Annotated in this window: 48 protein-coding genes (1 of these 48 cut by a window edge); 23 read left to right on the top strand and 25 right to left on the bottom strand. The window is 69.3% G+C overall.

The features are described from left to right. The 3 genes from ASG51_RS10075 to ASG51_RS10065 form a co-directional block, all read right to left on the bottom strand. On the bottom strand, positions 1 to 1,026 hold the start of the coding sequence (locus ASG51_RS10075; protein ID WP_056380575.1) for an MASE4 domain-containing protein. Its footprint begins 1,401 nt before the window's first position; the window shows 1,026 of its 2,427 coding nt (coding positions 1-1,026); the start codon lies at positions 1,024 to 1,026; its stop codon lies beyond the left edge, outside the window. A gap of 190 nt (positions 1,027 to 1,216) precedes the next feature. After that, positions 1,217 to 1,942, bottom strand: coding sequence for an SDR family NAD(P)-dependent oxidoreductase (locus ASG51_RS10070; RefSeq protein WP_056380573.1), 726 nt, complete (start codon positions 1,940 to 1,942; stop codon positions 1,217 to 1,219). Positions 1,943 to 2,017: 75 nt separating this feature from the next. Next, positions 2,018 to 5,764: a vitamin B12-dependent ribonucleotide reductase gene (locus ASG51_RS10065; protein WP_056380570.1), complete on the bottom strand. Its 3,747-nt coding sequence runs from the start codon at positions 5,762 to 5,764 to the stop codon at positions 2,018 to 2,020. Positions 5,765 to 6,260: 496 nt separating this feature from the next. Here ASG51_RS10065 and ASG51_RS10060 point away from each other — a divergent pair, with 496 nt between their 5' ends. Together ASG51_RS10060 and ASG51_RS10055 are read left to right on the top strand one after the other, a co-directional pair. Further along, positions 6,261 to 6,677, top strand: a complete 417-nt coding sequence (locus ASG51_RS10060) for an NADH:ubiquinone oxidoreductase subunit NDUFA12 (RefSeq protein ID WP_056380568.1) — start codon at positions 6,261 to 6,263, stop codon at positions 6,675 to 6,677. 142 nt (positions 6,678 to 6,819) lie between these two features. Then, on the top strand, positions 6,820 to 7,461 hold the full coding sequence (locus ASG51_RS10055) for a DUF2155 domain-containing protein (RefSeq protein WP_244480110.1): 642 nt from the start codon (positions 6,820 to 6,822) through the stop codon (positions 7,459 to 7,461). A 16-nt stretch (positions 7,462 to 7,477) separates the two neighbouring features. On the opposite strand, the gene aat is transcribed toward ASG51_RS10055, so the two are convergent. The 6 genes from aat to ASG51_RS10025 all read right to left on the bottom strand — a co-directional run bounded on the left by aat (position 7,478) and on the right by ASG51_RS10025 (position 12,226). After that, positions 7,478 to 8,146, bottom strand: coding sequence for a leucyl/phenylalanyl-tRNA--protein transferase (gene aat, locus ASG51_RS10050; protein ID WP_056380564.1), 669 nt, complete (start codon positions 8,144 to 8,146; stop codon positions 7,478 to 7,480). A 123-nt stretch (positions 8,147 to 8,269) separates the two neighbouring features. Further along, entirely contained in the window at positions 8,270 to 8,602 is a 333-nt protein-coding gene (locus tag ASG51_RS10045) for a hypothetical protein (protein ID WP_056380562.1), read from the bottom strand. 436 nt (positions 8,603 to 9,038) lie between these two features. Further along, positions 9,039 to 9,347: a hypothetical protein gene (locus tag ASG51_RS10040; RefSeq protein WP_056380560.1), complete on the bottom strand. Its 309-nt coding sequence runs from the start codon at positions 9,345 to 9,347 to the stop codon at positions 9,039 to 9,041. Positions 9,348 to 9,446: 99 nt separating this feature from the next. Beyond that, positions 9,447 to 10,811 (bottom strand): acetyl-CoA carboxylase biotin carboxylase subunit, encoded by a 1,365-nt coding sequence (gene accC, locus ASG51_RS10035; RefSeq protein ID WP_056213926.1) that lies wholly within the window; start codon positions 10,809 to 10,811, stop codon positions 9,447 to 9,449. Positions 10,812 to 10,825: 14 nt separating this feature from the next. After that, complete coding sequence (gene accB / locus ASG51_RS10030; RefSeq protein WP_056214026.1) at positions 10,826 to 11,311, bottom strand: acetyl-CoA carboxylase biotin carboxyl carrier protein; 486 nt, start codon at positions 11,309 to 11,311, stop codon at positions 10,826 to 10,828. A gap of 126 nt (positions 11,312 to 11,437) precedes the next feature. Next, a complete protein-coding gene (locus tag ASG51_RS10025) occupies positions 11,438 to 12,226 on the bottom strand; it encodes a DsbA family protein (RefSeq protein ID WP_056380559.1) in 789 nt (262 codons plus the stop codon). Between the two features lie 164 nt (positions 12,227 to 12,390). Here ASG51_RS10025 and ASG51_RS10020 point away from each other — a divergent pair, with 164 nt between their 5' ends. Next, on the top strand, positions 12,391 to 13,569 hold the full coding sequence (locus ASG51_RS10020; RefSeq protein ID WP_056274676.1) for an aminotransferase class I/II-fold pyridoxal phosphate-dependent enzyme: 1,179 nt from the start codon (positions 12,391 to 12,393) through the stop codon (positions 13,567 to 13,569). 58 nt (positions 13,570 to 13,627) lie between these two features. Here the strand turns inward: ASG51_RS10020 and ASG51_RS10015 are convergent, their stop codons facing one another. Beyond that, positions 13,628 to 16,705 (bottom strand): ribonuclease E/G, encoded by a 3,078-nt coding sequence (locus ASG51_RS10015; RefSeq protein WP_056380557.1) that lies wholly within the window; start codon positions 16,703 to 16,705, stop codon positions 13,628 to 13,630. 794 nt (positions 16,706 to 17,499) lie between these two features. On the opposite strand from ASG51_RS10015, the gene ASG51_RS10010 reads away from it, so the two are divergent. Then, positions 17,500 to 18,783, top strand: coding sequence for an N-acetylmuramoyl-L-alanine amidase (locus ASG51_RS10010; RefSeq protein WP_056380555.1), 1,284 nt, complete (start codon positions 17,500 to 17,502; stop codon positions 18,781 to 18,783). 235 nt (positions 18,784 to 19,018) lie between these two features. Beyond that, entirely contained in the window at positions 19,019 to 21,451 is a 2,433-nt protein-coding gene (locus tag ASG51_RS10005) for a penicillin-binding protein 1A (RefSeq protein WP_056213908.1), read from the top strand. A gap of 72 nt (positions 21,452 to 21,523) precedes the next feature. Here the strand turns inward: ASG51_RS10005 and ASG51_RS10000 are convergent, their stop codons facing one another. The 4 genes from ASG51_RS10000 to ASG51_RS09985 all read right to left on the bottom strand — a co-directional run bounded on the left by ASG51_RS10000 (position 21,524) and on the right by ASG51_RS09985 (position 26,306). Then, on the bottom strand, positions 21,524 to 22,504 hold the full coding sequence (locus ASG51_RS10000) for a hypothetical protein (RefSeq protein ID WP_082513955.1): 981 nt from the start codon (positions 22,502 to 22,504) through the stop codon (positions 21,524 to 21,526). A gap of 63 nt (positions 22,505 to 22,567) precedes the next feature. After that, positions 22,568 to 24,730, bottom strand: a complete 2,163-nt coding sequence (locus ASG51_RS09995) for a TonB-dependent receptor (protein ID WP_082513954.1) — start codon at positions 24,728 to 24,730, stop codon at positions 22,568 to 22,570. 220 nt (positions 24,731 to 24,950) lie between these two features. Beyond that, on the bottom strand, positions 24,951 to 25,940 hold the full coding sequence (locus tag ASG51_RS09990; protein WP_056380553.1) for a DUF1775 domain-containing protein: 990 nt from the start codon (positions 25,938 to 25,940) through the stop codon (positions 24,951 to 24,953). Between the two features lie 42 nt (positions 25,941 to 25,982). Further along, positions 25,983 to 26,306 (bottom strand): hypothetical protein, encoded by a 324-nt coding sequence (locus ASG51_RS09985; protein ID WP_056380550.1) that lies wholly within the window; start codon positions 26,304 to 26,306, stop codon positions 25,983 to 25,985. A gap of 332 nt (positions 26,307 to 26,638) precedes the next feature. On the opposite strand from ASG51_RS09985, the gene ASG51_RS09980 reads away from it, so the two are divergent. The 9 genes from ASG51_RS09980 to ASG51_RS09940 all read left to right on the top strand — a co-directional run bounded on the left by ASG51_RS09980 (position 26,639) and on the right by ASG51_RS09940 (position 36,734). Continuing rightward, positions 26,639 to 27,937: a L,D-transpeptidase family protein gene (locus ASG51_RS09980; protein ID WP_056351394.1), complete on the top strand. Its 1,299-nt coding sequence runs from the start codon at positions 26,639 to 26,641 to the stop codon at positions 27,935 to 27,937. 273 nt (positions 27,938 to 28,210) lie between these two features. Then, a complete protein-coding gene (gene glyA, locus ASG51_RS09975) occupies positions 28,211 to 29,515 on the top strand; it encodes a serine hydroxymethyltransferase (RefSeq protein ID WP_056274539.1) in 1,305 nt (434 codons plus the stop codon). Positions 29,516 to 29,655: 140 nt separating this feature from the next. Then, complete coding sequence (gene nrdR / locus ASG51_RS09970) at positions 29,656 to 30,240, top strand: transcriptional regulator NrdR (protein WP_244476410.1); 585 nt, start codon at positions 29,656 to 29,658, stop codon at positions 30,238 to 30,240. An 11-nt stretch (positions 30,241 to 30,251) separates the two neighbouring features. Continuing rightward, complete coding sequence (gene ribD, locus ASG51_RS09965; protein ID WP_056380548.1) at positions 30,252 to 31,394, top strand: bifunctional diaminohydroxyphosphoribosylaminopyrimidine deaminase/5-amino-6-(5-phosphoribosylamino)uracil reductase RibD; 1,143 nt, start codon at positions 30,252 to 30,254, stop codon at positions 31,392 to 31,394. 1 nt (position 31,395) lies between these two features. Next, complete coding sequence (locus ASG51_RS09960; RefSeq protein WP_056380545.1) at positions 31,396 to 32,040, top strand: riboflavin synthase; 645 nt, start codon at positions 31,396 to 31,398, stop codon at positions 32,038 to 32,040. A gap of 206 nt (positions 32,041 to 32,246) precedes the next feature. Continuing rightward, positions 32,247 to 32,753: a 6,7-dimethyl-8-ribityllumazine synthase gene (gene ribH / locus ASG51_RS09955; protein WP_056213889.1), complete on the top strand. Its 507-nt coding sequence runs from the start codon at positions 32,247 to 32,249 to the stop codon at positions 32,751 to 32,753. A 23-nt stretch (positions 32,754 to 32,776) separates the two neighbouring features. Next, on the top strand, positions 32,777 to 33,253 hold the full coding sequence (gene nusB, locus ASG51_RS09950; RefSeq protein WP_056214016.1) for a transcription antitermination factor NusB: 477 nt from the start codon (positions 32,777 to 32,779) through the stop codon (positions 33,251 to 33,253). Positions 33,254 to 33,258: 5 nt separating this feature from the next. Beyond that, positions 33,259 to 34,248, top strand: coding sequence for a thiamine-phosphate kinase (thiL, locus tag ASG51_RS09945; RefSeq protein ID WP_056380543.1), 990 nt, complete (start codon positions 33,259 to 33,261; stop codon positions 34,246 to 34,248). 338 nt (positions 34,249 to 34,586) lie between these two features. Then, a complete protein-coding gene (locus ASG51_RS09940; protein ID WP_056380541.1) occupies positions 34,587 to 36,734 on the top strand; it encodes a sodium-translocating pyrophosphatase in 2,148 nt (715 codons plus the stop codon). 97 nt (positions 36,735 to 36,831) lie between these two features. Here ASG51_RS09940 and paoC read toward each other — a convergent pair whose 3' ends face one another. The 3 genes from paoC to paoA are packed head-to-tail and all read right to left on the bottom strand — an operon-like array spanning position 36,832 to position 40,601. Further along, positions 36,832 to 39,051 carry an aldehyde oxidoreductase molybdenum-binding subunit PaoC gene (gene paoC / locus ASG51_RS09935; RefSeq protein WP_056380539.1) on the bottom strand — a complete coding sequence of 740 codons (2,220 nt, stop codon included), beginning with the start codon at positions 39,049 to 39,051 and terminating at the stop codon, positions 36,832 to 36,834. Between the two features lie 3 nt (positions 39,052 to 39,054). Beyond that, positions 39,055 to 40,005: a xanthine dehydrogenase family protein subunit M gene (locus tag ASG51_RS09930; RefSeq protein ID WP_056274547.1), complete on the bottom strand. Its 951-nt coding sequence runs from the start codon at positions 40,003 to 40,005 to the stop codon at positions 39,055 to 39,057. Beyond that, positions 40,002 to 40,601 carry an aldehyde dehydrogenase iron-sulfur subunit PaoA gene (gene paoA, locus ASG51_RS09925; protein ID WP_056380537.1) on the bottom strand — a complete coding sequence of 200 codons (600 nt, stop codon included), beginning with the start codon at positions 40,599 to 40,601 and terminating at the stop codon, positions 40,002 to 40,004. The genes ASG51_RS09930 and paoA overlap by 4 nt, the downstream gene beginning before the upstream one ends. A gap of 636 nt (positions 40,602 to 41,237) precedes the next feature. Between paoA and ASG51_RS09920 the strand changes: the two genes are divergently transcribed. Beyond that, the gene (locus ASG51_RS09920; protein WP_056380535.1) at positions 41,238 to 41,696 is read left to right on the top strand and encodes a hypothetical protein; all 459 of its coding nucleotides are present in this window, start codon (positions 41,238 to 41,240) and stop codon (positions 41,694 to 41,696) included. A 12-nt stretch (positions 41,697 to 41,708) separates the two neighbouring features. Here ASG51_RS09920 and ASG51_RS09915 read toward each other — a convergent pair whose 3' ends face one another. The 5 genes from ASG51_RS09915 to ASG51_RS09895 all read right to left on the bottom strand — a co-directional run bounded on the left by ASG51_RS09915 (position 41,709) and on the right by ASG51_RS09895 (position 45,194). Next, positions 41,709 to 41,969 carry a hypothetical protein gene (locus ASG51_RS09915; RefSeq protein WP_056380533.1) on the bottom strand — a complete coding sequence of 87 codons (261 nt, stop codon included), beginning with the start codon at positions 41,967 to 41,969 and terminating at the stop codon, positions 41,709 to 41,711. 275 nt (positions 41,970 to 42,244) lie between these two features. Next, a complete protein-coding gene (locus ASG51_RS09910) occupies positions 42,245 to 42,928 on the bottom strand; it encodes an MgtC/SapB family protein (protein WP_056213858.1) in 684 nt (227 codons plus the stop codon). Between the two features lie 48 nt (positions 42,929 to 42,976). Continuing rightward, complete coding sequence (locus ASG51_RS09905) at positions 42,977 to 43,987, bottom strand: inorganic phosphate transporter (protein WP_056380530.1); 1,011 nt, start codon at positions 43,985 to 43,987, stop codon at positions 42,977 to 42,979. 8 nt (positions 43,988 to 43,995) lie between these two features. Beyond that, positions 43,996 to 44,652, bottom strand: coding sequence for a DUF47 domain-containing protein (locus ASG51_RS09900; RefSeq protein WP_056213851.1), 657 nt, complete (start codon positions 44,650 to 44,652; stop codon positions 43,996 to 43,998). A gap of 101 nt (positions 44,653 to 44,753) precedes the next feature. Beyond that, entirely contained in the window at positions 44,754 to 45,194 is a 441-nt protein-coding gene (locus tag ASG51_RS09895; protein ID WP_056351430.1) for an Lrp/AsnC family transcriptional regulator, read from the bottom strand. A 208-nt stretch (positions 45,195 to 45,402) separates the two neighbouring features. On the opposite strand from ASG51_RS09895, the gene ASG51_RS09890 reads away from it, so the two are divergent. Then, complete coding sequence (locus ASG51_RS09890) at positions 45,403 to 46,659, top strand: D-amino acid dehydrogenase (RefSeq protein ID WP_056380528.1); 1,257 nt, start codon at positions 45,403 to 45,405, stop codon at positions 46,657 to 46,659. 5 nt (positions 46,660 to 46,664) lie between these two features. On the opposite strand, the gene ASG51_RS09885 is transcribed toward ASG51_RS09890, so the two are convergent. Continuing rightward, complete coding sequence (locus tag ASG51_RS09885; protein ID WP_056380526.1) at positions 46,665 to 47,594, bottom strand: AEC family transporter; 930 nt, start codon at positions 47,592 to 47,594, stop codon at positions 46,665 to 46,667. Positions 47,595 to 47,849: 255 nt separating this feature from the next. Here ASG51_RS09885 and ASG51_RS09880 point away from each other — a divergent pair, with 255 nt between their 5' ends. From ASG51_RS09880 to uraD, 4 genes are read left to right on the top strand one after another with little or no spacing between them, the layout of a single operon-like run. Beyond that, a complete protein-coding gene (locus tag ASG51_RS09880; RefSeq protein WP_056380523.1) occupies positions 47,850 to 49,190 on the top strand; it encodes an MFS transporter in 1,341 nt (446 codons plus the stop codon). Between the two features lie 34 nt (positions 49,191 to 49,224). Then, on the top strand, positions 49,225 to 49,716 hold the full coding sequence (gene uraH, locus ASG51_RS09875) for a hydroxyisourate hydrolase (protein ID WP_056380521.1): 492 nt from the start codon (positions 49,225 to 49,227) through the stop codon (positions 49,714 to 49,716). Between the two features lie 50 nt (positions 49,717 to 49,766). Further along, complete coding sequence (uraH, locus tag ASG51_RS09870; RefSeq protein WP_056351448.1) at positions 49,767 to 50,120, top strand: hydroxyisourate hydrolase; 354 nt, start codon at positions 49,767 to 49,769, stop codon at positions 50,118 to 50,120. 5 nt (positions 50,121 to 50,125) lie between these two features. Continuing rightward, on the top strand, positions 50,126 to 50,656 hold the full coding sequence (uraD, locus tag ASG51_RS09865; RefSeq protein ID WP_056380834.1) for a 2-oxo-4-hydroxy-4-carboxy-5-ureidoimidazoline decarboxylase: 531 nt from the start codon (positions 50,126 to 50,128) through the stop codon (positions 50,654 to 50,656). Between the two features lie 6 nt (positions 50,657 to 50,662). On the opposite strand, the gene fghA is transcribed toward uraD, so the two are convergent. Then, positions 50,663 to 51,496, bottom strand: a complete 834-nt coding sequence (gene fghA, locus ASG51_RS09860) for an S-formylglutathione hydrolase (protein ID WP_056380519.1) — start codon at positions 51,494 to 51,496, stop codon at positions 50,663 to 50,665. Positions 51,497 to 51,740: 244 nt separating this feature from the next. Then, a complete protein-coding gene (locus tag ASG51_RS09855) occupies positions 51,741 to 52,877 on the bottom strand; it encodes an S-(hydroxymethyl)glutathione dehydrogenase/class III alcohol dehydrogenase (protein ID WP_056213821.1) in 1,137 nt (378 codons plus the stop codon). A gap of 216 nt (positions 52,878 to 53,093) precedes the next feature. On the opposite strand from ASG51_RS09855, the gene ASG51_RS09850 reads away from it, so the two are divergent. The 3 genes from ASG51_RS09850 (at position 53,094) to ASG51_RS09840 (ending at position 56,671) form a co-directional block, all read left to right on the top strand. After that, complete coding sequence (locus ASG51_RS09850; RefSeq protein ID WP_056380517.1) at positions 53,094 to 53,729, top strand: DUF938 domain-containing protein; 636 nt, start codon at positions 53,094 to 53,096, stop codon at positions 53,727 to 53,729. Positions 53,730 to 53,767: 38 nt separating this feature from the next. Then, complete coding sequence (locus ASG51_RS09845) at positions 53,768 to 54,748, top strand: arsenic resistance protein (RefSeq protein ID WP_056380832.1); 981 nt, start codon at positions 53,768 to 53,770, stop codon at positions 54,746 to 54,748. Positions 54,749 to 55,006: 258 nt separating this feature from the next. After that, complete coding sequence (locus ASG51_RS09840; RefSeq protein WP_056380515.1) at positions 55,007 to 56,671, top strand: OFA family MFS transporter; 1,665 nt, start codon at positions 55,007 to 55,009, stop codon at positions 56,669 to 56,671. The last annotated feature ends 768 nt before the right edge of the window (positions 56,672 to 57,439 follow it).

Genomic DNA, 57,439 nt, shown 5'->3' with positions numbered 1-57,439 from the left:
GTCGTAGCCGAAGATGCGGTCGTGCCGCAGCGTGCGAACGGAGGCCCCGGTCCGGAGGTCGAGGGTCCAGTTGCCCATATCCGCGGCCTCGAGGGCGATCGCGACGTTGTCGCGGGCAATCTCGAGCTCGGCCCGCTGGCGCTCGCTCTGGACGGCGGCCGCCTCCGCGGCGCCGTAGAGGACGTCGACCTCGCGCAGGTAGACGGCCAGGACGACGATGCCGGCCGCCAGGGCCTCCAGCCGCCCGGCGAACCAGCCCACCGTACCCCGGGCGGCGCCCGGCAGGGTGATGAGGTTGTCGAAGACGAGGAGCAGCAGCGAAACCGCGAGCCAGAGCTGCAGCACGGTGCGCAGGCGCGTGCGCCAGCACAGGGTCGCAAGGGCCGCCACCGTGAGGAGCACCACGGCCGGACCGACTCCCGACGTGGTCAGCAGCCAGTAATTGTCGCCCTCGACGCTGCGGGGCAGATAGTCGACGTAGGCGACGACGATCCAGCTCAGCCCACCGGCGGCGGCTGCGACGGCCAGGGCGGTGAGGCCGCCGACGGCCCCGACCCGGGCGTGCGGCACGAGGCGCGGGCGCCGGTCGCCCTCCATGATCGCGTAGGGCAGGGCGAAGAGCGGCGGCCCCACATGCCATAGGGTCCAGAGCCAGGTCGTGGTGCCCGGCCCCGAGCCGATGATCCGTCCCGGGCCGAACAGGCCCGGGAAGCTGAGGAGTTGAACCGCGACGATGAGTGTCGTGAACAGACTGCCGGCGGCGAGAACCAGCAGCGGCACCGACCGGGTGCGCCGGTATTGCGCGAAGAAAAGGCAGGTTGTGACCGCGTAGACCGTGATCAGCGCGGCTTGGTAGCTCGGGACGAATCCCGGCATCGCGCTCATCGGCTCCGCCACGATGGGCAGGAGGGCGAGCGTCAGAAGCCCGAAGGCGGCGGCGACCGCAACCGCGAATCGCCTTTGCGAGGGGGTCGTCCCGGCATCCGCCAAGGTCGAGAGGCCTGGAGGGCCAGCGCAGTCCGGCACGATGTGGCTCCCGGCCGCGCGCCGACGGCGGATCGCCCGGCCGACAGGACCTGCTTCGGTCTAGCACCATCCTCGCCGGGGCGACATCGTTCGTCCGACATCGGACGTTCCTGCCTCGTCCGTATGGTTCGCGCCGTTGCCGGGGAGCAACATCGGTCCTTCCGGTCCCCATGCGACGCCCGGAACCGGATCAGGCGGGAACGCGGCGTCCATCCCAGGCAAAGACCCCGCCCGTATCCTCCGGCCCGAGCCCCTCGATCACCCGCAGCAGGTGCGCCGCGCTCGTCTCGGGGGTGAACAGACCGGGGGTGTTGGGGTCCGGTCGGAAGGGTTCGGACAGGGCCGTGGTCACGGTGCCGGGATGCAGGCCCGCCACGATCGCATCGGGGTGGGTGCGTCGTGCCTCGATCGCAAGGGTGCGCAGGATCTGATTCAGGGCCGCCTTCGACGCGCGGTAGGCGTACCAGCCACCGAGACGATTGTCGGAGATCGAGCCGACTCGCGCCGACAGCGCGGCGAAGACGCTGCGCCCGGCCCGCGGCATCAGGGGCAGGAAGTACTTGGCCGCCAGGGCCGGACCGATCGCGTTCACCGCGAAGACCGCGGCCATGGCCGCCGGATCCAGGGCCCGGATCGCCTTCTCGGGCGCGACGCCGGACCCGTGCAGGAGCCCCGCAGCGACGACGACGAGACCCACCGGACCGTGACGCCCGACGCGCTCGGCCGAGATACGGACGGACGCCTCATCGGTCAGGTCGATCGGTCCCACCGCCGCGGGCCCAGCCTCGACGGTCCCCGACCGCGAGAGGGCGAAGACCGATCCGTAGGTCCCCCGGCCCACGAGGCCGGCGACGAGGGCCCGGCCGATCCCGCCGGAGGCGCCGATCACCACGGCGCTGGGCGACGAGGCAGACATGGATGGGTTCCGTTCCCGTCACGCGAAACGGCCGCGCGACGGGGATCGCGCGGCCGTTCCGAAAGTTCCCGAGACTTACGAGCAGCCGGTCGTCGAGCCGCAGGTGTCGCACTTCAGGCAGGTGCCGTTCCGGACGAGCGTGAAGTTCGCGCATTCTGGGCAGGCTTCGCCGACGTAGCCCTTCATCTTCGCCTCGGCGCGGCGATCGGAGACCGTGCGCTCGGGTTTGATCGGGTCGGGCTTGGCGAAGGGCAAGGCATTGACCAGGGCCTCGGCCTGGCCGGCCTGGACCGGCTCGGCCTTCAAAGCCGTGGCACCGCGCAGCGCATGGACCACGCCGCCGGCGGGGGTGGTCTGGCCGGAGGTTGCCGCGCCGACACCGACGGTGCCGCCGGCCGGTCCTCCCTGGATCAGGGTGAGCCGGTCGGCCGAGCCACGCAGGAGGCCGCGGGAGACGACGCTGGAGGCGGTGGCTTCCGTCCGGCCGGGCTCGCGGGTGGTGTCGGTCTCGCCGCCGCCGATCACCGTGCCTCCGATCTCGGACGGGTTGACGTGGGCCAGATCCGCGCGGCCGAGGTAGGACACGGCGAGCTCGCGGAAGACGTAGTCGAGGAGCGAAGTCGCGTTCTTGATCGCGTCGTTGCCTTGCACGAAGCCCGCGGGTTCGAAGCGGGTGAAAGTGAAGGCCTCGACGTATTCCTCCAGCGGCACGCCGTACTGGAGCCCAAGCGAGATCGCGATAGCGAAGTTGTTCATCAGGCTGCGGAAAGTGGCGCCTTCCTTGTGCATGTCGATGAAGATCTCGCCGAGGCGACCGTCATCGTACTCGCCGGTCCGCAGGTAGACCTTGTGCCCGCCCACGACCGCCTTCTGGGTGTAGCCCTTGCGACGATGGGGCATCTTCTCGCGGGAGCGGATGCGCTCGACGCGCTCGATCACCCGCTCGACGATCTTCTCCGCGACCTGCGCGGCCTTGGCGGCGGCCGGGGCCGCGATCAGCGCCTCGACCAAGTCCTCGGCGTCGTCGTCCTCGTCGGCGATCAGGGCCGAGTTCAGGGGCTGCGAGAGCTTCGAGCCGTCGCGGTAGAGGGCGTTGGCCTTGAGGGCCAGGGTCCAGGACAGCTTGTAAGCGTTCTTGCAATCCTCGACCGTCGCGTCGTTGGGCATGTTGATGGTCTTGGAGATGGCGCCCGAGATGAAGGGCTGCGCCGCCGCCATCATGCGGATGTGGCTCTCCACCGAGAGGTAGCGCTTGCCGATGCGGCCGCACGGGTTGGCGCAATCGAACACCGCGTAGTGTTCCGGCTTGAGGAAGGGCGCACCCTCCAGGGTCATCGCACCGCAGATGTGGGTGTTGGCCGCTTCGATGTCCTTCTTCGAATAGCCCAGGAAGGGCAGGATCTCGAAGGTCGGATCGGCAAGCTTCTCGGCCGGAACCTTGAGCACGTCCTTCAGGAAGTCGTCGCCCAGGGTCCAGCGGTTGAACACGAACTTGATGTCGAAGGCCGACTTCAGGCCCGCCTCCACCGCCGCGAGCTTGTCGTCGGTGAAGCCCTTGGCGCGGAGCGACCCGGGGTTGATCGCCGGCGCCTGGCCCATCGAGCCGTGGCCGACCGCGTAGGCCTCGATCTCGGCGATCTCGGATTCCCGGTAGCCGAGGGTGCGCAGGGCATCCGGCACCGCGCGGTTGATGATCTTGAAGTAGCCGCCGCCAGCGAGCTTCTTGAACTTCACCAGGGCGAAGTCCGGCTCGATGCCGGTGGTGTCGCAATCCATCACGAGGCCGATCGTGCCGGTGGGCGCGATGACGGTCGCCTGAGCGTTGCGGTAGCCATGCTCCTCGCCCAGCGCCAGGGCGCGGTCCCAGGCGTGCTTCGCCCGCTCGGCGATGTCGGTTTGGGGCACGTTGGCCAGATCGAGGGGCACCGGGGCGATCGAGAGGAACTCGTAGCCCTCCGCCTCGCCGTGGGCGGCGCGACGGTGGTTGCGGATCACCTTGAGCATGGCATCCGCGTTCTCCTCGTAGGCCGGGAAGGCCCCGAGTTCGCCGGCCATCTCGGCGGAGGTGGCGTAGGCCACGCCGGTCATGATCGCCGTGAGGGCGCCGGCCAGCGCACGACCCTTCTCGGAGTCGTAGGGCAGGCCCATGCTCATCAGCAGGCCGCCGATATTGGCGTAGCCCAGACCGAGGGTGCGGTAGCGGTACGAGAGCTCTGCGATCTCCTTTGAGGGAAACTGCGCCATCATCACCGAGATCTCGAGCACGACCGTCCAGAGGCGGTTGAGATGCTCGAAGGTCGCAACGTCGAAGTGGTTCGTGGCGCGGTCGTACATCGTCAGCAGGTTGGCCGAGGCCAGGTTGCAGGCGGTGTCGTCGAGGAACATGTATTCGGAGCACGGATTCGACGCCCGGATCCGGCCGCCCGCCGGGCAGGTGTGCCAGTCGTTCATCGTCGTGTTGAAGTGCAGGCCCGGATCGGCCGAAGCCCAGGCGGCCTCACCGATCTTTTCCCAAAGATCGCGGGCCTTCACGGTCTTCGTGGTCTTGCCGGTGGTGCGGGCGGTGAGGTTCCAGTCGGCATCGGACTCGACCGCGCGCAGGAAGTCGTCGGTGAGGGAGACCGAGTTGTTGGAGTTCTGGCCGGCGACGGTGAGGTAGGCTTCCGAATCCCAGTCGGTGTCGTAGACGGGGAAGTCGATCTTGGTGAAGCCCTGGCGGGCGAACTGGATCACGCGCTTCGTGTAGGAATCCGGTACCGCGTCCTTGCGGGCGGCCTTGACGGCCTTCTTCAGGACGGGATTGCGCTCGGGGTCGAAGCAGGCATCGCCCTCGGCCTCGCACTGGGTGCAGGCCTTCATCACCGCGCTCAGGTGCTTGGAGACGATCTTGGAGCCTGTGACGAGGGCAGCGACCTTCTGCTCCTCCTTCACCTTCCAGTCGATGTACTGCTCGATATCCGGATGGTCGATGTCGACGATGACCATCTTGGCCGCGCGCCGGGTGGTGCCACCCGACTTGATCGCGCCCGCGGCCCGGTCGCCGATCTTGAGGAAGGACATCAGGCCGGAGGACTTGCCGCCGCCGCCGAGCTTCTCGTTCTCGCCGCGCAGCAGCGAGAAGTTCGAGCCGGTGCCCGAGCCGTACTTGAACAGGCGCGCCTCGCGGACCCAGAGGTCCATGATGCCGCCCTCGTTGACGAGGTCGTCCTGCACGCCCTGGATGAAGCAGGCATGCGGCTGCGGGTGCTCGTAGGACGAGGCGGACTTCGTCAGTTCACCGGTGCGGTAATCGACGTAGTAGTGCCCCTGCGCCGGGCCATCGATGCCGTAGGCCCAGTGGAGGCCGGTATTGAACCATTGCGGCGAGTTCGGCGCCACCATCTGGCGGGCGAGCATGAAGCGCAGCTCGTCGAGGAAGGCCGAGGCGTCCGCCTCGGACGTGAAGTAACCGCCCTTCCAGCCCCAGTAGGTCCAGCAGCCGGCGAGACGGTCGAAGACCTGCGTCGACGAGATCTCGGAAACGTAGCGCTCGGCCTCGGGCAGCTCGGCCAGCGCGACGAGATCCGGCTCCGAACGCCACAGGAACGACGGCACGTCGTTCTCCTCGACCTTCTTCAGGGCCGCCGGTACGCCGGCCTTGCGGAAGTACTTCTGCGCGAGGACGTCGCTGGCCACCTGGGACCAGCTCTCCGGCACCTCGATCCCGTCGAGGCGGAAGACCGTGGAACCGTCCGGGTTGCGGATCTCGCTCAGGGTCTTGCGAAAGGGAATCGTCGCGTAAGGGGATTGTCCGGCCGTGGTATGGCGCCGTTCGAACCGCATGGAACCTGTCTCCCGAGCCGCCTGAAGAAGTGCGGCGCCGTGTCGAAGAATGATGAAGTCAAGCGTCCGCGAACGCCGCGAAGCGCCGGAATGGGTCTCGAAAATTCGGTGGTCCGCCGGTGACGCGACAGCCTCGGCGACGATCCGAAGGTATGCCAGCCCGGGGCCTCACGTCAATAACTAGTGTGCCGGCTGCCTGTTCCGGGCTACATGTAGTGGGTGACGTCTTATTCCTGTGGATATCGCGACCCGATCCGTAAGTGCCCTTTTCGCTTGATGGATTCGGAGGCCAAAAATTTTCCACCCACAGGTGGTGCCACCCTCGCCGGTGGTGCCCGCAGGGTTAACGGCGCCGGGTGTGAGATTTCCGCCGCATCGGTCTCAGACCCTTCGCCTCGCGGGCGCCGCCGCGCGGCTGGACTTCACGCATGCGCCTCACCATAGTCCGCGCCGGAACACGATGGCGGGGCGCGGGTGCCCCATTCAGGCGAACGCGATGGCTCTCAAGGACACGTTCCTGCGGATCTTCACCTGGTGGAACGGGCAGACGATGTCGCTCGCGCTCTACACGGCGCGCAGCGGGCAGCGCGTCGGCGCGGACGATCTCGGCAACGTCTACTACCGGGCGCAGGGGCCGCTGATCGACCGTTCCGTCGGCACCGAGCGGCGCTGGGTGGTCTATAATGGATATGCCGACGCCTCGAAGGTGCCCCCGGGCTGGCGCGCCTGGCTCTGTCACAACGGCGACGTGCCCCCGAGCGAACAGGATTACACGCCGCGGGCCTGGCAGAAGCCCTACGTGGAGAACCTGACCGGCACCAGCGGCGCCTACCGCCCGCGCGGCTCGCAGTTGAATGTCGGCCAGCGCCCGGCCGCCACCGGCGACTACGTGCCCTGGAGCCCGGGCAACTGAGGGCAGGCCCTCCGGTCAAGGGGCCGGCCCTTTTTCCACCAATCTTCGCGCGCTTAAGAAGACCTCGCATCGTCGCGCCCGCCCGGGGCGCCAGCGAGGAGGGTCGTCCGTGAGCCGCAGCACAGCAGGATCGTCTCGCTCCGTGGTCAAGCGCCTCCTCCTCGCGTCGGTCGCGATCGGCCTCTCCGGCCTCCCGGCTGCCGCCGACAAGATCAAGAACCCCACCGCGGTGTTCTCGGGCCTCGACAAGATCACCGGGCGCATCGTTTCCTTCGAAGTGGCGGTGGACGAGACCGTGCAGTTCGGCGCCCTGCAGCTGACGCCGCGGGTCTGCTACAGCCGCCCGCCGACCGAGAGCCCGAAGACCACGGGCTTCCTTGAGGTCGACGAGGTTACCCTCGACAACAAGTATCGCCGCATCTTCACCGGCTGGATGTTCGCGTCGAGCCCCGGACTGCACGCCATCGAGCATCCGATCTACGATGTCTGGCTCGTCGATTGTAAGGGCGGCTCCGACGTGATCGCCGAGGCACGCGAGCAGGAAGATGTGCCCGCCATGGCCTCGAAGCCGGAGAAGACCCGGCGTCCGAAGACCGGCCAGGACGCCACCCGGACCGCCCAGCAGGTGAATCCGAACGGCCAGGTGGATGTGGAAGCGCCGCGCGGGGTGCCGGTCCAGCCCAGGCAGAAGCCCTCGCGCAAGTTCTTCCCGTCGAACGAGGGGCCGGCCCCGGCGCCGCCGCCGCAGCAGCCGCAGTCGCTGTTCGACGCCCTGTTCCGTTAGGATGCACCGACGCGCGTCAGCCGAGGGCTAACGCGTCCAAAACCTGTTGCCCGCGCACCGATCCGTCCCCGGGCCAGACGGTCCAGTCTGCCCGCTGGTCGATCGCCTCGGCCAAGCGCCGCTTGTAGATGTGGCGCGGGAGTTCCTCCGCGCCGAACTGCATCAAGTGATCGGTCACGAACTGCGTGTCGGCGAGGCGGTAGGCGCCCGCGCGCAGACGGGCCACGAGATGCACCAGGGCGACCTTCGAGGCGTCGCGGACGGTGTGGAACATGCTCTCCCCGAAGAAGGCGGCTCCGAGGGAGACGCCGTAGAGGCCGCCGACCCGCTGGCCGTCGAGGAACACCTCCACCGTGTGGGCATGCCCGGCCTCGAAAAGGGCACCGTAGAGCTCGCGGATCCGGCCATTGATCCAGGTTCGCTGGGCATCACCCCGCGGCGCGGCGCAGCCGGCGATGACCGCATCGAAATCCTGATCGGTTCGGACCTCGAACACGTCCGACCGCACGGTTCGCGCGAGACGCTTGGCGACATGGAAGGCGTCGAGGGGCAGGACGCCGCGCGCCCGTGGTTCAACCCAGTAGATGGCCGGATCGTCGGCATCCTCCGCCATGGGAAAGATGCCGGCCGCATACGCCTTCAACAGGATCTCGGGCGTGATCTCGACGCGGTCGCCATCATACATGAGCGGAGTTTGAAGCGGTGCCACGTGGAAGGCCAGAGGGAGGCGCGCCGCACGGGGCGCCCGATTCACGAAAAAGGGCGGAACCTCTCGGTTCCGCCCTCGCATGCCAGACGGCGGGGATGCTTAGAAATTCGGGCCGCCCGAGGTGGTGCCGAGATTCGGCACAATCCGATTCGGCTGCTCGGCGTTCCCGCCCTTCGCGGAATCCTCGAAGATCGCCTCGCGGTTGGTGGTGTAGGGCGCCTCGACCACCGAACCGGTCACGTCCATGTCGACGCGGCCATCGGCGTTGCGGTAGGCGCCGTAGGCCGACGGATTGTCGATCGGGCCACGGGTGGTGTTGCCGGCCTGCGGAACGGCCCGCTCGGGCTGGCCGACATTGCCGGACGGAGACTGCGCCAGGGCGGCAGAGGCAATCAGGGAGGCGGCGACGAAGGTCAGGCTGAAGGTGCGCATCGGAATCTTTCGGGAAGTCGGTCGTTAGGAATTCGGTCTCCGGCGGAGCAGGTCGCTTCGGGGCTCGAAAGGCCCGCTCCGGCTCCGCCTGACTGATCTGGGGGAGGAAGTCGTGACGGATCAAAGCGTTCCGGCACTTCCTTCGCTGGCAATCGGTCGCAGGCGACGGGCCTGGAAAGTGTTGAGATCATTCCCAAGGAACAAGCGAACGTCGTCGCAACGGCTCAGATTGGGCCAATCCGCGAACGGAGCTCAGCGTGAAAGAGATGATCCGGATCAGCTTGAATCTCATTCACGCGCAATTTGGTTGTGCGTGAACGCACATGGGTGGTCGATGACCCGCCAGGGGAGCGGACCGGCACGAAAAAGCCGGCCCGTTTCGGGGCCGGCTCGGGATCGAACAATCAGGGCAGACCCGCCGCGACGGGTTGTCCGATTAGCGGGCGGGGCCGCCGGACGTCGTACCTGTGTTCGGCACGCCGCGGTTGGTGTCGTTGGCATTGCCGCCCTTGGCCGAATCGACCGCGCCCGCGCCGGGGCTCATGCCGCGTTCGCCGGCCGGGGCCGTCGCTGCGCCCGGGACCGGCGCCATGTCGCGGGTCGAGGGGTTGTCGATCGGTCCGCGGGTGGTTCCACCAGCCTGCGGTACCGCCCGCTCGGGCTGGCCGACGTTGCCGGAGGGCGATTGGGCGAGGGCGGGACCGGCGAGAAGGAGGCCGGCGAGAAGCGGGATGGTCAGGCGCACGCGGTGGGTATTCCTTGCAGGGCGGCCCGGCGGCAAATCCCGCCATCGAGCCTGGGCAGATGCTGGAGAACGAATCTGCGCCGGCGCTGTTCCCCCGGCTTACGGCGCCGACGGTTCGTCCAGGCCGCCATCGGCCAGGAACCCCTCGAGCCAATGGATGTCGTACTCCCCGTTCTGGACATCCGCATTGCGCACCAGGGTCCGGAACAGCGGCAGGGTGGTGTCGACACCGTCGACCACGAACTCGTCGAGGGCGCGGCGCAGGCGCATGAGGCACTCGTTGCGCGTGCGTCCGTGCACGATCAGCTTGCCGATCAGCGAGTCGTAGTTCGGCGGAATGCGATAGCCCTGGAACACGGCCGAATCCACGCGCACGCCGAGCCCGCCGGGCGGATGGAAATAGGTGATGAGCCCCGGCGAGGGACGGAAGGTCGCCGGATGCTCGGCATTGATGCGGCACTCGATGGCGTGCCCCTCGACCTTGATCTCGTCCTGCGTCATCGACAGAGGCAGACCGGCGGCGACGCGGATCTGCTCGTTCACCAAGTCGATTCCGGTGATCATCTCGGTGACGGGATGCTCGACCTGAATGCGGGTGTTCATCTCGATGAAGTAGAACTTTCCGTCCTCGTAGAGGAACTCCACCGTCCCGGCGCCGAGATATTGCAGGTCCTGCATCGCGCGGGCGCAGATGCCGCCGATCTCGGCGCGCATGTCGGCGTTGAGAGCCGGCGAGCCGCCTTCCTCCCAGACCTTCTGGTGCCGGCGCTGCAGGGAGCAGTCACGCTCGGCGAGGTGAACCGCGTTGCCGCGCCCGTCGCCAAGCACCTGAACCTCGATGTGTCGCGGCTTCTCCAGGTACTTCTCCAGGTAGACCGCATCGTCGCCGAAGGCCGCCTTGGCCTCGGTGCGGGCCATGCCGAGAGCCTGCTCCAAGTCGGCCTCGGACCTCGCGACCTTCATACCGCGGCCACCGCCGCCGGAAGCTGCCTTGACCAGGACCGGATAGCCGATCTCGGCGGCGATCCGCTTGGCTTCCTCGGGATCCTCCACGCCGCCCTCGGAGCCGGGCACGCAAGGGATTCCCAGGCGCTTGGCGGTCCGCTTGGCCTCGATCTTGTCGCCCATGATGCGGATGTGCTCCGCCTTGGGGCCGATGAAGCCGATGTTGTGGTGGGCCAGCACCTCGGCGAAGCGCGCATTCTCGGAGAGGAAGCCGTAGCCCGGGTGGACGGCGTCGGCCCCGGTGATCTCGCAAGCCGCGATGATCGAGGGAATGTTTAGATAGCTGTCGCGGGCCGCCGGCGGCCCGATGCAGACGCTCTCGTCGGCGAGGCGCACATGCATCGCATCCGCGTCGGCGGTGGAGTGGACCGCCACGGTGGCGATCCCGAGTTCCTTGGCCGCACGCAGGATGCGCAGGGCGATCTCGCCCCGGTTGGCAATCAGGATCTTATCGAACATGGGTGCGGCCCTGCTCACTCGATGACGAGGAGGGGTTCGCCGAACTCGACGGGCTGGCCGTCCTCGACGAAGACGGCGGTGACGGTGCCGGCGCGGGGCGCAACGATCTCGTTGAAGGTCTTCATCGCCTCGATGAGCAGGAGCTTGTCGCCCGCCTCGACCTTCGAGCCGACATCGACGAACAGCTTGGCCTCGGGCGAGGGCCGGCGATAGGCGGTGCCCACCATGGGGGAGGGGACCGAGCCGGGATGGCCGGCACCGGCCTTGCGGTCGAGGCCGCCCCCGGGACCGGGGACCGGAAGCGGCGCGGCGACGGCGGCCATCGCGGGCACCGGGGCCGGCGCGGGAGCCGCGACCTGCACCTGAACCGCCTCGATGCGGCGGGCGACGCGGATGCGCAGATCCCCCTTCTCGACCTCGATCTCGCTGAGATCGGTCTCGTTGATGAGCTTGGCGAGCTCGCGGACGAGCTCCGGATCGAAGGGGTCGTTCTTGGACATCGGCTCCTTGGGCATCGGCTCGGTCGTCTTCAGGTCAGGCGGAGGGTGCGGCTAGGGTCGCTGGCGGATGCCATGGCCGGGCGGAACACGCCCGGCAGCGACGACTCGGGTCTGGACATCGAGGGCTCAGCAGCTGGCGTGGCCGCACTGGCGCACATCGCTGATGGTCTTGCGGATCGGCTCGAGGCCGACCGCGCCGGGAATGATCTCGTCGCCGATGACGAAGGCGGGCGTGCCCGACAGGCCGAGCTTGTCGCCGAGGCCGACATTCTCGGACAGGGCGGCCTTCACCTCGGGGCCCTGCGCGTCCTTCATCAGGCGGGTGACGTCGAGGCCCATCTCCTTCGCCACGGCCACGGCGCGCTCGCCGTTCACCCGGCCCTTCGATTCCAGGAGCTTGGTATGGAATTCGAAGATCTTGTCGCCCTTGAGCTGCTGCTTGGCCGCGAGCGCGATCTTGCTGGCCTCCAGGGATTCGGCGCCGAGCACGGGGAAGTCCTTCAGGACGACGCGCAGCTTCGGGTCCCCCTTGATCAGGGCCTGGATGTCCGAGAGCGCCTTGCGGCAATACCCGCAATTGTAGTCGAAGAACTCGACCAGCGTGACGTCACCCGCGGGATTGCCCGCCACGACGCCGTGGGGCGAGTTGACCAGAGCCTCGCGGGATTCCTTCAGGGCCGCCGACTGGGCCAGCTTCTGGGTCTCCTGCTGCCGGCGCTCGCCCTCGGCGATCGCCTCCTGCAGAACCTCGGGATTCTTGACGAGGTAATCCTTGATGATCCCCTCGATCGCCTGGCGCTGCGCATCCGTGAAGGCGGCGGCCGGGGCGGGCTGGCTCGGGGTGGTCTGAGCCACCGCGGCGCCGAGGGTGCCGGCCAAAATCGTGGCGGAGAGCAGGGAGCGGAAGAGGGGCATACGTCCTCGCGGGGCGGGACCGGTCAGACGTAGGCCGGCCATCGGGGGTCGTGTCGTCGATGCGACATGCGGTTAGCGGCCGGGTTAGGCGTTTTCGCGGCGGGCGGTCAATCACCGAATGGCAGGTTTGGCCCTCGCGCGGCGCAGCCGCTATGACGGAGCCGATGAGCCAGCCCCTGATCCTCTCTTCGAACCTGCCCTCCGAACGCGCGGCCCGCGTCGCCCCGTTCCTCGCCATGGACGTGATGTCGGCCGCCGCCGCCCGCGAGGCGCGCGGGGAGGCCGTCGTGCACATGGAGGTTGGGCAGCCCTCGGCACCGGCCCCGCGCGCGGTGATCGCGGCTGCACAGGCGGCTCTCGCGACCGGCGCACTGCCCTACACCCAGGCGCTCGGCCTCCCGGCCCTGCGCGAGCGCATCGCACGCCACTACGCCGAAACCTATGGGGTCGCGGTCCCACCGAGCCGGATCGTCGTGACGACCGGCTCTTCGGCCGGTTTCGTGCTCGCCTTCCTCGGCCTGTTCGATGCCGGCGCCCGCATCGCGGTTCCGCAACCGGGCTACCCGGCCTATCGCAGCCTCCTCAACGCCCTCGACCTCGTCCCGGCCCCCCTGGTGCTGCAGGAAGCGGACCGTTTCGCCCCCACCGGCGCCGCCCTCAAGGCGCTACACGAACGAGAGCCCCTGTCCGGCATCCTCGTGATGAGCCCGGCCAACCCCTCCGGCACCGTGATCGAGCCGGCGCGCCTCGCCGACCTCTGTGCCACGGCCCGGGCGCTGGGGCTGCGCTTCATCTCCGACGAGATCTATCACGGGCTCGCCTACGGCGTGCCGACCGAGACGGCCCTGCGCTACGACGACGAAGCGATCGTCATCAACTCGTTCTCGAAGACCTGGTGCATGACGGGCTGGCGCATAGGCTGGATGGTGGTGCCGGACTGGCTCGCCCGGCCCGTCGAGCGGCTGGCGCAGAACCTCTACATCTCGGCGCCCTATCTCTCACAGGTCGCGGCGCTGGCGGCCTTCGACGCCGTGGGCGAAGTCGAGGCGGTGCGCGCGGGCTACGCCGTCAACCGCGCCCTTCTCCTCGACGCCTTCCCGGGCCTTGGCCTGGGGCGCACGCACCCGGCCGACGGGGCCTTCTACCTCTACGCCGACGTCTCGAACCTCACCGACGATTCGGTGGCATTCTGCCGGCGGATGCTGGACGAAGCCGGGGTCGCCGCGACTCCGGGACTCGATTTCGACGGCCAGGATGGCGGCCACCACGTCCGCTTCTCGTTCGCGGGCTCGCACGCCGATTGCGTCGATGCGGTGCTGCGCCTCAAGGCTTGGCTTCGCTGAAACGCAGAACGGGGCGGGCTCGACGCCCACCCCGCTCGTTCTGGCTGATAACGGACGATCACTCGCCGGTCAGGGCCGCCTTGGTCCGGGACCACCAGCCGGCCCGCTTCGGACGATCCGGATCGGACGGGGGCGTGAGCACCACCGCCACCGGCTCGGGCGCCGGCTTGGACGCAAGCACCGGCTCCGTCGTCTGGGGCGCTTCGGCCTCCGGCTCGACCGCCACTGGCGCTTCCAGGGCGACCGGCGCGGCCGTCTCGGAGGCCGCGGGTGCCACCGCCTCGGACACCGCCGCGGCGCTCACCGGCTCCTCGCCGCCCAGGAAAGCGGACGGCGCGTCGGTTGCACCTTCGTCGCCCTCCACCGAAGCGACCGGCCGATCGCCGAAGGCCTGCTCGTCACCGGTCCGGTGAGCGGAGTCCTGAGTTTCGGACTCGTCGCGCCCGTCTTCCTGGCCGATGGCTTCGCCATCGCGCCCGCGACCGTCACGGTCGCGCCCGCGGCCGCCGCGGCGACCCCGGCGGCGACGGCGGCCGCTGCCATCATCCTCGCCGGACGCAGGCGTCTCGGCCGACGCGACCGTCTCGTCGGCCTCGGCCTGCGCGGCGATGTCCTCGGACTCCTCGCCCTCGCCATCCTCGTCGCCCTCGGAGGCCGGCTCGCCACCGATCTGCTCGCCCGCTTCGGTGCGACCGCCCCGCCGACGGCGACGGCGGCGACGTCCACCGCGGCCCTCGCCACCGTCGGCGGCCTTCTCACGGGTCTCTTCGGCCGGGGCGCCGGCCTCGGTCTCCTCGGTCTCGGCCTCGGCGACCTCCTCCTCGATCTCCGGATCGAAATCCTCCTCGGGCTCGAGGGCGGAGCTGATCGCCACGGCACGCACACCGGTCACCGGCCCCTCGGCACGGACCGCTGGCTCGCCACGTTCGAGCTGGAAGGCCGAGGTGGCAGCGAGGCGCTCATCGGCCGCGATGGTGAGGGAGACGCCGAAACGGACCTCCAGCTCGCGCAGGTGCGCCCGCTTCTGGTTCAGGATGTAGAGCGCCACCTCGGTGCGGGTGCGCAGGACGAGGTTGTGCGTCGTGCTCTTGAGGAGCGATTCCTCGATCGCCCGCAGGATCTGCAGCGCCACCGACGAGGTCGCCCGGACGTAGCCCGAGCCGCCGCAATGGGTGCAGGGCAGGGACGAGCTCTCCAGCATCCCGGTGCGGATGCGCTGGCGGCTCATCTCCAGGAGGCCGAAGGGCGAGATCCGGCCGACCTGGATGCGGGCGCGATCGTTCTTCAGGCACTCGTTGAGCTTCTTCTCCACGGCGCGGTTGTTGCGCTTCTCCTCCATGTCGATGAAGTCGATCACGACGAGGCCGGCGAGATCGCGCAGGCGCAGCTGGCGGGCGACCTCCTCGGCCGCCTCCAGGTTGGTGCGCAGGGCGGTGTCCTCGATGTCGTGCTCGCGGGTGGAGCGACCCGAGTTCACGTCGATGGAGACGAGGGCTTCCGTCGGGTTGATGACGAGGTAGCCGCCCGACTTCAGGGTGACGTGGGTGGAGAACATCGCGTCGAGCTGCTGCTCGACCCCGTAGCGCGCGAAGATCGGCGTCGCGTCCCGGTAGGGCTGCACGACCTTCGACTGGCCGGGCATCAGCATCCGCATGAAGTCGCGCGCCTCCCGATAGGCTTCATCGCCCGCCACCAGGATGTCGTCGATGTCCTTGTTATAGAGGTCGCGAATGGCGCGCTTGATGAGCGAGCCTTCCTCGTAGACCAGCGCCGGAGCGGAGGACGACAGCGTCAGCTCGCGAACGCTCTCCCACAGGCGCATCAGGTACTCGAAGTCGCGCTTGATCTCGGGCTTGGTGCGCGAGGCGCCGGCCGTGCGCAGGATGACGCCCATCCCTTCCGGCACCTCCAGGTCCTGGGCGACTTCCTTGAGGCGCTTGCGGTCGGCGGCCGAGGTGATCTTGCGGGAGATGCCACCGCCACGTCCGGTATTCGGCATGAGCACCGAGTAGCGCCCGGCCAGGGACAGGTAGGTGGTCAGCGCCGCGCCCTTGGTGCCGCGCTCTTCCTTGACGACCTGCACCAGGATGATCTGGCGGCGCTTGATGACCTCCTGGATCTTGTAGTGGCGACGATAGGTGCGCGGGCGCTCTGGGATCTCGGCCAGGGCATCGCCGCCGACCTGAGCGATCTTCTGCGGACGCTCGCCGTCCTCGCCCTCGCTCTCCTCGTCGTCCTCGTCGTCGTCCTCATCGGAATCATCGTCGTCATCCTCGGACTCGTCGTCGGAATCGTCGTCCTCCGAATCCTCGTCGCTCTCGTCCGCATCGTCCTCGTCGGGTTCCTCCTCGGACGTGGTCCCGGCGGCGGGCGCCGCGATGTCTGAGTCGGCCTCGCCCATGGGTGCGGCTTCGAGCGCCAACTCGGCCGCCGGCTCGACCGGCGCCTCGGCGGTGGCACCAGCAGACCCTGCGTCGTCGGAGAACGGGACGTCCGACGCCGCCGGCTCGTCGCCCTCGGAGCTCTCGCCGCTGGCGAGGGCCGCTTGCGGCAAGTCGGCGGATTCATCGCTGCCGGGCAGGATCGGCGGCGGCGCGTCGCCGAGGCCGCCCTCGAGCAGCGCGTCGGCGACGCCGATCGCCGGATCGCTGGCCGAAGTCTCGTCGAAGGAGGTCTCGTCGAAGGAGATCGGGTTGCCGTTGGCCTCGCCGGCAATCGGTGCGCCGACGTCCTCCGACGTCACCGTCTCGGACGTACGGGCCTTCTTGGCGGAGGTGCCGTCGCGACGACCGCGCGAGCGGCGGCGGGGCTTGCGCTCCTCGCGCTCCCGGTGCTCCTCGGCTTCGCGGGCCTCGTCCTCGAGCAGGGCCTGCCGGTCCGCGAGGGGGATCTGGTAGTAGTCCGGGTGGATCTCGCTGAAAGCGAGGAAGCCGTGGCGGTTGCCGCCGTACTCGATGAAGGCGGCCTGGAGCGAGGGCTCCACGCGCGTCACCTTGGCGAGGTAGATATTGCCGCGAAGCTGGCGCCTGTTGGCGGCCTCGAAGTCGAATTCCTCGACCCTAGACCCGTGAACCGTGACGACCCGGGTCTCCTCCGGGTGCATCGCGTCGATGAGCATCTTGTTGTTGTTGGCCATGACGAACTTTCGACATGGCGGTCGACGTCGTTCTCCTCGAACCGCGCGGTCCCGATGGGGCGCCGACCGGTCCGGGCGCGACGGCCCGGCGGATCGGTGCCCGTGACGACCCGGGGAAGGGGGTCGCGGAAGCTGTGGGGAAGGGATTGCCGCCAACCGCCGCTGGGCGCCGGATCTCGGCGCGCGTGGGGTTGATCCTGGCCAGGGGCGACGAGAAGGCGGCGCCACGCGAAACGCGCAGGCGTTGAACACGAGCAACGGCAACCGATGCTGTGTGTCCGCTCATTCTCTCCCTGACCTCGCGAAGACTGTATGGGCCCATCCGAGGACAGGCCGGCATGTGCAGAACGGTGCGGCGGCCGAAAAGGCCACCGAATGAACCGACTCCCACCCGGCCTTGCTGTGCCGCCATGTCTGACGCGGGGAACCGACTGCGAAGGCGATTCGACGCAATGCCGAACCGCGCCCGCGGGCCGCGGAGCAAACCGCACGGCACCGGGAAGGGGACCGTATCATTACAGAGCGTCGCGACGTTTTGGCAAGGTCCTTAATCTTTGATCTGCCGCTCTGACCTGACATCTCCGTGCCGAACCTCGGCAGGGGGATCGCCGCGGCCCGCGTCGTGGCGGGGGCTGTCGCCGCCGGGACACAAGGGGCGCCGAAGTGGAACGCGGCCCTTGAGGAACGGTTAACCATCCCGTCGGTATCCGGTAGTGGCTGGCTTACTTCATAGCCCGCTCGCGAGCCCGCTCCTCCGGGGCGGGCCCGTCCTCACGGGGATGATTGCCGGAACGATGCCGAGACGCGCCCGCCTTCTCCGCTCCGTCCTCCTCGCCCTGGCCTGCGCCGGAGCGAGCCCGTTCGCCGGGACCGGTGCACGGGCACAGGACACCGACAACGCGCATGGGACCGCCTCGCCGGCGGCCGTCGCCATCGCGGCGGACCTCGCCACGAGCAACGGTACCACGAAGCTGACCCTGACCCTTTCGAAGGCCATCGAGGCGAAGGCCTTCGTGATGGAGCGTCCGGATCGGGTGGTGATCGATCTGGCGGAAGTGAACTTCCAGCTTGGGCCGGAAACCGGCCGGAAGCGCGACGGGGTGGTGGCCTCCTTCCGCTACGGGCTCTTCGCGCCGGGACGGTCGCGCATCGTCGTCGACCTCGCCCAACCGGCGACGGTGGGGCGGATCGAGACCATGACGCGCCCGCGCGACGGCGCCGTGCTGCTCAGCATCGAGTTCCAGCGCAGCGATCGCGAGGGCTTCCGACGCGCTTCGGTGGCGAGCGATCCGGCACCGGCCCAGCGCAAGGTCGCGACCATCCCGGAATCGACGGACGCCCGCCCTCTGATCATGATCGATGCCGGCCACGGCGGGACCGATCCCGGCGCCATCGCGGCCACCGGCGCCTTCGAGAAGGACATCGTGTTCGGCTTCGCCCAGGCCCTGGTGTCCCAGCTCGAAGCCGGCGGCCGGTACCGGGTGCGGATGACGCGGGACCGCGACGTCTTCGTGCCCCTCTCCGAGCGCGTCCGCCTCGCCCGCGAGGCGAAGGCCGACCTCTTCGTCTCGATCCATGCGGATTCGATCTCGTCGGCCCCGCAGGTGCGCGGCGCCACCATCTACACCGGCTCCGAGAAGGCCACCGACGCCGAATCGGCCAAGCTCGCCGAGCGCGAGAACCGCGCCGACGCGGCCGCCGGCACCGAATCGAACGAGGGTCCCGGCCATGTCGCCGACATCCTCCAGGAACTGACCCTGCGCGAGACCCGCACCTTCTCGTCGGGGTTCGCCAGGAGGCTGATGACCCATCTCGGGCCGGTCATGGAGATGAGCGCCAAGCCGCACCGCGAGGCCGGCTTCCAGGTTCTGCGCTCGCCCGACGTCCCCTCGGTGCTGGTGGAACTCGGCTACCTGTCCAGCAAGCACGACCTCGACCTGCTGCAGTCGGAGGGTTGGCGCGCCGAGGTGACCGGCGGCATGGCCAAGGCGATCGATGCGTTCTTCGGCAGCCGGACGTCGCTGACCCGTCCGCAGCCGCCCCGTCGCTCGGCCGCAATCGCCCCAGTTTCACCATAGAATGCGTGTGAAACCGGGGCTCACAGCGCTCCGGTCACACCGATGCCGATGGTCTCGGTCGGATTGATCGCGGCGCGCTTGAGCGAACGCCGCCGACAGCGTGGGCTCGACCGCATTTCACGCGGCGGGACTCTTGCATTTCGGAATGGGACACGGTCCGAGGAGGTACGCGCCATCGTGGCGGGTGCTCTCGCGGCCGGCCGGCGGCGATGGATCATCGACGGACGGGACCCGGATGCGCTTCATCCTTCGTTTCTTCGGCTTCCTGTTCAGCGTCGGCGCGATGGTCTTCGTGATCGCCGCCGCGGCGGCCGCGTTCTTCTACTGGAAATTCAGCCAGGACCTGCCGGATCACGCCGCGCTCGCCAATTACGAGCCGCCGGTGATGAGCCGCGTCCATGCGGCGGACGGCTCGCTGCTGGCCGAGTACGCCAGTGAGCGGCGGCTCTACCTCCCGATCCAGGCGATGCCCAAGATCGTCGTCGCGGCCTTCCTCTCGGCCGAGGACAAGAACTTCTACAAGCATGGCGGCGTCGACCCCGAGGGTCTCGTGCGCGCCGCGCTGACGAACTTCAAGAGCGGCAAGAAGCAGGGCGCCTCGACGATCACCCAGCAGGTCGCCAAGAACTTCCTCCTGTCCCCGGAGCAGACCTTCGAGCGCAAGGCCAAGGAGGCGCTGATCGCCTTCCGGATCGAGGCCGCCTACTCGAAGGACAAGATCCTCGAGCTCTACCTGAACGAGATCTTCCTCGGCACGATCGTGCCCGGGCGCAACCTGCACGGCGTCGCGGCAGCGGCACTCGATTACTTCGGCAAGTCGGTCCACGAACTGACGATCAACGAAGCGGCCTACCTCGCCGCCCTGCCGAAGGGGCCGAACAACTACCACCCCTACCGCCAGACCCAGAAGGCGCTCGATCGGCGCAACGAGATCATCGGCCTGATGGCCCAGAACGGGTACATCACCAAGGAAGAGGCCGAGGCGGCCCGCAAGATGCCCCTCGGCGTCAATCCGCGCGTCGCCTTCGCCAACGCCGCCAACGCCAACTACTTCACCGAAGAGGTCCGGCGCGAGATCGCCGAGCGCTACGGCGAGAAGAAGCTCTACGAGGGCGGCCTCTCCGTGCGCGCCACCCTGGACCCGAAGATGCAGTCCTGGGCCCGCAAGGCCCTGGTGGACGGCCTGGTTCGCTACGACCAGTCGCACGGCTGGCGCGGCGCGCAGGCCAAGGTCGACCTCGTCGGCCGCGACTGGGGCCTCGCCGTGGCCGAAGTGCCCGGTCTCGGCGACGTCGCGCCGTGGCGCCTCGCCGTGGTCCTGAACACCACCGGCGGCTCGGCCCAGATCGGCCTGCAGCCGCGCCGTGAAGCCTCCGGCCAGGTGTCGAAGGAGCGCGAGACCGGCACGATCACCGCCGAAGGCACCCGCTGGACCGGGCGGTCGCCCGCCGCGGCGCTCAACGCCGGCGACGTCGTCTACGTCGAGGCGACGGATACGAGCCGCAACCAGTACCGCCTGCGCCAGCGGCCCGAGGTCTCGGGCGCCATCGTGGCGATGGACCCCTATACCGGTCGCGTGCACGCGATGGTCGGCGGCTTCTCCTACGACGAGAGCCAATTCAACCGCGCCACCCAGGCGATGCGCCAGCCCGGCTCCTCCTTCAAGCCGATCGTCTACTCGGCGGCCCTGGACAACGGCTACACCCCGTCGTCGATCGTGCAGGATTCGCCGATCACCATCGAGGCGGGCCCCGGCCAGGAGGCCTGGACGCCCTCGAACTACGACGGCAAGTCCGGCGGTCCGCACACCCTGCGCTACGGCATCGAGCATTCGAAGAACCTGATGACGGTGCGGCTCGCCAAGGACGTCGGCATGCCGCTGATCGCGGAATATGCCCGCCGCTTCGGCGTCTACGACGACATGCTCCCGGTGCTGCCGATGTCGCTCGGCGCCGGCGAGACCACGGTGATGCGCATGGTCACCGCCTACTCGATGCTGGCCAACGGCGGCCGGCGCATCCGTCCGACCCTGATCGACCGCATCCAGGATCGCGTCGGCGAGACCATCTACAAGCACGACAACCGCAAGTGCCTCGGCTGCGACGCGGACAAGTGGTCGGGCCAGGACGAGCCCAAGCTCGTGGACGATTCCGAGCAGGTCCTCGACCCGCTGACCGCCTACCAGATGGTCTCGATCATGGAAGGCGTGGTCCAGCGCGGCACCGCCACCATCCTGAAGCAGGTCGGCAAGCCCCTCGCCGGCAAGACCGGGACGACGAACGACGCCAAGGACGCCTGGTTCGTCGGCTTCTCGCCGGACCTCGCGGTGGGCGTCTATATCGGCTTCGACAAGCCGCGCTCCCTGGGGGACCGGGCCACCGGCGGCGGTCTCGCAGCCCCCATCGCCCTGGACTTCCTGAAGCAGGCCCTCAAGGACAAGCCGCCGACGCCGTTCCGCGTGCCCCCGGGCATCAAGCTGATCCGCGTCTCGGCCGCCTCCGGCATGCGCGCCGGCTCGGGCGAGGGTGGTGGTACCATCCTCGAGGCCTTCAAGCCCGGCACCGCCCCGCCCGACGCCTACGTCGCCGCCCCGGCACAATCCTCCAGCGCCCCGGCCGCGGTTCCGCCGGACGCAGATCGCGCCGCCCAGGCCGGCGGGCTCTACTAGGCCCGCACACCCATCGCGGACCGCCATCGATCGACATCGCGCCCCGGAGACATCTCCGGGGCGTTCGTCGTTTCAGTCTGTCCTACGCGCCAAGGCGAGATCCGCGAGCTTCTCGATGTTGAAGCCGGTCTGGGGCAGCTCGATCATGAAGCGCTCGGCGATCTCCGACACCACGAAATCCGGCTTCACCCGGGCGACGTAGCCCCAGTCGATGCTCGTCGACCACAGGACGTGAACCTCACGGAAGGTGTCGGCGAGGAGCGGCGTCAGGCTCCCCGTATGGGGGGTCGACGTATGGTGGCCGTAGGAATCGGCGAACAGGACCAGCCGGCGCGGGTCGGCCTCGCGCGAGTCGTTCCGGTAGACCACGTGGGCGCCGATATGCGCCGCCTGACCCCGGCCCTCCGCCTCGAAGGCCGTGACGAGCCTGTTGGCGTGGATGCGCCGCGCCGAGGTCTCGAACAGGCAGGACTCCACCGTCTCCCTGCGGATCGGATCGAACTTCAGGCCGAGATCGCCGGCATAGGGTGCAGGTGAGCCGATGCGGCGCCGGAGGATATCCTGGCGCGGAGCAAGACCGAGATGGCGGCAGATCTCGCCATAGGCGAGGAGATATCCGGCGAAGGTCCAGTGGCTGTCCGTCCGGCAATAGAGCGGCGCCTCGGCGGCACGCGCGCGAAACGGCCGTACGAGATCGATCCAGTGGCGCCGGGCCGGCGAGAGGCGGAGCCAGCGCTCCAGGCGTAGGACCGGCGCGCGCTCGGGGTCGAAGGCGAGCGCATCGGACGCCTGCGGATAGACCGTGAGCTTCTCCGGCGCCACCACGTGGGCGTAGCGGGTGCCGAGGCCCGCGCAACGCCGCACCCGCGCTTCCAGGATGCGGCGCCAGCGCCAGAGGATGGCGCGTGGAATCCCCGGATCGCGATACTGCCTCAGCACGGAATTGGTGCCGCCGATCAGGAACAGCCAGCCATCCGGGCCGACATGCACGTCCGGGTGATGGTCCGGCGCCGGAACACCGGGGGCGCGCGCGATGGTGAAACCCTCATTCATGGCGCGCTTCTAGCGGGCGGCCGCGAAAGGCGCACCCTCACCCGGCGGCCCGCTCCCGCCCGATCAGAAACCGGCGCGGATGCCGCCGAAGATGCTGCGGCCGACGCCCGGGTAAAAGGCCACCGGGCCGCCCGCGACGGTCCGGGCATCGGTGACGACGGAGATGTCCGACACGTAGCGGGCATCGGTCAGGTTTCGGGCATCGACGAAGACCGAGACGCCGTTCTGGAAGTCGTACCCGGCCTGGACGTTGAGGAGGGCGTAGCCCGGCACCCTCAGGCTGTTGGCATGGTCGGCGAAGGCACCCTGGGGCACCCAGTCGACGGAGGGACTGACGTGGAAACCCTCGCGGTTGCGATAGGTCAGGACCGTGCGCAGCACATCGCGCGGGATGCCGGCGATCTGGTTGTCGCCGAAGACCGGGTCGGCGAGGAAGTGGAAGTCGTTGTGGGTCCAGATCTGCGAAACCACGACCGCGTCGCCGGTGCCGATCAGGTCGCGGGCAAGATCGAGGGCGATTGCGGCCTCGACGCCCTGGTGGCGGGTCCGGGGCGCGTTGAAGGTCGCGGCCGGAATGTTGAGGCCCGGGTTGATCGAGAAGTTGATGAGCTCGTCGCGGATCTCCGAGCGATAGAGGGTGACGTCCCAGGACAGTCGATCGATCCGCCCGCGCGTGCCGGCCTCGTAGGTCACGGCGCGCTGCGCCCGCAGCGGCACGAACGTGGTGTTCAGCGTATTCTGCTGCACGAGGTCGGAGAAATCCGGCACGTCACGCGACCCGGTGATGTCGCCGAAGACCTGCAGGTCGGGCAGCGGCTGCCAGAGGAGGCCGACCTTGGGATTGATACCCGCATAGGTCTCGTTGGCCGAGGCGGGGAACGCGTTGGCGCCGGAGAAGCCGCCCTTGTTGCTGTAGGTCCGGTTGGAGGAAAACGCCTTGGCGCCGGCCATCAGGGCCACGTCCGGCAGGAACCAGAAGCGGTTCTCGCCATAGGCTTCGTAGTTCGAGGCGCTCTGCACCGCGCGCAGCGTCTGCGCGCCGCGCTGGCCGGCGACGTTGACGAACTGGAGGGCCGAATTCTGGCCCGCGAAGGCGCGCAGGCCGAGGATCAGGTCGTTGCGATAGCCGGCGACCTCGAAGGTCCCGGCCCAGTGCGGGGCGATCCCGTAGGTCCAGCCGTCCTGATCGATGACCTGGAAAATCGGGTGGTAGAGTGACTTGTGAATCGCCCAGGTGTCGATGTCGAGCTTGCCGACATCGAGCAGAAACGAGGTGCGGTTGGCGATCCGCTCGGTCTCGACCTTGCGCGACTGGTTGCCGGCGATCGCCGACGGATTGGCGAGCGTCGGATTGTTCAGGGCATTGAAGAGGCTCAGCGTGCCGGGGAGCTTCTGGTCGGTCAGGTAGACTCCGGCATAGAAGCGCGTCTCGACGCCCGGCGCGAGCTGGTAGCCGAGATTGGCGTTGAAGTTCTGCGTCCGCTGGGTCTCGTGGTCCCGGTAGCCGTCGGAATTGGTGATCGTGCCGTTGACGAGAAAATCGACCGGGCCGGAGATGCGCGAGACCTGAACGTTCTCCCGGATCGTGTTGAAGGCGCCGCCGTCGATGCGCAGGATGTTGGGCGCGAAGGCCGTCTGGGCGGTGGGGGTGACGACGTTGATGGCCCCGCCGAGGGTCGTCGCTCCGAAGGTGAGGGCGTTGCCGCCCTTGTAGACCTCGATCGAGCGCAGCCCCAGGGGATCGACCTGGTAGAAGTCGCCGCTGCCGTCGGCGAGGTTCAGCGGAATGCCGTCCTGCAGCAGTTCGAGCCCGCGCAGGTGGAAGCCACGCGAGATGCCCGAGCCGCGGACCGACAGGCGGAGTTCCTGGCCGTAGCGTTCCTGCACGTAGACACCGGGCACGTCCTTCAGCGTGTCGCGCAGGGTATTGGCGTAGCGGTCCTGGAAGTCCTTGGCGTCGACGAAGGCGACGGAACCGACGGTGGCGTTCACCGCAGCGCGCTGGGCCGCGACGCTCGGCACCGTGAGGGAGCCGGCCGCGGCGCCCTCGATGCTGAGCTCGGACAACGTCGCGGCAGCCGTTCCCTCGGCGCAGGACGGCGTCGCGGCGATGACGAGGGTCAGGAGCGAGGCACCCCCCAGGAGGGCGAGGGCAGCGGCCTTGGGGCAGGGGGAGAGAAGGGCGGACTCATTTCGGGGAGGGGAGACATTCCGAGGCGCGGACATGGGACGGGCTCCGGACCATGGGCCCGCGCTTCGCGACGGCGCGAAGGGGCCGGCATGATCCCGGTGGGAGAGGGGCGAGGTGGCGGACGCCGCGCGGGGATGCGCGCGGCGGAGCGATGGGTCGGGCCAGTTGGAAGACGGACACCGCCAGGCGTCGAGCCGGCCGGTCACGGTAGGATCCGGCCGGCCTTCGGTCCCCGGGATCCGGGGACGCGCGGCGTCAGTGCTCGTGGTGGCCCGGTGCCGTCGCGGCGGCGGCTGGCGCACCCGGCTTCATCGCGCCGATGGGCGCGACGCTGAAGGTGACGGGCACGGTGCCGGCGCGCTCGAAGCGCAGCGTGCCCTCGACCGTCTCGCCGGCCTTGGGTCCACTCGCGAGATCCTCGAACATGAGGTGCAGCCCGCCGGGCTTCAGCTCCACCGTCTCGCCCGGCTTGATCACCAGGCCACCCTCGACCGGGGCCATCTTCATCACACCGCCCTCCATGGTCATGGAGTGGATCGACGTGCGTCCCGCCAGGGGGATCGAAGCTCCGACGAGGCGGTCGGCCTGGCTGCCGGTGTTGGTGACGCGGACGTAGCCGCCCGCCACCTTGGCGCCGCCGGGCGTCGCGCGCATCCAGGGGGTCTCGATGCTCAGGTCGCCGGCCTTGACGCTCGACGCCGCGGCGCGGGCCGGGCCGGAGGCGGCGGCCACGATGCGGACGCCGGGGGCGGGGGATTTCAGGGCATGGGCCTCCTGCCCCGCGGCCGGGATCTCGCCCCAGCGGTACTGCCCCGCGGCGCAATCCTGCTCGACGGGGAAGTAGACCGTGCTGCCGGGCGCGAAGGCGTCGCTGATCCGCGCCAGGAAGGTGAATTCGTCGACCTGATCGTCGGGCAGGCTGCCCCCGGTCCAGGTGATGGTCCTCACCCCCTCGCGAATGTCCCCGTGATAGTACGGATAGGCGCGGGCATAGGCGCCCTTCTCGGTCGTCACGGTCCAGCCGGGCTTCGGCATTGGTTTGGCACCGATCACGCCCTCGGGGATGGTGACGCTGACGCGGTTGGTGGGCTGGCCGTCGCAGCCATGGGTGATCTGCACGACGCCGCGGTAGGCGGCATTCGGGCTCGCCTCTTTGCGCTCCAGGGTGGCGTGGGCGAGGGCGGCGGTAGCGGACAGGGAGAGGAGGAGGCCTGCGAAGAGCTCGGCCCGGGGGATGCGGTTCATCGGATGGTCCGTGTCTGATGGGATCGGGAATCGGCGATCGGATCAGACGGCGGGCGGACCTCTGGGATGGGGGATCGTGCCCGGCGGTCCACGAGCGGCGACGGACGCCTCGCGTCGCCAGGTCACCCGGCTCGTCGCGGGCGCCGGCCAGACGATGGTGCGAGCCGACACCTCCGGCATCGCCGCGTGCAGCATCGGCCCGGCCACGGTGCAACAGGGCTGATGATGGGCGTGGGTCGAATCGGGTTCAGCGGGGCCGGCCTCGTCGATCTGCCCGAGGCAGAGGATGCCGTGCGCGGAGGAGTCCGGCAGGGGCACGAGACCGCTGAGGACGGCATGGAGAACGAACGCGTAGAGGGCGACCACCGCAGTGATCGCACGCAGCGGGGCCCACCTTCCGTGGCCAGCCTGGTTCGCCGGAAGCGTCATCGTCCTTCGACTTACGCCATCGGTCCTCGTTTCGCCATGCCGATCGCACGGTGAGACACCGTGCTGTGGCACACGGGCCGCAGTCGAGAGAACGTGTCCGGGGATCGCGGGGATAAGCCGCGCCGTGCCACAATGTGGCCGGGTCCCCATGAGTTCTTAACCGTACCCCGACACGGTCGTGACAGGGGGTGTTCCGAGACCTCGGCGCGCGCTGCCGGGACCGACGACACCGCATGTCGCTTCGTAAATCAGATCAGAGTTCACGTCCGATGCTGAATCAGGCTTTCCACACCCGCGCGCTCGGCTTCGCGCTGCTCGCATCGGCGGCCGTCATCGGCCAGTCGGCGACGGCGCGTGAGGCCGGCGGCTTCGCCCAGGCCGAATGGGCGCAGGACTATGCCTCGCCCGCCGCCATGCAGGTGCAGCGCTCCTCGACGCCGATCCTGTCTCCGCAGACCGTGGCGGCCACGGAGCAGATGATCGAGCGCTACCGGGACATCGTCAATCGCGGCGGATGGAAGCCGGTCTCCGGCGCCGATCGCCTGCGCGTCGGCGCCAAGGGGCCGGCCGTGGCCGCCCTGCGCCAGCGCCTGATCGTCACGGGCGATCTCGACCCGGCCTCCGGCGGCTCGGGCGTGTACGATTCCTACGTCGCGGCCGGCGTGAAGCGTTTCCAGGCGCGGCATGGCCTGAGCCAGACCGGCGCCATGAGCCAGACCACCCAGGCGGCCATGAACGTGCCGGCCGATGTCCGCCTGCACCAGCTCGAAATCAACGTGGTGCGCCTGCGCTCCTATGCCGGCAACCTCGGCAATCGGTTCGTCATCACCAACATCCCCGCCGCCCTGGTGCAGACGGTGGAGAACGGCCAGGTCGTGACCCTTCACGCCGCCGGCGTCGGCAAGATCGACCGCCAGTCGCCGATCATGAACACCAAGGCGACGCAGATCAATTTCAACCCCTTCTGGACGGTCCCGGCTTCCATCGTGAAGAAGGACCTGATCCCCAAGATGCAGAAGGATCCGACCTACCTCACCGAGAACAAGATCCGTATCTTCGCCGGCGAAAACGAAATCTCCCCGGCTTCGGTGAACTGGAACTCGGACGAAGGCACCCGCTACCGCTACCGCCAGGATTCGGGGGCCGACTTCAACTCGATGGGCATCGTGCGCATCAACATTCCGAACCCCTACGGCGTGTTCATGCACGACACGAACTCGAAGGGCGTCTACGGCGACGATTTCCGCTTCATCTCCTCGGGCTGCGTCCGCGTGCAGAACGTGCGCGAGTACATCACCTGGCTTCTCAAGGACACGCCCGGCTGGGGCCGCGAGCAGGTCGAGCAGGCCATCGAGAGCGGCAAGCGGGTCGACGCCACGCTGTCGACCCCGGTTCCGGTCTACTGGACCTACATCACGGCCTGGTCGACCCCGGACGGCCTCGTCCAGTTCCGCGACGACATCTACAAGCGTGACGGCGTGAACGTGCCCTCGACCCTCTCGGCCCCGACCCCGGTCGCCAGCGCCGAGCCGGTTCAGAGCTTCGAGCCGGGCGACGAGGAGAACTGAGCCCGCTCATCGGCGATCAAACGGCACGATTGTCCAGGCCCGCGCCCCAAGGCGCGGGCCTTTTGCATGGTGGATGCGACGCCACGACACGGGTTGTTGCCGGCTCGACTCTGAGCGACGCGCTCTGTGCTGAATTTTTTTGATCCCACGCAAAAAAATGCCTGTGCTTGGCCTTGGAACCGGTCGCGTGTAGTAATCCAGCCTTCGAACGCCCGCCCGCCCTACGCCAGCGGATTACGGGTGCGTCCGCCCGTTCAACAATCGAGGCTTTCCATGAGCGCCGGTACTGCTGCCGACAAGCACTTCTCCAACACCTTCTTCGCTGCTCCCCTCGCGGACGCGGATCCGGAGATCGCGCAGGCGGTGGCCCAGGAACTCGGCCGCCAGCAGCACGAGATCGAGCTGATCGCCTCCGAGAACATCGTCTCGCGCGCGGTTCTCGAAGCGCAGGGCTCGGTGCTGACGAACAAGTACGCCGAGGGCTATCCGGGCCGCCGCTACTATGGCGGCTGCCAGTTCGTCGACATCGCCGAGAACCTGGCCATCGATCGCGCCAAGCGTCTGTTCAACTGCGGCTTCGCCAACGTGCAGCCGAACTCCGGCAGCCAGGCGAACCAGGGCGTGTTCCTGGCCCTGATGCAGCCGGGCGACACCTTCCTCGGCCTCGACCTCGCGGCCGGCGGCCACCTCACCCACGGCGCCCCCCCGAACGTCTCGGGCAAGTGGTTCAAGCCCGTCTCCTACACCGTGCGCCGCGACGACCAGCGCATCGACATGGAGCAGGTCGAGGCCCTCGCCCACGAGCACAAGCCCAAGGTGATCATCGCCGGCGGCTCGGGCTATCCGCGCCACTGGGACTTCGCCAAGTTCCGTGAGATCGCCGATGCCGTCGGCGCCTATTTCTTCGTGGACGCGGCGCATTTCGCGGGCCTGATCGCGGCCGGCGTGCATCCGTCGCCCTTCCCGCACGCCCACGTCGTCACCACGACGACCCACAAGACCCTGCGCGGTCCGCGCGGCGGCATGATCCTGACGAACGACGAGGCGCTGGCCAAGAAGTTCAATTCGGCGATCTTCCCCGGCATCCAGGGCGGCCCGCTCATGCACGTCATCGCCGGCAAGGCCGTGGCCTTCGGCGAGGCCCTGAAGCCCGAGTTCAAGATCTACGCCAAGCAGGTGATCGAGAACGCCAAGGCGCTGGCCGACACCCTGATGTCGAGCGGCTACAACATCACCTCGGGCGGCACTGACAACCACCTCATGCTGGTCGACCTCACCAGCAAGGGCCTTACCGGCAAGGCGGCGGAAGCGGCCCTCAGCCGCGCTGACATCACCTGCAACAAGAACGGCGTGCCGTTCGACACGCAGAAGCCCACCATCACCTCGGGCATCCGCCTTGGCACCCCGGCTGGCACCTCGCGCGGCTTCGGCGTCGCCGAGTTCAAGCAGATCGGCGGCCTCATCGTCGAAGTCCTCGATGGCTTGGTGGCCAAGGGTGACGAGGGCGATGCCGCGGTCGAGGCGAGCGTGAAGCAGCGGGTGCACGCCCTCACCGACCGCTTCCCGATCTACGGCTGAGGCGCACCGCCCCGCCAGCGGGCGCTTGAACCGGCGCCCCTCACCATGCCATGCAACGGCCGCGGACCCTCGAGTCCGCGGCCGTTGTCGTTTCCGGCGCGCCTTCCCCTCAGCGCTCCTCCCTCCCAGGTGTCCGTCCGATGCGGTGTCCCTATTGCGGCGGTCCCGACACCCAGGTGAAGGATTCGCGCCCGAGCGACGACGCGGCGGCGATCCGCCGGCGCCGGGTCTGCCCGGATTGCGGCGGTCGCTTCACCACCTTCGAACGGGTGCAGTTGCGCGAACTCACCGTGCTCAAGCGTTCGGGCAAGCGCGTGCCCTTCGACCGCGACAAGCTCCAGCGCTCGATCGGGGTCGCCCTGCGCAAGCGCCCGGTGGACCCCGAGCGCATCGAACGCCTCGTCAGCGGCATCACGCGTCAGCTCGAGAGCAGCGGCGAGGCCGAGATCGGCAGCGAGGCCATCGGCGAACTCGTGATGGAGGGCCTGAAGGGGCTCGACGACGTCGCCTACGTGCGCTTCGCCTCGGTCTACAAGAATTTCCGCGAGGCCAGCGACTTCAAGGCGTTGCTCGGGACCCTCTCCGATCCGGCTGCCCTCCCGGCCGATACGGGCTCGGAGGAGCCGCGCGGGGCGGGCGGAACCGCGACCGGGGACCGGCTTCCGGATCTCTCCGCGACGGTCACGCCCCTCCGGCCGAAGCGCCAGCCGAAGTCCCGGGCGTGAGGAGCGCCGGAATGGAGACCGCCGGAACGGAGACCGCGGACCCGGGCGAGACCGACCGCCGCTACATGCGTCTCGCCCTCGCCCTCGGGCATCGCAACCTCGGACGCACCTGGCCGAACCCCTCCGTCGGCGCGGTGGTGGTGGCGGGTCCGCCCGGTGCGGAGCGGATCGTCGGCCAGGGCGTGACCGCCCCCGGCGGCCGCCCGCACGCGGAGCCGATCGCTCTCGCCATGGCGGGGGAGGCGGCCCGCGGCGCCACGCTCTACGTCAGCCTGGAGCCGTGCTCCCATCACGGACGGACCCCACCCTGCACCGACGCCATCGTCGCAGCCGGCATCGCCCGCGTCGTCACGGCCCTGGAGGACCCCGATCCGCGGGTCGCCGGGCGCGGCCATAATCTCCTCGCCGCCGCCGGGATCGCGGTGACCACGGGCCTCCTGGCGGAGGAGGCCGCCCGCGATCATCGCGGCCACGTCACCCGTGTGACGCGAGGGCGGCCGAGCCTGCACCTCAAGCTCGCCCAGACCCAGGATGGTTTCGCCGGTGCACCCGCCGAGCGCCTGCGGATCACCGGCGCCATCGCCGACGGAGCGGTCCATCTCTGGCGAGCGCACGCGGATGCGATCCTCGTCGGCATCGGCACCGCGCGCGCCGACGATCCGTCCCTCACGGTCCGGCTGCCGGGGCTGTCCGACCGTTCGCCCCTGCGCGTCGTGCTCGATTCGAACCTCCGCCTGCTGCCCTCCACCACCCTGGTGCGGAGCGCCCGCGACGTTCCGACCCTGATCCTCAGCACCCGCCGGGCTCCGGTGCACGCCAAGCGCATGCTGGCTTCCTTCGGTGTGGAGGTGATCGGCGTCGATGCCGACGGCGCGGGACGGGTCGACCTGCACGCCGCCTTGCGGGCCCTGGCCGAGCGGGGCGTGACGCGCCTCTGCTGCGAAGGCGGCCCGCACCTCGCCGATGCCCTGGCGGGCGCCGACCTCGTCGACGTCTTCACGCTCATCACCGGCCCAGGACGACTCGGCGACACCGGCGGCCTGCCGGCCATCGGCCCTGTGCTTCGGAAGCGGCTCGACGAACCCCACCTCCGGGTCGTCGAAACCCGGTTTCTCGGTCCCGACCGGGCCGTCACCTACGAGCGGAGCGCCTGAGATGTTCACCGGTCTCGTCACGGATGTCGGAGAGGTCGTGTCGGTCGCCGGCGACGACCGCCTGCGCCGCATTTGCATCCGCTCGCACTACGATCCCGCCACCATCGCGCTGGGTGCCTCCATCGCCTGCTCGGGCCCTTGCCTCACGGCGGTCGCGATCGAGCCGGCGGAGGACGGCTGCATCTTCGCCGTCGATGCCGCGGCCGAGACGCTGGCCCGCACCCATGTGAGCACGTGGCGCGAGGGCCGGCGCCTGAATCTCGAGCGCTCCCTGAAGATCGGCGACGAGCTTGGCGGCCATCTCGTCACCGGCCACGTGGACGGCCTGGCCGAACTCGTGGCCCGAGACCCCGTCACGGGCGGCGCGGGGGATCCGCAATGGGCCCCCTCGGACCGCTTCACCCTGCGCGCCCCGGCCCAGCTCGCACGCTTCATCGCCGAGAAGGGCTCGGTCTGCCTCGACGGCACTTCGCTGACCGTGAACACGGTGGACGGAGACCTGTTCTCGGTACTGCTCATCCCGCACACCCTGGCGGTGACCACCTGGGGCGAGCGGCGGGCCGGGGATCGGCTCAACCTCGAGGTCGACCTCATCGCCCGCTACGCCGCCCGCTTGTCCGAGAGCCGCGCCGCCGCAGGGACCTGAGCGCGCGGACCAGCACCCGCCGTCCCGGATTGGCGGGGCTCGCGCTTGTCGCCACGGCGCCTAGGGTCTATCGCTCGCGCCTGCGGGCGCAGGACAGGTCCGGCCGGTCGAGTCTTGCGCACCGACGGATCCCCGAGGGTCGCGGCAAGCGCGCCCGGTCCCGGCTGCTGTGCCGTCCGCCGACCGTGTCCCGTGAAAGCCTCTCGATGGTATCGCTCGCCTACGCTTCCCGCACCGCTCCCGCCAACGTCAAGGGCGCGCGCGTCCTCGTGGTCGAAGCCCGCTACTACGAGGATCTCGCCGACGAACTCCTGGCCGGCGCGGAAGGCGCCCTTGCCGCAGCCGAAGCGGTGGCCACGGTGGTGACCGTACCCGGCGCCCTGGAGATCCCGGCCGCCATCGCGATCCTGGTCGAGGCCGCGGCCCGTGCCGGCCAGCCCTACGATGCCGTGGTGGCGCTCGGTTGCGTCATCCGCGGCGAGACCGGGCATTACGACATCGTCGCGGGCGAGAGCGCGCGGGCCCTGATGGACCTGTCCGTCACCCTGCGCCTGCCGCTGGGTAACGGCATCCTGACGGTGGAGACGGAAGCCCAGGCCCAGGCCCGTGCCCGGGTCGCCGAACTGAACAAGGGCGGGGGTGCCGCCGAGGCCGCGCTCGCGGTGCTGTCGCTGAAGCGCGACGCATCGGCGGCGTCGGTCGGAGAGGATTGAGGATCATGGCCAACGACTCCGGGATGAAGACCGCCGAACGCAGCGGCGCACGCCTGTCCGTCGTGCAGGCGCTCTACGACATGGAAATCTCGGGCAAGGGCGTGATCGAGGCGCTCACCGAGTTCGAGACCTTCTGGATCGGCCGCGAGGTCGACGGCATCGAGCATCCGGCCGCGGAGATCGCCTTCTTCCGCGACCTCCTGCGCGGCGTCGTCGAGGAGCAGCGGGCCATCGATCCGATCCTCGACGGGGCACTGGCCTCGGGCTGGCCCCTCAAGCGCATCGAGGCGGTGCTGCGCGCCATCCTGCGGGCGGGCGCCTACGAGCTCATGTCCCGCCGCGACGTACCGGCGCGGGTCGTCATCTCCGAATACGTCGATGTCGCCCACAGCTTCTTCGGCGGCGACGAGCCCGGCATGGTCAACGGCGTCCTCGACAAGGTGGCCCGGGACGTGCGCGGCAACGAATTCGCCGGCCTGCCGGCCTCCGGCCGGGCCTGACCCCGGTGGCCCGGCCCGACGAGGACGGGCTGATCGCGCGCTACTTCGCGCCCCTGGCGGGACCCGGAGCGGATGGCCTGCGCGACGACGCCGCCACCCTGTCGCCCAGTCCCGGCTGCGACCTCGTTCTCACGGCCGACGCCATCGTGGCCGGGGTGCATTATTTTCCCGACGATCCACCGGGTTCGATCGCCCGCAAGGCCCTCGGCGTGAACGTCTCGGACCTCGCCGCCAAGGGCGCCCGCCCGCGCGGAATCCTGCTGACGCTCGCGCTGCCCGATGACTGGACCGAGGACTGGCTCGCTGGCTTCGCGGCCGGCCTCGCCGATGGTCTCTCGGAGTTCGGCCTCGACCTCCTCGGCGGCGATACCGTGCGGGCGGCCGGCCCGGCGCTGATCGGCGTCTCCGCGATCGGCGAAGTCCCGGCGGGGGGAATCGTCCGGCGTGGGACCGCGCAGGTCGGCGACCGGATCTGCGTCAGCGGCACGATCGGGGATGCGGCCCTGGGCTTGCTCCTGCGCCGCCCCAACGGGCCGGGCTGGGCGGGCGCGCTGGACGCGGCGGATCGCGACGCCCTCATCGATCGCTACTGGCATCCCCGCCCGCGCATCGGCCTCGCTCCGGTCCTGCGCCGCTACGCCCGGGCCGCGATGGACGTCTCGGACGGCCTCGCCGGGGATCTGGCCAAGATGCTGAAAGGGGAGGGGCGCTCCGCGGAGATCGATCTCGCCCGGCTCCCGCTCTCGCCCGCCGCCGCGAGAGCCTTGGCCCAGGAGCCGGCCCTCCTGACCCCGATCGCGACGGGCGGCGACGATTACGAGATCCTCTGCGCCGTGGCCCCCGCGAACCTGAACGCCTGCCTGGCGGCGGCAAGCGCCACCGGCACGCCCCTGACCTGCATCGGCACGGTCGCGGCCGGTTCCGCGTCGCCCTCCTTCCGGGAGGCCGACGGCACGTCGCGGGTGCTGGGGACAGGGTCCTTCAGCCACTTCTGAGACGCCGGCCGCTTCGCGCGGCGCCGTCCCCGAACGCTGAGATCAGGCTCGCGCCCGCGCGAACACTTCCACCGAGCCCGACCTGTTTTGCGATGCAAAAATATTCGCGGCTGAAAAAGCTCGGCAGCATTTGCCAGCGCCGGTGAAGTTTGGCACTCAGAGCAGGCATTCCTTGGGAGGAGATGCACAACAACAGAAACGCAGCGCGCGGCGGAGACGCTCGCGCGAACGATGACCTTCGCACGCCAGAAACGCTGCGCACACCCGGAAATCACGGCCACGAAGTCCAGCAACGCCACGACAGACCCGCACGGGCATCGCCAATCAAGGACGGTCGAATGACAGCTTTGTTGCTTATCATCCTGGGCGGGCTGTGCGCCGTCGCCTATGGCATCCTCACGATCAACGACGTGATGAAGCGCGACGCCGGCACCCAGCGCATGCAGGAGATCGCGGGGGCGATCGCCGAGGGGGCGCAGGCCTATCTCCGGCGCCAATACGCCACGATCGCGATCGTCGGGCTCGTGCTGTTCGTCGCCCTCACATATTTCCTCGGGTTGAAGGTGGGGATCGGCTTCCTGATCGGCGCCGTGCTGTCGGGGGCGGCCGGCTTCATCGGCATGAACGTCTCGGTGCGCGCCAACGTCCGCACCGCGCAGGCGGCCTCCACGTTGCTCGGCGGCGGCCTCGACGTCGCCTTCAAATCGGGGGCCGTCACCGGCATGTTCGTGGCCGGCCTCGCGCTCCTCGGCGTGGCGCTCTACTACGGCTACCTTACCCGCATCGCCGGCCTGTCGCCGGCCAGCCGCGACGTCATCGACGCCCTGGTGGCCCTGGGCTTCGGCGCCTCGCTGATCTCGATCTTCGCCCGTCTCGGCGGCGGCATCTTCACCAAGGGCGCGGATGTCGGCGGCGACCTCGTCGGCAAGGTCGAGGCCGGGATCCCGGAGGACGATCCGCGCAACCCTGCCACCATCGCAGACAATGTCGGCGACAACGTCGGCGACTGCGCCGGCATGGCGGCCGACCTGTTCGAGACCTACGCGGTGACCGTGGTCGCCACCATGGTGCTCGCGGCGATCTTCTTCTCCGGCCAGACCGAGGTCGGGGGGCGCAACGTCCTCGAGGCGATGCTGCTCTATCCCCTGGCCATCGGCTCGGCCTGCATCCTGACCTCGATCGCCGGCACCTACGCGGTGCGGCTCGGGGCCAACCAGTCGATCATGGGCGCGCTCTACAAGGGCCTGATCACCGCCGGAGCCCTCTCGATCGTCGCCATCGCGGGCGTCAACTACGCCCTGTTCGGCGGCTTCGGCACGGCCTTCACCACCAACGCGGGCGTGACCTTCACCTCCGGGGGCCTTCTCGGCTGCGCGGTGATCGGCCTCGTCATCACGGCGCTGATCGTCGTCATCACCGAGTACTACACCGGCACCAACTTCCGGCCGGTGAAGTCCATCGCGGACGCGTCCGTGACGGGCCACGGCACCAACGTGATCCAGGGCCTGGCGATCTCGCTCGAATCCACCGCTCTGCCCGCGCTCGTCATCGTCGCGGGCATCATCAGCACCTACTCGCTGGCCGGGCTGTTCGGCATCGCCATCGCGGTCACCGCCATGCTGGCGCTCGCCGGCTTCATCGTGGCCCTCGATGCCTTCGGGCCGGTCACCGACAATGCCGGCGGCATCGCCGAGATGGCCGGCCTGCCGCCGGACGTTCGCAAGTCCACCGATGCCCTCGACGCGGTCGGCAACACCACCAAGGCGGTGACCAAGGGCTACGCCATCGGCTCGGCCGGCCTCGGCGCCCTGGTGCTGTTCGCCGCCTACACCTCCGACCTGAACTACTTCATCGCCCATGCGAGCCCGACCCAGTACCGCTTCTTCCAGGGCGTGACCGTCGATTTCTCGCTCTCCAACCCCTACGTGGTCGTCGGTCTGCTGCTGGGCGGCCTGATCCCATTCCTGTTCGGCGGCATGGCGATGACCGCGGTGGGCCGCGCGGCCGGCGCCGTGGTGGAGGAGGTGCGTCGGCAATTCCGTGAGAAGCCCGGCATCATGCAGGGGACCGACCGGCCGGATTACGGCCGCGCCGTCGACATGCTCACCCGGGCGGCGATCAAGGAGATGATCGTTCCCTCGCTGCTGCCGGTGCTGTCGCCGATCGTGCTGTTCTTCGTGATCCAGCCGATCGGCGGAAAGAGCCAGGCCTTCGCCACGGTGGGAGCGATGCTCCTCGGCGTGATCATCACGGGGCTCTACGTTGCGATCTCGATGACCTCGGGCGGCGGTGCCTGGGATAACGCCAAGAAGTACATCGAGGACGGGCACCACGGCGGCAAGGGCTCGGACGCCCACAAGGCGGCCGTGACCGGCGACACCGTCGGCGATCCCTACAAGGACACAGCCGGCCCCGCCGTGAATCCGGCGATCAAGATCACGAACATCATCGCGCTGCTTCTGCTGGCGGTGCTGGCACACAGCTGAACGCGAACGACCCCCGCCGGCCTGAAGGCCATCGGGGGTCGCGCGACGTCCTGCGGGCCGCGACAGGATCCCTGCCGCGGCCTTCGCGCAATCGGTCTCAAGCAGCGTCCGGCATCTGCCCGAGGAGCTTGTCGAGGGTGATCGGGTAGCTCCGCACCCGCACGCCGGTGGCGTTGTAGATCGCGTTGGCCACCGCCGCGCCCACACCGCAGATGCCGAGTTCGCCCACACCCTTCGCCTTCATCGGCGAAGATTGCGGATCGACCTCGTCGAGGAAGATCACCTCCTGGTGCGGAATGTCCGCGTGCACCGGCACCTCGTAGCCGGCCAAGTCGTGGTTCACGAAGAAGCCGCGCTTCGTGTCGACTGCCAGTTCCTCCATCAGCGCTCCGCCGACGCCCATCGTCATGCCGCCGATGACCTGGCTGCGCGCCGATTTCGGGTTGAGGATGCGCCCGGCCGCGCAGACGGCCAGCATCCGCCGTACCCGGATCTCGGCGGTGTCGACGTCGACGCCGACCTCGACGAAATGGCCCGCGAAGGTTGATTGCTGCTGCTTCTTAGCGAGGTCGCCGTACTCGATCGAATCCTCGGCCACGAGTTCGCCGTCGCTGGCGGCCTTGGCGAGGGTCTCGGTGCGATTTCCGGAGCGGACCTGCCCGTCCGCGAACACCGCATCGGCCGAGTTGAAGCCGAGCCGCTGCGCCACCGCCTCGCGGAGCTGGACGCAGGCCGCGTAGACGCCGGCGGTCGAGTTGTTCGCACCGAACTGCCCGCCAGAGCCGGCCGAGACCGGGTAGGACGAATCGCCGAGGCGCACCACCACCTTGTCGAGGCCCACGCCCATCATCTCGGCGGCGGTCTGCGCGATGATGGTGTAGGAGCCGGTCCCGATATCGGTCATGTCGGTCTCGACCGTGACGAGGCCGTCGCGCCCGAGCCGAACGCGGGCGCCCGACTTCATCAGCAGGTTGTTGCGGAAGCCCGCCGCCATGCCGATGCCGACGAGCCAGCGCCCGTCGCGGACCTGGCCGGGCTTCGGGTTGCGGGCCGACCAGTTGAACGTCTCCGCGCCGAGCTTCAGGCAGCCCACGAGGTTGCGGTGGGAGAACGGGCGCTCCGGATGGCCCGGATCGACCTGGGTGTCGTTGCGGACGCGGAAGGCGACCGGGTCCATGCCCAGTTTCTCGGCCATCTCGTCCATGGCGATCTCGAGGGCCATCAGGCCCGGCGCCTCGCCCGGCGCCCGCATCGAATTGCCTTCGGGCAGGTCGAGATGGGCGAGCTTCATGGCCGTCAGGCGATTGGCCCCGGCATAGAGCAGCTTGGTCTGGTCCACGGCCGTCTCCGGCTTGCCCTTGGGCAGGTTGCCGGAGGTGCTCTCGTGCGCGATGGCGGTGATCGTCCCGTCCGCCGTCGCGCCGATGCGGATGCGCTGGATCGTGGCCGGCCGATGGGTGGTGTTGTTGGCGACCAGCGGCCGGGTCAGCGCGACCTTGACCGGTCGGCCGGCGACCTTGGCGGCCAGCGCCGCCACCACGGCGTCGGAGCGCACGAACAGCTTTCCCCCGAAGCCGCCGCCGATATAGGGCGAGTCGACGCGGATCGACGCCTCCGGGATGTCGAGGATCTTGGCGATGCTGCCCTTGGTCCAGGCGATCATCTGGTTCGAGGTCCAGAGGGTGAGCTTGTCGCCCTCCCAGGCGGCGATGGTCGCGTGCGGCTCCATCATCGCGTGGCTCTCGTCGGGGGTCGTGTAGGTCTCGTCGAACTTGACCGGCGCCGAGGCGAAGGCGCCCTCGAAGTCGCCGGTCCGATCTTCGCCGCCGCCGCCGCTGCCCTCGCCGCTGTCGCCGGGAACCGGCTTGGCGGACGAGGCCACGGCCGCGAGGTCGAACTGGCCGGCCTCGCGGGCATAGTCGACCTTGACGAGGAACGCCGCGGCTCGGGCCTGCTCGAAGGTCTCGGCCACCACGACCGCGATGGCCTGGTGGTAGTGCTGGACCTGGGGACCGCCGAAGAGGTTGGCGGCGTTCATCCGGCCGAGGCCGAGAGCCGGCATGTCCAGGGTGGTGACGATGGCGACGACGCCGGGCGACGCCTTGGCGGCCGCCGTGTCGATGGCGCGGATGCGGCCCTTGGCGATGCCGGCGCCGAGCACGTAGCCGTAGGCCTGATTCGCCACCACGTCGTGGCGCTCATAGGCATAGGGCGCCGTCCCGGTGGTCTTGAACTTGCCGTCGATGCGGTCGGTGGCCTTGCCGACGACCTTGAGCTGGTCGATCGGGTTCTGGCCCGCGGGGGTGTCGAACTTCATGGCTCAGGCCCTCGCTTCGTTCAGCGCCGCGCTGAGCGTGCGCTCGGCCAGCGTCAGCTTGTAGGCATTGTCGTGGGTCGGCTTGGCGCCGGCGAAGGCCTGCGCGGTCACCGCCTTGGCGCCCCGGGCCATCTCGCCCTCCGCCGCTTCCACCCGCCAGGGCTTGTGCGCCACGCCGCCGAAGGCCGCCCGGCCGCTGCCGTCCGGCTGAACCACCGCCGCCACCGAGACCAGGGCGTAGGCGTAGGACGCGCGATCCCGGACCTTGCGGTAGATGTGCGCGCCACCCAGCGGCTTCGGCAGCGTCACCGCCGTGATGAGCTCGCCGGGCGCGAGCGTGGTGTCGACCTCCGGCCGGTCACCCGGCAGGCGGTGGAATTCGGCCATCGGGATCTTCCGCTTGGTCCCCTTGGCGTCGACGGTCTCGACCGCGGCGTCGAGCACCCGCATGGCGACCGCCATGTCGCCCGGATGCGTGGCGATGCAGGCCTCGCTGGCACCGATCACGGCGAGCTGGCGCGAGACGCCGTCGAGGGCCGAGCAGCCGGAGCCCGGCTGACGCTTATTGCAGGCCTGCGCGGTATCGTAGAAGTACGGACAGCGGGTGCGCTGCAGGAGATTGCCGGCGGTGGTCGCCTTGTTGCGCAGCTGTCCGGAGGCACCGGCGAGCAGGGCCCGCGAGAGCACGGCGTAATCCTTGCGCACGCGGGCATCGGCCGCGAGGTCGGTGTTGCGCACGAGGGCCCCGACGCGCAGACCGCCCTCCGGCGTCGCCTCGATCTTGTCGAGCCCGAGGCCGTTGACGTCCACGAGGTGGGTCGGGGTCTCGATCTGCAGCTTCATCAGATCGAGGAGGTTCGTGCCGCCGGCAATGAACTTGGCGTTCGGATTGCGGGACACGGCGGCGGCGGCTTCCGCGGGCGAATTCGGGCGCTCGTAGGTGAAAGACTTCATGCGGGCCTCCCGGCGACCTCGGTCATCGCCTCGACGATGTTGGAATAGGCGCCGCAGCGGCAGATATTGCCGCTCATGCGCTCGCGGATCTCGGCGTCCGTGACCTGCATCGGCGCATTCAGATCCGCCGTGACGTGGCTGGGGATGCCGGCCTTGATCTCGGCGAGCACCGCGACGCCGGAGCAGATCTGGCCCGGCGTGCAGTAGCCGCACTGGTAGCCGTCATGCTTGATGAAGGCGGCCTGCATCGGGTGCAGGGCGTCGGGCTGGCCGAGCCCCTCGATGGTGGTGATCTCCGACCCCTGGTGCATCACCGCCAGGGTCAGGCAGGAATTGATGCGCCGGCCGTCGACGATCATCGTACAGGCGCCGCACTGGCCGTGGTCACAGCCCTTCTTCGAGCCGGTCAGGTGCAGGTGCTCGCGCGCGGCGTCGAGCAGGCTGGTGCGGGTGTCGATTTCGAGTTCGCGGCGCTGGCCGTTCACCGTCAGCGACACCTTCGCCAGCACCGGCTGATCCGGACCGGCGGATTCGGGCCGACCCTCGGCCCGCGCGGGGACCGCGGCCAGGGCCGCACAGGCCGTCGCGCCGGCCATGACGTCACGTCGACTCAATTCGTTCTCTCCGAAACTTGGCATGGCGTTCTCTGAACCTGTAGCGGGAGGAGGCTGCCAGCGGACGGGCGCCCGGTAACGTCGCGGGCCGGGAGACCGCCCGATCGGGCGATCTTGGTCCCGGGCGTGACACGGAACCGCGCGGGCTCCGTCCAGACGTGCGCCTGCCTTCTGCGAAATGTGTCCAGCGAGAACGCAGAACTCGGCGCGTCGGTCCCTGGAATTTCTCCAGACTGCCAAACCTCGCGCCTTCGTGTGCGGCCGAGCACCTCACGGGGTCGCATCGCCCGACACCCTGGTCGACGGCCGCACCGTCGAACCCAGGACCAACGCTCCACCCGGCACGAAGGAGAAGCCCACGCGCACCGCGCGGGTCATCGCACAGGTCCGCGCTCCCATCGTCCCGGTCAGCGGCGCCGGAAAACCCGACGATCGCATCGCCGCTTGAACGTCCTGGAAACCCTCGCCGGCATCCGCACGCGGTCGCCGGTGCCGATGGCGCGCGACGGCCTCGCCGCGGGCGTCCCGATGCCCTAGCTGTTTCAACAGATCTTCCGATCCGGTCGTCAGTCCTCGAATCCGGTCGTCGAAGCCGGTCGTCTTGGCAAAAGGTGCGCGATGCAAAAGGGATTTCGCTGGTTCGGCCGGGTGGCTCTGCCCGTCCTGGCGCTGGTCGCGAGCGCGGGTGCTGCCGGCGCCGACTGCATCCGGCACGTCTATAACCGCTCGCCCCTGACGCTGGTGGGCGCGCAGGAGGGCGGCCCGTCCTTCCTGGTGAAACCCGGCACCGCGCGCGCGATCCGGCTCTCGGGCCCCGGCAGCCTCGAGCTGTCCGGGTACTGCGATGCGTACGGGAGCCGCGGCAATGACGGGACCGGAGGTGCCGCGGTGCAGGCGTCGCTGCGATACAACGCCGTCCTCGATCGCTGCTACATGGAGATCGGCCACGACTTCTTCGACCGCGAACTCAGACGCGGGTTTCTTCCCCGGGACAGCCTCGCGCCGTTCACCGTGAACAATCCGAAACAGGGCGACGTGGTGCTCTACACGGATCGCACGATCTGCCGGCCCCGCTAGGGGCGCCTTCGGTCAGATCGGGTGCGGGACCTCGGGCTTCAGCTTGAGGGGCCGCGCCAGTTTCTTCGAGAGGCGCCCCGCCGCCTCCACCGCCGCGCCCTCCGCGCTCGCGGCCGCCACGATGGCCAGAGCCTCGTCCTGGGCGGATGTCAGCACCGCGTAGACGCGCAACGCCTCTCGGCGCTGCTTCACCGCGACGAGAAAGACCTGGCTCTTGGCCCGCTTGCCCTTGTCGGCGGGAGCAGCCTCGGAGGACGAACGACGACGGCTCAAGGACGGACCGGCATCCGCTGGAGACCGACGGCCGGAACGGCGCAGGCCCTCTCGCTTGCGAAGAACGCGATCTCGTCCTTCCTCCGTCGTTTCACGGTCCCGACGACGTCCCGGACCGGGGAGAGGGCGACGCGCGTGCGTGTTCCCAAACGCCCGACCGGCGGCACGGGATTCGATCGCGAAGAACGCGTTTTACGAGCTTCGGCGCGCAATCCTGTCCCACCCCGACATCCCAGCGCGGTCGTGCCGCGAATTTCGCCGTTCATCATGCATGCTCAGCCAGATTCGGGAAGATCATCGACCGTGATCACTCCGGGATGCCTCCGAAGTTTCTGTGCGATGTCTTCCACGGAGCGGCGCGACAGCCGCACGAAGGTGATCAGTGTCTCGTCGAATTCAGGCGCGGACCCGCGCCGAGTCACGAATTGCCGGACACGGGAGGGGCGCACACCGGACACGGCCTGCACCACCTCCAGGCTGATGCAGCCGGGCTTGGCCACCACGCGGAGGGGCCGGATGTGCATCCGGTCGTGGTAGCGCTCCTGCAAGGGTTTCATCCCGGCGAGGATCCCCAGCAGGATCGCCGTGGTGGCGATGCCCGCCACGTAGAGGCCGCCGCCGACCGCGAGGCCGACGGCCGCGACGGCCCAGAGGCTCGCCGCGGTGGTGAGCCCCTTCACCACCTCGCCCCGCAGGAGAATCGTTCCCGCTCCGAGAAACCCGATGCCGGAGACGACCTGGGCGGCCATGCGCGAGGGATCGAGGGCGACGTTCCGGGTCCCCAGCACATCGGCGAAGCCGAAGGCCGAGACGATCATGATCAGGCAGGCGCCGACGCCGACCAGCATGTGCGTTCGCAGGCCCGCGGCCCAGAGCAGGCGCTCGCGCTCGATGCCGATCAGCCCACTCAGGATCGCGGCCAGGAGCAGGCGCCAGACGATCTCGACGTTGCCTAGCATTCCCGGGTCTCCTCCCAGTCCGATGTCGCGCGCCGACCGGAGCGGACCTCAGCCGATGAAAGCCGTCACGGCGTAGCAGGCCGCGGCGATCAGGGCGGCGGCCGGCAGGGTCAGCACCCAGGCGACCACGATGTTGCCGGCGACGCCCCAGCGAACCGCCGAGGTCCGCCGTGCAGCCCCGACGCCGATGATCGCGCCCGTGATGGTGTGGGTGGTCGAGACCGGTACGCCGAGCCAGGTCGCGGCGAACAGGGTGATCGCGCCGCCCGTCTCGGCGCAGAACCCCTGCATCGGGTTCAGACGCGTGATCCTGGAGCCCATCGTGTGCACGATGCGCCAGCCGCCGAGCAGCGTGCCCAGCGCCATGGCGGACTGGCAGGAAATCACCACCCAGAGGGGAACGTGAAAGGAGGCGCCCAGGTGGCCCTGCGAGTAGAGCAGCACCGCGATGATCCCCATGGTCTTCTGCGCGTCGTTGCCGCCGTGGCCCAGGGAGTAGAGCGAGGCCGAGACGAACTGCAGGGCGCGGAAGCGCCGGTCGACCGCAAACGGCGTCGCCCGCACGCAGAGCCAGGAGACCATCAGCACCAGGAGGAGCGCGAGCAGGAAGCCGAGGAGCGGCGAGAGGACGATGGCGGCGGCAGTCTTCGTCAGCCCGCTCCAGACCACCGCGCTGAACCCGGCCTTGGCGACGCCCGCTCCGATGAGTCCGCCCACGAGGGCGTGCGAGCTGCTCGACGGGATGCCGAAGACCCAGGTGACGATGTTCCAGGTGATGGCGCCCATCAGCGCGCTGAAGATCACCCGGGGATCGATGATCCCCGCATCGACGATTCCGGTCCCGAGGGTCTGGGCCACGTGCAGGCCGAAGAACAGGAAGGCGATGAAGTTGAAGAACGCCGCCCAGAGCACCGCGTATTGGGGCCGCAGCACCCGCGTCGACACGATGGTGGCGATGGAGTTGGCCGCATCGTGCAGGCCGTTGAGGAAGTCGAAGAACAGAGCGACGGCGATCAGGCCGGTGAGGGCGGGCAGGGCGAGCGCGGTGGCCTCGGTCATCGGGTCGCCTACACGTTCTCGATCACGATGCCGCTGATCTCGTTGGCGACGTCCTCGAAGCGGTCGACCACGTCCTCGAGGTGGCCGTAGATCTCCGCGCCGATGAGGTAGGCCATCGTGTCGCCGTCGCCGCCATCCTTGCGGTGGGCCTCGTAGAGCGCCTTGAGGCCGCGCTCCTGCAGCTCGTCCGAGCGTCCCTCGACCCGGGTGATCTGCTCGGTCAGGGTGTTGATGCGCCCGGCATGGGTTCCGACGGCCGTGAGGAGGGGGATCGTCTCGGCGGTGAGCCGCGCCGCCTCGATCACGGTGCCGCCCATCTCCTGCATCAGCGGTTCGAAGCGGCGAACCTCGTAGAGGGCGATCGTCTTCACCGTCTTGTTCATCTGGTCGATGGCGTCGTCCATCGACTGGATCAGGTCCTTGATGTCGCCTCGGTCGAAGGGCGTGATGAAGCTCCGGCGCACGGCGAGGAGGACTTCGGCGGTGATCGCGTCCGCCTCATGCTCGCGCTCCACCACCTGCTGGCAGTAGCGCGGAACGGCGTCCCCGCCCTGAAGCACGCCCTGCAGCGCTTCGGCGCCGGCCACCAGGGTGCGCGAGTGCCGCTCGAAGAGGTCGAAGAACCGATCCTCGCGCGGCATCAACGCCTTGAACCAACCCAGCATCCCCGACTCCGGACCCACCCCGCTTGATTAGCCAACTAGGGTTTTTGCGCGCAGGAGACCAGGGCCTTCGCGAGCTTTGCCCTGGTGCGCCGCCCAGGCAATCATCGGCCGATGACGCTGCGGATGGTGAAGCTCGACTGGATACGGGCGACTCCGGGCAGCTTCGAGAGCACCGACCGGTGCAGCCGCTCGTATTCCGCCATGTCGGCGACGCGGATCTTCAGGAGATAATCGGAATCACCCGTCATCAGGTAGCAATCCTGAATGTCGGGGCAGCGCCGCACGGCCGCCTCGAACCGGTTGAGGCAATCCTCGGTCTGCCGCTCCAGGGCGATCCGGGTCATCACCACCAAGCCGGCGGAGCCGGGCCCGTCGAGAAGCACGGTGTAGCCGCGGATCGTGCCGTTGCGCTCCAGCATCCGCAAGCGCCGCAGGCAGGCGGATGCCGAGAGGCCGACGCGCTGCGCCAGGGCGGCGTTCGGGATCCGCGCATCCTCGCGGAGGACCCGGATGATCGCGCGATCGATCTCGTCGGGCGGCATCACTGTCCTCGGCCGGCATAGGCAACGATCGTGCATCGTATCGCAGGATCGTGCGTCAGGCACCCTTTGCGAGGCGGAACCTGCACCATCTTCGCTGCACCGCTCGCAGGATCGAGTGTCTCTAGTTCGACGAGACCGGAGCGCTCGGGGCCGGGAGCGGCATGGCCCCGCCTGTGCTTGGGATTCCGGGCCTCAGGGGAGACGTGCGATGCGGGTCCTGGTTCTCGGAAGCGGCGTGGTCGGCGTCAGCACGGCCTATTACCTCGCCAAGGCCGGTCATGCCGTCACGGTGATCGACCGCCAGCCCGCCGCCGGCCTGGAGACGAGCTTCGCCAATGCGGGCCAGGTCTCGCCGGGCTACTCGGCCCCCTGGGCGGCCCCGGGCATTCCCATCAAGGCGATGAAGTGGCTGATGATGCGCCACCGGCCCCTGGTGCTGTGGCCGAACGTCGAGCCGCGCTTCTATGGCTGGCTCGCGCGCATGCTCGCGAACTGCACCGAGGACGCGTACATCCGCAACAAGGGCCGCATGGTTCGTCTCGCCGAATACAGCCGGGACGTCCTGCGCGACCTGCGCACCGAGACCGGCATCACCTACGACCACCGGACCCGCGGCACCCTCCAGCTCTTCCGCACGCGAAAGCAGCTCGACCATGTCGGCGACGACACCCGCGTCCTCGATACCTATGGGGTCGCCTACACGGTGCTGGACCCGGCCGGATGCATCGCGGCCGAGCCCGCGCTGGCCGGCGTCCGCGACACGATCGTCGGGGGCCTTCACCTGAGCGGCGACGAGACGGGCGATGCCCACCTGTTCACGCAGCGCCTGGCGCAGCTGTGCGCGCGGATGGGCGTCCGTTTCCGCTACGGGACGCGCATCGACGGCATCGAGACCGCGGGCGACGCGGTGACGGGCGTGGTCTGCGGTTCCGAGACCCTGCGGGCCGATGCCTACGTCGCCGCGATGGGCTCCTTCACCCCGGGCCTCCTCCGTCCCCTCGGGCTTCGGCTGCCGATCTATCCCGTCAAGGGATACTCGCTCACCCTGCCGGTCACCGACCCCGCCCAGGCGCCGGTCTCCACCGTCATGGACGAGACCTTCAAGGTCGCGCTCACGCGCCTCGGGGACCGGATCCGCGTGGGCGGCACGGCCGAGCTCGCGGGCTTCAGCGATGTCCTGCGGGCCCCGCGCCGGGCGACCCTGGAGCGCTGCGTCCGGGACCTGTTCCCGAACGGGGGCGACCTCGCGGCCGCCACGTTCTGGACCGGCCTGCGCCCGATGACGCCGGACGGCACGCCGATCGTCGGTGCCACGCGCTATGCCAACCTCTACACCAACACCGGCCACGGCACCCTGGGCTGGACGATGGCCTGCGGCTCCGGGCGGATGCTGGCCGACTTGATGTCCGGCCGCGCGCCCGACATCGACCATGCCGACCTGGCGCTCGCCCGCTACGCCGCCTGACGCCGTCAGGCGGTGAACCCCTCCAGGATGAGCATCACCAGGGGGATAGCGAGCCCGGCGAGCACCGTCTGCAGGGCGAGGATGCCGGCCATCAGCGGCGCGTCGCCCCCGAGCTGCCGGGCCATGATGTAGGACGAGGACGCCGTCGGCAGCGACTGGAACAGCAGGGCGGTGGCGGCGGCCGGCCCGTGCAGGCCGGCGGCGAGGCAGGCCAGGATCGTCACCGTCGGCATCAGCACGAACTTGGCGACCGACGCGATGACGACCGGACGAAGCCAGGTCCGGACGGTACGGGGATCGAGGGCGGCGCCGACGCAGAGGAGACCGAGCGGGAGGGAGGCCTGCCCCAGGGCCTTCAGGGTGGGCTCCAGTCCCGGCGGCAGCCCGAAGCCCGTCGCCTGCAGGGCGATCCCGATGCCGCAGGCGACCACCAGGGGATTGAGAAGGAGCTGGCGGAGGACCGCCCGCGGCGCCAGCCGCCCGCCCGAGCCGAAGCGCGCGAAGACCAGGACGCACAGGATGTTGACCGTGGGCACGATGGCCGCGTTGGCGACCGCCGCGAGGGCGATTCCCTGCATGCCGAACAACCCCGCCGCCGCCGAGACCCCGACGTAATTGTTGAAGCGCACTCCGCCCTGAAACACCGAGGTGAAGGCCGCTCCGTCGAGGTCGAGCCGCGGCCGGATCGCGAGCAGCATGAGCGCCACCGCGAGGGTCGAGGCCACGAGGACACCCGCCAGGGCGAGGACGGGCACGCCGTCCAGGCGCGCGGTGGCCAGCCCGTGGATGAACAGCGCCGGTAACAGCACGTAGTAGCCGAGGCGCTCGGCCTGGGCCCAGAACGACTCGGCCACGAGGCCGTTGCGGCGCAGCAGCACGCCGAGGCCGATCAGCAGCGCGATCGGCACCAGGGCGAGGATGACCGTCGCGCTCACGCGGCGGGCCGGAGGACGCTGGAACCGGCGGTGATCGATAAGCGCATGGATCGCAACTCGGGTGAGACGACGGCCAGCTGTACGTGACGTGGGTAGCGGAAGAGTACCGGGGCGGGTGCGTTCCTGGGGGCGCGGGGCATGGCCATCCCCAAGCATCGCGGGGAACGGGCCTGCCACACCCGTCGCCATGGCCCCCGATTTGCATCATTTTGATGCATCGTCCCGGCTCGAATCGCCGGGACTGCGGATTGTCTGATGGCGCTCGAACAGCCCTCGCCGGCCGGACTCGACGAGACCTATCGCCGGATCACCTGGCGGCTGCTGCCGTTCCTGATGTTCCTCTGGGTCCTCTCCTGGATCGACCGGGTGAACATCGGCTTTGCCAAACTGCAGATGCTCGCCGACCTGAAGTTCAGCGAGACCGTCTACGGCATCGGCGCCGGGATCTTCTTCATCGGCTACTTCCTCTGCGAGGTCCCGAGCAACCTCCTCCTCGAGCATATCGGCGCCCGCAAGACCATCGCGCGCATCACCCTGCTGTGGGGTCTCTGCTGCGTGGCGATGATGTTCGTCACCACCCCCGGCCTGTTCTACGTCCTGCGTTTCCTCCTGGGGGTGTTCGAAGCGGGCTTCTATCCGGGCGTGATCCTGTTCCTGACCTACTGGTACCCCACCGAGCGGCGCGCCAAGGTCTTCGGGCTGTTCATGTCGGCCTCCGCCATCGCGGGGGTGATCGGCGGACCGCTGGCCGGCACGATCATGACCGGACTCGACGGCGTGAACGGCTGGTCCGGCTGGCAGTGGGTCTTCCTCCTCGAAGGCATCCCGTCGATCCTGGCCGGCCTCGTCACGCTGTTCTATTTGACCGACCGGCCGGAGAAGGCCGGCTGGCTGACCCCGGAGCAGCGCGCCCTGGTCGCGGCCGACCTCGTCCGCGACGCGGCGGCCCTCGGCCCGCGGGAGCATCGCATCCTGGCCTCGTTGCGGGATGTCCGGGTCTGGCAATGCATCGCGATCTTCTTCTGCATCATCACCGCCAACTCGGCCCTGACCTTCTTCGGGCCGAGCGTGGTCCGCGAGGCGGGCTACACCGACCCGCTCACCATCGGCTGGATCATGTCCGGCGCCTATCTCTGCGGCGCAGCCGGGATGATCCTCAACGGCCGCCACTCCGACCGCTCCGGCGAGGCGCGCCTCCATTGCGGCCTCCCGGCGCTGATCGGCGCCGTGGCGATCGCCCTCCTCGGGTGGCTCGTCCCGATCAGCCCGGCGCTGTCGATCCTCGCCCTCACGGTGGCGATCGTCGGCACCATGAGCGCCATTCCGGTCTTCTGGCAGATCCCAGGCCGGTTCCTCGCCGGTTCGGCCGCGGCGGCCGGCATCGCGCTGATCAACGCGGTGGCGAACCTCGCCGGGTTCGGCGCGCCGGCGGTGATGGGCGCCCTGCGCGAACAGACCGGCTCTGCCGCCACCGGCCTCTGGATCGTCGCGGGCTTCGAGGTCGCGACGATCCTCCTCATCCTCGCCTTCGTCCCGCCGGAACCCGGAGCCCTGGTCCGGCGGGCCGCGGCACGCGCCGCCCACGAACCCGCCTGAACCCGAACCCCGCACTCGTCGAGAAGGACACGCCATGGATCGACCGGCCCTCACGCGCCGAAGCCTCGTCGGCGCCGGTCTCGGCGCCGTCGCCGCCACCGGCGCTCTGGCGCAGGCCCCGTCCGCCCCGCCGAGGGCCCTGGCGACGGCGCCGAACTCCCAGGCCGGCCTCGGCCCGCGCCTGACCCTGCACGCCATCGACAACTTCCACGGCACGCCCGGCGCCGGCATGGTCTGCGACCTGGCAATCCGGGAGGGCGACGCCTATCGGACGCTCAAGACCGTGACCACCGCCGCCAATGGCCGTCCGGCCGAACCACTCCTGGTCGACGAGGCCCTGAAGGTCGGCCAGTACGAGTTGTTGATGCATTTCGAGGCGTATTTCGCCAAGGCCGGCGTAGCGCTGCCGCAGCCGAATTTCCTGAGCCTCGTTCCGGTGCGCTTCGTGATCCGCGATGCGGGGCAGCGCTACCACCTGCCGGTGCTGTTCACCCCCTGGGGCTACTCCTACTATCGCGGCAGCTGACGCGCCCGCGGCACGCCTTCAGCAAGATTTCCTTCCGGAGCCCGATCGACATGGCCGGCATCACCACACACGTCCTCGACGCGGATCGCGGCCGCCCGGCGCCGGGGGTGCGCATCGACTTCTCCGTGAGGGAGGGCGACGCGTGGCGCCTCGTGAAGAGCGTCGTCACCAATGCCGACGGGCGCACCGACGCACCGATCCTGCCAGCCGCCGAGGCCAAGGTCGGCCAGTACCAGCTCGAATTCCACATCGACGCCTACCTGAAGACCAAGCCCGGCGTGACCGAGGCCGACATCTTCGTCGACAATCCGGTGGTGCGCTTCGCGGTCTTCGATGCCGGGCAGCACTACCACGTGCCGATGCTGTGCGCGCCGGGCACCTGCGCCACCTACCGGGGCAGCTGACGGCGATGGTCGATTCCGGAAAGCCCGATCTCGCCGCCATCAACCGGCTCGATGGGGCCGGCTTCGTCGTCCGATTCGGAGGGGTGTTCGAGCATGCGGCCTGGGTCGCGGAGCGCGCCCACGCGCACGGGCCCTTCGCCAGCCTCGACGACCTGCACGCGGCCATGATGCGGGCCGTGCGCGCCGCGCCAACCGAAACCCGCATCGCCTTCCTGAACGGCCATCCGGAGCTCGCCGGGCCCGAGGCGCGGGCCCGCAGCATGACGGCGGATTCGGCAAGCGAGCAGGGCAGCGCCGGGCTCGACCACATGCCCGCCGCCGACGCGGAGGCCTTCGACCGCCTCAACGCCGCCTATCGCCGCCGCTTCGGCTTTCCCTTCATCATCGCGGTCCGCGGCCGGGCGCGAGCCGAGATCCTGGCGATCTTCGCGGAGCGCCTGCGGCGCACTCCCGGAGAGGAGGAGCAGGCCGCCCTCGACGAGATCGCGTTGATCACCCGGATGCGGCTCGACCGCCTCGTCGGCGCATCCGGGTGAGGCAGTTCACTTCAGGCGGGCGGCGGCCCAGGCGATGTGGTCGGCCATGAAGGTGGAGATGAAGTAGTACGAGTGGTCGTACCCCTCGCGCATGTTGAGGGTCAGGGGAATGCCGGCCGTCTTGCAGGCCTCTTCCAGGAGCCAGGGACGCAGGCCGTCGTCGAGGAAGCTGTCGGCGGTGCCCTGGTCGACCAGGAACTCCGGGAAGCGCTTGCCGTCTTCGATCAGCGCCGTGGCGTCGTGGGCGCGCCACGCAGCGGTGTCGGTGCCGAGATACTTCTCGAAGGCAGGCTTCGACCAGCCGGCCGTGGAGGGTTGGGCGATCGGCGCGAAGGCCGAGCAGGACTTGAAGCGGTCGGGATAGGTGAGGGCGATGGTCAGTGCACCGTGGCCGCCCATGGAATGGCCGAAGATGCCCTGGCGGGACATGTCGGCCGGGAACTCCTTTGCGATGAGGGCGGGCAGTTCCTCGGTCACGTAGCTCCACATCCGGTAGTTCGCGGCGTAGGGCGCCTGGGTGGCGTCGAGGTAGAAGCCGGCGCCGGAGCCGAACTGCCAGTTGCCCTCCTCGTCGGGAATGCCGGGGCCGCGCGGGCTGGTGTCGGGCGCCACGATGATGACGCCGTGCTCAGCCGCCGCCTTGCGGTACTCGCCCTTGTCCATGACGTTGGCGTGCGTGCAGGTCAGGCCCGAGAGGTACCACAGCACCGGCACCGGGCCGGCCTCGGCCTGCGGCGGCACGAACACCGCGAAGGTCATCGGGCAGCCCGTGGTCCGGGCATCGTGCTTGTAGACGCCCTGCGTGCCGCCGTGGGCGCGGGCCTTCGAGAGGGTTTCCATGTGTACTCTCCTGCTTAGGGCTCAGAGTCCCGTTCCGGGGCTGGGAAAGGGTGCGATGTCGGGCCCCTGAAAGAATGGTCGATCCGCGCCCCTCCCTCTGCCCTCTGCGGGAGAGGGCGGCCCGCGTCAGCGGGTCGGGTGAGGGGAGCACCGGTCCCGGGAGGTCGCTCCCTCTCCCGCCTGCTCCGCAGGCACCCTCCCCCGCGAAGGGGGGAGGGACCGGACACGGTCTGTCCCGATTGGATCAGTAAACCACCACCGACCGGATCGACTTGCCCTCGTGCATGAGGTCGAAGCCGTGGTTGATGTCCTCGAGCGGCATGGTGTGGGTGATCAGGTCGTCGATGTTGATCTTGCCCTCCATGTACCAGTCGACGATCTTCGGCACGTCGGTGCGGCCGCGGGCGCCGCCGAAGGCCGAGCCCTTCCAGACGCGGCCGGTGACGAGCTGGAACGGACGGGTCGCGATCTCCTTGCCGGCCTCGGCCACGCCGATGACGATCGACTCGCCCCAGCCGCGGTGGCAGCACTCGAGAGCCTGGCGCATCACGTTGACGTTGCCGGTGCAGTCGAAGGAGAAATCCGCGCCGCCGCCGGTCACGTCGAGGATCGCCTGGACCACGTGATCGTTGCCGACCTCCTTCGGGTTGATGAAGTGGGTCATCCCGAACTTGCGGGCCATCTCCTGCTTGTCCGGATTGATGTCGACGCCGATGATCTTGTCGGCCCCCACCATACGGGCGGCCTGCAATACGTTGAGGCCGATGCCGCCGAGGCCGAACACCACGACGTTGGCGCCGGGCCAGACCTTGGCGGTGTAGATCACCGCGCCGATGCCGGTGGTGACGCCGCAGCCGATGTAGCAGATCTTGTCGAAGGGGGCGTCTTCGCGGATCTTGGCCAGCGCGATCGCCGGCAGGACCGTGAAGTTCGAGAAGGTCGAGCAGCCCATGTAGTGGAACAGGGTGTTGGACCCGCCCGGGCTGCCGCCGGTGGAGACGCAGGAGAAGCGGCTGGTGCCGTCGGGCATCACGCCCTGGCCCTGCGTGGAGCGGATCGCGGTGCACAGGTTGGTGCGCTGCGACAGGCAGGACTTACAGTTGCGGCATTCCGGGGTGTAGAGCGGGATGACGTGGTCGCCGGGCTTCAGCGCGGTGACGCCGGCGCCGACCTCGCGGACGATGCCCGCGCCCTCGTGGCCGAGGATCGCCGGGAACTTGCCCTCGGAATCGAGGCCCGACAGGGTGTAGGCGTCGGTGTGGCAGATGCCGGTGGCCATCAGCTCGACGAGAACCTCGCCGGCCTTGGGTCCTTCGATGTCGATGGTCTCGATCGTGAGAGGCTTCTTGGCCTCCCACGCGACCGCGGCGCGCGTCTTCATAGCAGTGTCCTTAGAGCTGTGATGATCACGGACGGCGGCGATGGATGCCGGCGCTTCGTCTCGCGGCACCCGAAAGGTGGCAAGGCGAACGGCCCGAAAATCTGAATGGTGTTTGATGCCTCCGGCGTCGAGATGCAACAGGCGTGCTCCGTCGTTTGCGCCAGGGTTGCGAATTTGGAATGACGGTCGCCGCGACGCTGCCGGAACGGAGGGACGATGAAGGACTGGGATAGGGGGCGTGAGGCGCTCATCGCGCCGGCGGCGGCGCGCAATCGTGCGGCGATCCTCGCCGTCCTGCGGGACGTCCTGCCCGAGACCGGCACGATCCTCGAGATCGCCAGTGGATCGGGCGAGCACGCGGTCCATTTCGCCGCCGCCCTGCCGGCGCTCTCGTGGCAGCCCAGCGACCCCGAGCCGGCCTATCGCCGCAGCATCGCGGCGCATGCGGAGGCCGCAGGTCTCGCCAACCTGCGGCCTCCCCTCGATCTCGACGCCGCCGCGGCCGCCTGGCCGATCGCGCGCGCCGACGCCATCCTGTGTATCAACATGGTCCACATCGCGCCGTGGTCGGCCACGGAAGGGCTGATGGACGGAGCCGCCCGCACGCTTGCCCCGGGCGGCGTCCTGTTCCTCTACGGCGCCTTTCGCGAGGGCGGCCGCCACACCGCCGAGAGCAACGCCGCCTTCGACCAGGACCTGCGTGCGCGGGATCCGCGCTGGGGCGTCCGCGATCTCGAGACCGTCGCGGACACGGCCGCGCGGCGCGGCCTGCGGCACGAAGCCCGCATCGGCCTGCCGGCAAACAACCTGGCGCTGCTCTTCCGTCGCCCTGCGTCGGCGGCCTCGGCCTGATGCCCGCTGAGTCCCAGGCCCCGCACGCGCGAGACCGCATCGAAACCCTGCGCGACGCCCTCGAAGGCCGCCAGATCGAACTCTCCCTTGCGGCCGTCGCCGCAGGGGCCGTCACGGCCCTGACCGTGCCGGGAACGGCGGCGTTGGAAGGAGGGATCAACCCGGCCCTCGCACTGATGCTGTTCGTCACCTTCCTGCAGGTGCCCCTGCGGGCGCTGGCTCACGCCTTCACCCGCGGCCGCTTCCTGGCGGCGTTGATGGTCGTCAATTTCCTCGCGATCCCCCTGTTGGTCGCCGGGCTCACCCTCTTCCTTCCCGCCGACCCGATGCTGCGTCTCGGCGTGCTGATGGTGCTGCTCACGCCGTGCATCGACTACGTCGTGACCTTCGCCCATCTCGGGGGCGCCGATGCCCGGGTCCTGCTGGCCTCGACCCCGGCCCTTCTCCTCGCCCAGATGGCGCTGTTGCCGATCTACCTGACGCTCTTTCTCGGCGCGGACGCGGGACGGTTCGTGCAGGTCGGCCCCTTCCTCCACGCCTTCGTCTGGCTCATCGCGCTGCCCTTGGCCGCGGCCGGTGCCGTCCAGGTCTGGAGCGGACGGAGCCACCGCGGGCGACGGGCCGCGGCCGGGCTTAGTGTGCTGCCGGTCCCCGCGACGGCCCTCGTCCTCTTTGTCGTGGTCGCGGCGGTCCTGCCGCAGCTCGGCGCGAGCCGGGACGCGGCCGCACGGACGGTCCCGGTCTACCTGGCCTTCGCCGCATTGGCTCCGCTCATCGGCTGGGGAGCCGGGCGCGTTTTCCGGCTCGACGCGCCCACCGGGCGGACCCTGGCCTTCAGCGCCGCGACCCGGAACTCGCTTGTCGTCCTGCCCCTGGCCTTCGCGGTTCCGGGCGGGGTGCCCCTGCTGCCAGCCGTCATCGTCACGCAGACGCTGATCGAACTCATGAGCGAGCTGGTCTACGTGCGGTGGATCCCGCGACTCGGGCGCCCGTCGATCCGATCCGCGTCCGCGCCCTAAAAACCCCTCCGCCGCGCCGTCCGGAACGGGCGGCGCGCGGCGACGGCCCTGGGATCGCGGACGGGACTCACCCTGGGTCACGGCCAGGGGCGATCGAAACCGGATCTGCGATCGGCCGTCGAAATCGGGATCGAGCACCTGACAGGGTAAGCAAATCGTTCGGCGCCTGCCGCGAACACCGTCGCACCACGTTTCCCGACATACTTTAATCCAAAGAAACCGCTGCATCGCGGTGTATCTTCGGGAGCAATGCCTGGAATGGACGTTCGCGTTTCAGACGCGTCCTTGTCGGACGCACGCACGCCCGGGTGGCTGTCCCGCGAAGCGATCGTCGCCAAGCCCGGCTTCAACCGATGGCTGGTCCCGCCGGCGGCCCTGGCCATCCATCTCTGCATCGGCATGTCCTACGGTCTGTCGGTGTTCTGGCTCCCCCTGTCGAGGGCGCTGAGCGTCGGCCAGCCCGCGCCGGCGGCCTGCCCGGACATGGGCATCGCCACCGCCCTGGTCACCACCACCTGCGACTGGCGCGTCAGCGACCTCGTCATCGTCTTCTCCATCGGCATCGTGATGCTCGGGCTGTCGGCGGCGGTGTTCGGCGGCTGGCTGGAGCGGGCCGGCCCCCGCAAGGCCGGCCTCGCGGCGGCCCTGTGCTGGGGCGGCGGGTTCCTGATCGGCGCCCTCGGCGTCTACGTGCATCAGCTCTGGCTGATCTGGCTCGGCATGGGCCTCGTCGGCGGCATCGGCCTCGGCCTCGGCTACATCTCGCCGGTCTCGACCCTGGTGAAGTGGTTCCCCGACCGCCGGGGCATGGCCACCGGCATGGCCATCATGGGCTTCGGCGGCGGCGCCATGATCGGCTCGCCGCTGGCCACCCTGCTCATCAACACCTTCAAGACCCCGGATTCCGCTGGCGTCTGGCAGACGCTGGCGGTGATGGGCGGGCTCTACGGCGCGGCGATGCTCTGCGGCGCCTTCGGCTACCGCGTGCCCCCGGCCGGCTGGCGGCCGGAAGGCTGGACCGCGCCGGCGGCCAAGAGCGCGATGATCACCTCGGGTCACGTCCACCTGGACCGGGCCCACAAGACCCCGCAGTTCTGGCTGCTCTGGGCGGTGCTCTGCCTCAACGTCTCGGCTGGCATCGGCGTGCTCGCCCTGGCGTCGCCGATGCTGCAGGAGATCTTCGGCGGTGCCCTGATCGGTCAGCCGGGTGCCGGCTTCGGCCAGCTCGATGCCGGCCAGAGGGCCCAGATCGCGGCGGTCGCGGCCGGCTTCGTCGGCCTCCTGTCCCTGTTCAACATCCTCGGACGCTTCTTCTGGGCCTCGATGTCCGACAAGATCGGCCGCAAGGTGACCTACGCCACCTTCTTCGCCCTCGGATGCCTGCTCTACGCGGGCGCACCCTGGGCGGCGTCGATCGGCTCGAAAGCGCTGTTCGTGACGTTCTTCTGCGTGATCCTGTCGATGTACGGCGGCGGCTTCGCCACGATTCCCGCCTACCTCGCCGACATCTTCGGCACGCAGTTCGTCGGTGCCATCCACGGGCGGCTCCTCACCGCCTGGTCGACGGCCGGCGTGGTCGGTCCCTTCGTGGTGACGGCGATCCGGCAGGCGCAGGTCGATGCCGGCATCCAGGGGGCGGCGCTCTACACCCGGACGATGTACATCCTGGCGGCCTTCCTGGCAGCCGGCTTCGTCGCCAACCTCCTGGTCCGGCCGCTGGCGGCGCGCTGGTTCATGAGCGACGCCGCGCTCGCCGCCAGCGCGAAGGGCGGGAACGCCACGGCAGCGGGGCGGACGAGCGCTCGCGGCATCGGCCGGGGCGGCGTCACGCCCCTCGCGATCCTCGCCTGGATCGCCGTCGGCGTCCCGATCGCCTGGGGGATCTGGAGCACGGTCTCGAAGGCGATGATCCTGTTCGGGTAAGGGCCGCACCGGCCACCCCCGGCGAAACGCCGAAGGTCCCGACCCGGCGACCGGTCGGGTGATCCGCCGCCCCCCGACGTGAGACCCTTGTCCGAAGGCGCAGCCCGGCCGGCGGGGAAGTCGGCGTCGTCCGCCCGCTCGATGCCCTCCGCCGGCTCCGACGCGGCGGACTCGTCGGCCAGCGGCAGACTGGTCCGGACGACACCTCGGCGGATCGGGCCAGCAGCCGACGAGGCCGCGTCCATCGGAGCCTCCCCGGTCTCGTCGTCGGGAGCGAGACGACGATGCGCAGACATAGAACAGTGCCGAGGCGCTCGGAGCAACGCCCTCCACGAGGCCGGCGGCGCTGGCGACGGCATTGATCCGGATCGCCGCCCGAAGGAATAGCACCATAATTCCTGTCGTGCTGTTCTCTGACCTCGACAATGACTATTTTCGTGTAAACTTTCCTTCTGTTTTGCGACAAACCACTGCCCATCACCGTTTCTGACGAAATACGGAAATACTCATGATCCTCATTTTCAAATACATTTCCGATTCGACAATCTAACTCATTGAATCTTGTCCTGTAACCTTTTCAGATTTCCGCTTTTCCAGCATAGGATGGCTCTAAGCTGTGTTTTGAAGCCACACCCACCGGGATAATACAAGCACAGGCTTTTGCTGCGTAGAAAACACACCTCTCGGTTGTCTAGATAGGGCGCGCCGCGTTGTCGCTGCACCGTTCTCGGGTGCCGTCCCGCATCGCGACCAGCATCGGGAGACAGC

The organism is Methylobacterium sp. Leaf465, assembly GCF_001424705.1.
Taxonomy (GTDB): domain Bacteria; phylum Pseudomonadota; class Alphaproteobacteria; order Rhizobiales; family Beijerinckiaceae; genus Methylobacterium.
Note: the sequence above shows the minus strand (reverse complement) of the source record. Positions and strands in the feature narration are given on the sequence as shown.

Coding starts and splice junctions, on each gene's coding strand:
- ASG51_RS10070 (WP_056380573.1), bottom strand. CDS start 1,942: ATGTCTGCCTCGTCGCCCAGCGCCGTGGTGATCGGCGCCTCCGGCGGG.
- ASG51_RS10065 (WP_056380570.1), bottom strand. CDS start 5,764: ATGCGGTTCGAACGGCGCCATACCACGGCCGGACAATCCCCTTACGCG.
- ASG51_RS10060 (WP_056380568.1), top strand. CDS start 6,261: ATGGCTCTCAAGGACACGTTCCTGCGGATCTTCACCTGGTGGAACGGG.
- aat (WP_056380564.1), bottom strand. CDS start 8,146: ATGTATGATGGCGACCGCGTCGAGATCACGCCCGAGATCCTGTTGAAG.
- ASG51_RS10045 (WP_056380562.1), bottom strand. CDS start 8,602: ATGCGCACCTTCAGCCTGACCTTCGTCGCCGCCTCCCTGATTGCCTCT.
- accC (WP_056213926.1), bottom strand. CDS start 10,811: ATGTTCGATAAGATCCTGATTGCCAACCGGGGCGAGATCGCCCTGCGC.
- accB (WP_056214026.1), bottom strand. CDS start 11,311: ATGTCCAAGAACGACCCCTTCGATCCGGAGCTCGTCCGCGAGCTCGCC.
- ASG51_RS10025 (WP_056380559.1), bottom strand. CDS start 12,226: ATGCCCCTCTTCCGCTCCCTGCTCTCCGCCACGATTTTGGCCGGCACC.
- ASG51_RS10020 (WP_056274676.1), top strand. CDS start 12,391: ATGAGCCAGCCCCTGATCCTCTCTTCGAACCTGCCCTCCGAACGCGCG.
- ASG51_RS10015 (WP_056380557.1), bottom strand. CDS start 16,705: ATGGCCAACAACAACAAGATGCTCATCGACGCGATGCACCCGGAGGAG.
- ASG51_RS10010 (WP_056380555.1), top strand. CDS start 17,500: ATGCCGAGACGCGCCCGCCTTCTCCGCTCCGTCCTCCTCGCCCTGGCC.
- ASG51_RS10005 (WP_056213908.1), top strand. CDS start 19,019: ATGCGCTTCATCCTTCGTTTCTTCGGCTTCCTGTTCAGCGTCGGCGCG.
- ASG51_RS10000 (WP_082513955.1), bottom strand. CDS start 22,504: ATGAATGAGGGTTTCACCATCGCGCGCGCCCCCGGTGTTCCGGCGCCG.
- ASG51_RS09995 (WP_082513954.1), bottom strand. CDS start 24,730: ATGTCCGCGCCTCGGAATGTCTCCCCTCCCCGAAATGAGTCCGCCCTT.
- ASG51_RS09990 (WP_056380553.1), bottom strand. CDS start 25,940: ATGAACCGCATCCCCCGGGCCGAGCTCTTCGCAGGCCTCCTCCTCTCC.
- ASG51_RS09980 (WP_056351394.1), top strand. CDS start 26,639: ATGCTGAATCAGGCTTTCCACACCCGCGCGCTCGGCTTCGCGCTGCTC.
- glyA (WP_056274539.1), top strand. CDS start 28,211: ATGAGCGCCGGTACTGCTGCCGACAAGCACTTCTCCAACACCTTCTTC.
- nrdR (WP_244476410.1), top strand. CDS start 29,656: ATGCGGTGTCCCTATTGCGGCGGTCCCGACACCCAGGTGAAGGATTCG.
- ribD (WP_056380548.1), top strand. CDS start 30,252: ATGGAGACCGCCGGAACGGAGACCGCGGACCCGGGCGAGACCGACCGC.
- ASG51_RS09960 (WP_056380545.1), top strand. CDS start 31,396: ATGTTCACCGGTCTCGTCACGGATGTCGGAGAGGTCGTGTCGGTCGCC.
- ribH (WP_056213889.1), top strand. CDS start 32,247: ATGGTATCGCTCGCCTACGCTTCCCGCACCGCTCCCGCCAACGTCAAG.
- nusB (WP_056214016.1), top strand. CDS start 32,777: ATGAAGACCGCCGAACGCAGCGGCGCACGCCTGTCCGTCGTGCAGGCG.
- ASG51_RS09940 (WP_056380541.1), top strand. CDS start 34,587: ATGACAGCTTTGTTGCTTATCATCCTGGGCGGGCTGTGCGCCGTCGCC.
- paoC (WP_056380539.1), bottom strand. CDS start 39,051: ATGAAGTTCGACACCCCCGCGGGCCAGAACCCGATCGACCAGCTCAAG.
- ASG51_RS09930 (WP_056274547.1), bottom strand. CDS start 40,005: ATGAAGTCTTTCACCTACGAGCGCCCGAATTCGCCCGCGGAAGCCGCC.
- paoA (WP_056380537.1), bottom strand. CDS start 40,601: ATGGCCGGCGCGACGGCCTGTGCGGCCCTGGCCGCGGTCCCCGCGCGG.
- ASG51_RS09920 (WP_056380535.1), top strand. CDS start 41,238: ATGCAAAAGGGATTTCGCTGGTTCGGCCGGGTGGCTCTGCCCGTCCTG.
- ASG51_RS09910 (WP_056213858.1), bottom strand. CDS start 42,928: ATGCTAGGCAACGTCGAGATCGTCTGGCGCCTGCTCCTGGCCGCGATC.
- ASG51_RS09905 (WP_056380530.1), bottom strand. CDS start 43,987: ATGACCGAGGCCACCGCGCTCGCCCTGCCCGCCCTCACCGGCCTGATC.
- ASG51_RS09900 (WP_056213851.1), bottom strand. CDS start 44,652: ATGCTGGGTTGGTTCAAGGCGTTGATGCCGCGCGAGGATCGGTTCTTC.
- ASG51_RS09895 (WP_056351430.1), bottom strand. CDS start 45,194: ATGCCGCCCGACGAGATCGATCGCGCGATCATCCGGGTCCTCCGCGAG.
- ASG51_RS09890 (WP_056380528.1), top strand. CDS start 45,403: ATGCGGGTCCTGGTTCTCGGAAGCGGCGTGGTCGGCGTCAGCACGGCC.
- ASG51_RS09880 (WP_056380523.1), top strand. CDS start 47,850: ATGGCGCTCGAACAGCCCTCGCCGGCCGGACTCGACGAGACCTATCGC.
- uraH (WP_056380521.1), top strand. CDS start 49,225: ATGGATCGACCGGCCCTCACGCGCCGAAGCCTCGTCGGCGCCGGTCTC.
- uraH (WP_056351448.1), top strand. CDS start 49,767: ATGGCCGGCATCACCACACACGTCCTCGACGCGGATCGCGGCCGCCCG.
- uraD (WP_056380834.1), top strand. CDS start 50,126: ATGGTCGATTCCGGAAAGCCCGATCTCGCCGCCATCAACCGGCTCGAT.
- fghA (WP_056380519.1), bottom strand. CDS start 51,496: ATGGAAACCCTCTCGAAGGCCCGCGCCCACGGCGGCACGCAGGGCGTC.
- ASG51_RS09855 (WP_056213821.1), bottom strand. CDS start 52,877: ATGAAGACGCGCGCCGCGGTCGCGTGGGAGGCCAAGAAGCCTCTCACG.
- ASG51_RS09850 (WP_056380517.1), top strand. CDS start 53,094: ATGAAGGACTGGGATAGGGGGCGTGAGGCGCTCATCGCGCCGGCGGCG.
- ASG51_RS09840 (WP_056380515.1), top strand. CDS start 55,007: ATGGACGTTCGCGTTTCAGACGCGTCCTTGTCGGACGCACGCACGCCC.